We start from the raw sequence: 54,017 nt of genomic DNA on the forward strand, positions 1-54,017 counted from the left end.
CTGCGCCAGTACGACGAGAGCGAGGTCGCCGCCGCCTGGCGGACGGTCACCGGCCGGCTCGCCCCGGGCGGGGCGCTGGTCGAAGGGACCTGCGACGAGCTGGGCCGGCTGGGCAGCTGGGTGCTGGTCGACGCGGCCGGCCCGCGCACGCTCACCCTGGCGGCCCGGCTGGCGACCCTGGAGACCCCGGCCCAGCTGGCCGAACGCCTACCCAAGGCGCTGATCCACCGCAACGTTCCGGGCGAGCGGGTGCACGACCTGATCCGCGCCCTCGACGACGCCTGGCAGGCCGCCGCCGGCTACGCCCCGTTCGGCCCCCGCCAGCGCTGGCTCCGCGCGGTCGGCGCCCTCAAGCAGGCCGGCTGGCCGGTCCTCGACCGCCCGCACCGCTGGCGCCAGGGCGAACTCACCCTCCCCTGGCCCGCCGTCGCCCCCACCTAACCCACCCGCCGCCCCCCGCCCGCACCCGCACCCGCACCCGCACCCGCACCCGCACCCGGATGATCAAGAAGTTTCGGTCAGGAATCCGGCCTGGGGTGACGCAAACTTCTTGATCAACGCGGTCTCGGCCGGGGGCTGGGGCGGGGGTGGGGTCAGATGGTGCAGTTGATCAGGACGGGTTCGGGGTGCAGGGTGACGGCGAAGCGGGTGTGGACCGTGTCGCGGATGTCGCGGGCGAGGGCGACCAAGGCCGCCGTGCTGGCGGTGCCGCTGTGGTTGGTCAGGGCCAGGGTGTGCTTGCTGGAGATCGCGGTGCCCTCGGGGCCGGGGTGGCCCTTGGTGAAGCCGGCCTTGTCGATCAGCCAGGCGGCGCTGACCTTCACCATGTCGCCGGGGCAGGGCCAGGAGGGCGGCTCGCCGAGGTCGGTGGCGCGTTCGCGCAGCAGTTCGTACGCCTCCCGGTCGAGCACCGGGTTGGTGAAGAACGAGCCCACCGACCAGGTGTCCGGGTCGGTGGCGTCGAGCACCATGCCCTTGCCGGCGCGCAGCTTCAGCACCGTCGCGCGGGCGTCGGCCAGCGGCACCCGGTCGCCCACCTCGACGCCGAGCGCCCGGGCCAGCTCGGCGTAGCGCACCGGGCCGGAGAGCGTGGAGCGGCGCAGCCGGAAGTCGACCGAGAGCACCACCCAGCGGTCGCTGTACTTGAAGATGCTGGACCGGTACGCGAAGCCGCAGTCCGCCGCCTCGACCCGGCCGAGGCTGTCGTCGGCGCGGTCGTACACCTGGACGCCGGTGATGCTCTCGGCGACCTCCTGGCCGTACGCGCCGACGTTCTGGATCGGGGTGGCGCCGGCCGAGCCGGGGATGCCCGAGAGGCACTCCAGCCCCGACCAGCCGTTGTCCACGGTGGCGGCGACCAGGTCGTCCCAGGGCTCGCCGGCCTCGACCCGTACCGTGACGGTGTCGGCGTCCTCGGCGACCACCCGCAGCCCCCGCGACCGGACCAGCACGACCGTGCCGGGGAAGCCGTCGTCGCCCACCACGACGTTGCTGCCGCCCGCGAGGATGAGGACGGGCTCGTCCCGCTGTCGCGCCTGGCGCACGGTTCGTACGATTTCCTCGGCGCTGGTGGCGGTCTCCAGCCGGCTGGCGGGGCCGCCGAGGCGCAGCGTGGTGTATCTCGCCAGGGTGGCCGGGTCGGCGGGGTCGGCTCCGGTTGTCGGCTGGGCGTAGACGTCTGACACGCCTCTCACCCTAGGCTGAGGGGTAGCCGCGGCACCCACTGGTGGCCCGGTCACCCCCGGGAGGATTGCGATGAGCAGGTTGCACGGCACGAAGGACTTCTGGATCGGGGCGCTCCGGGTGGACGGCCCGGCGTTCGCCGCCGCGGTGGCCGAGGCGCCGCCCGAGACGCCGGTGCTGTCCTGTCCGGGCTGGACGGTCGCCGACCTCACCCTGCACCTCGCCGGCATCTACCACTGGGTGCACTCGTTCGTCGGCTCGGGCGAGACCGGCCAGCCGGCCCGCCCGGACCGCGCGGAGCTGCCCAGCGGGGTGACCCCGCTCCAGCTGTGGCAGCACGGGTACGACCAGCTGATGACCCTCTTCGACACCCTGGACCCGGAGGCGCCGGCGTGGAACTGGGCGCCGCAGCCGAAGAAGGCCGGCTTCTGGCCGCGCCGGATGGCGCACGAGACGGCGGTGCACCGCTGGGACGCCCAGCTCGCCATCGCCGCCGGTGAGCCGATCGAGGCCAAGCTCGCCGCGGATGGGATCAGCGAGGTGCTGGACACCTGGCTGCCGGCCGGGCGCCGGGCGGTGCCGGGCCAGTGGCACGGGGTGGTCCAGCTGACCGCGACCGACGCCGCGCAGGACTGGTACCTGCGGCTGCGCGGCGAGGGGGTGGCCCTGCTCGACACCGCCACCGTCTTCGGCCACGAGGACCACCACGCCCGGGTCCAGGTCACCGGCACCGCCAGCGACCTGCTGCTCGCCCTCTGGGGTCGGATCGGGTACGACGCCCTGGGCGTCACCGGCGACCGCACCCTCCTGGACGGCCTGCGCACCGGCTGACCCTCGCCGGACCTCCCGGTCCCGCACCCGCGCTATCCGCGAAGAGTGGCCATTCCCCGCGAATGGCCACTCTTCGCGTGTCCGGGGGTCGTCAGGTCACGGCTCGGACGCGACGAGAGAGCGCTCTCTTGACACCGGCCGGGGGAGCCGCAACGCTGTCGTGAGAGCGCTCTCTCAGCCCCTCACGATCGTGTCAGGACCCGGGCTGCGGCTCGCTCACCAGCAGGTCCACCCGCTCCACCACCGATTGACCTGAGAGGAATCCGAGGAAGATGGGTACCTTTTCGCGCCGCCGTCTGGCGGCGGTGGCCCTGGTGGCCACCACCGCCCTGCTCGGCACCGCCGCCTGCGCCGGCGACGACGACTCCGCCAAGGACGGGCCGATCACGCTGACCGTCGACGTCTTCGGCCAGTTCGGCTACGAGGAGCTCTACAAGGAGTACATGGCCAGCCACCCGGACGTGAAGATCGTCGAGCGGGGCACCGGCAGCAACCTCGACGAGTACTCGCCGAAGCTCACCCAGTGGCTCGCCGCCGGCAAGGGCGCGGGCGACGTGGTGGCCATCGAGGAGGGGCTGCTGGTCGAGTACAAGGCCAACCCGCAGAACTTCGTCAACCTGCTCGACCACGGGGCCGCCGACCTCAAGGGCAACTTCCTCGACTGGAAGTGGAACCAGGGGCTCACCGCCGACAGCAAGCAGCTGATCGGCCTCGGCACCGACGTCGGCGGCATCGCGATGTGCTACCGCAAGGACCTCTTCGCCAAGGCCGGCCTGCCCACCGAGCGGGACGAGGTCTCCAAGCTCTGGCCGACCTGGCAGGACTACATCGCCACCGGCGAAAAGTTCAAGGCCGCCAACACCGGAGCGTCCTTCCTCGACGCGGCGACCAACACGTTCAACACGATCCTGCTCCAGACCGCCGGCAACACCTCCGGCTACAGCTACTACGACACCAGCGACAAGCTGGTGGTCGACAGCAACCCGGCCGTGAAGCAGGCCTTCGACACCACCGTCGACATCATCGACTCCGGCCTCTCCGGCAAGTACGGCTCCTGGTCGGAGGAGTGGGTCTCCGCCTTCAAGCAGTCGAAGTTCGCCACCATCGCCTGCCCCGCCTGGATGACCGGCGTCATCGAGGGCAACGCCGGCCCGGCCGCCAAGGGCAAGTGGGACATCGCCCAGGTCCCCGGCAACGGCGGCAACTGGGGTGGCTCGTTCCTCGCCGTGCCGAAGCAGAGCAAGCACCAGGCCGAGGCGATCGAGCTGGCCAAGTTCCTGACCAGCGCCAAGGGCCAGATCGGCGCGTTCAAGGCCAAGGGCCCGCTGCCGTCGTCGCCGCAGGCGCTCGACGACGCGGCGATCGTCGACTCGGCGAACGCGTACTTCTCCGCCGCCCCGGTCGGCAAGATCTTCGGCACCGGCGCCAAGAGCCTGAAGCCGGTCTACATGGGCCCGAAGAACCAGGCCGTCCGCACCGAGGTGGAGAACGCGGTGCGCACCGTCGAGCTGGGCCAGCGCACCCCCGAGCAGGGCTGGAACGACGCCGTCAACAACGCGAAGAAGGCCGCCGCCAAGTAGCCCGAGCCAGGCGGGCGGGCGGGTTCGGCGTCGCCGGTCCCGCCCGCCCGGCGGAGAAGGAGTCCACGGCATGGCCGTCCAGCTCGACGCGCGCCCCCCGGTCGTACCGGCGCCGCGCCACGCCCGCTCGAACCGGGGCAACCGGCTCGCCCGGTTCGACACCCGGTACTCGCCCTACCTCTACATCGCCCCGTTCTTCCTGCTCTTCGCGGTCTTCGGGATCTACCCGCTGGTCTACACCTTCTGGGTCTCGCTGCACGACTGGGACCTGCTCGGGGTCGACCCCGCGTTCATCGGGGCGCAGAACTACACCCAGCTGATGGCCGACCCCGACTTCTGGCACTCGGTGGTCAACACCCTCGGCATCTTCGTCATCTCGACCGTCCCGCAGCTGCTCCTCGCGCTGTGGCTGGCCAACCTGCTGAATCGGCAGCTGCGGGCGCGGACGGGCTGGCGGATGGCGGTGCTGATCCCCAACGTCACCTCCACCGCCGCGGTGGCGATCGTCTTCGGCGTGCTCTTCGGCCGCGAGTTCGGCATGATCAACTGGCTGCTCGACATCGTCGGGATCGACGCGATCGACTGGAAGGCCAACCGGTTCGCCTCCTGGGTGGCCATCTCGACCATGGTCGACTGGCGATGGACGGGCTACAACGCGCTGATCTTCCTGGCCGCGATGCAGGCCATCCCGCGCGACCTGTACGAGTCCGCCTCGATCGACGGTGCCGGCCGGGCCCGGCAGTTCTGGTCGATCACCGTGCCACTGCTCAAGCCGACGATCATCTTCGCGGTCATCATCTCCACCATCGGCGGGCTCCAGCTCTTCACCGAGCCCCGCCTCTTCAACTCCGGCACCAACGCGATCCGGGGCGGGCCGCTGCGCGAGTCGCAGACGGTGACCATGTACATGTTCGAGAACGCCTTCGCGCCGCACTACAACTTCGGTTACGGCTCCGCCATCGCCTGGCTGCTCTTCGCGCTGATCGCGGTGGTCGCGGCCATCAACGTGCTGGTCCTGCGCCGGCTCGGCGGCGGCGGGCGCAAGGAGGAATCCCGATGACCCGACTCTGGTCGGCCGGCCGGCTCACCTACGCGGCACTGGCCCTCACCGCCCTCCTGTCGATCTTCCCGATCTACTGGATGTTCGTGGTCGCCAGCCGCACCAGCGACGCGATGGGCGAGGTGCCGCCTCCGGTCACCCCCGGCGGCAACCTGGGCGCGAACATCGCCCGGCTCTTCGCCAACACCGACGCGTACTTCCTGACCGGCCTGGTGAACTCCACGATCGTGGCGGTGTCGGTCACCGTCTCGGTGGTCTTCTTCTCCACCCTGGCCGGCTTCGCCTTCGCCAAGCTCCGATTCCGTGGCCGCAACGCGCTGCTGATGATCATCATCGCGACGATGATGGTGCCCACCCAGCTCGGCGTCATTCCGCTGTACATGCTGATGACGAAGCTGAACTGGAACGACCGGCTGCCGGCCGTGATCGTGCCGGCGCTGGTGACCGGCTTCGGGGTCTTCATGATGCGCCAGTACGCCGGCCAGGCGGTCAGCACCGAGCTGATCGAGGCCGCCCGGATCGACGGGTGCAGCACCGCGCGGATCTACTGGAACGTGGTGCTGCCCGCGCTGCGCCCCGCCGCCGCCGTCCTCGGCCTGCTCACCTTCATGACCACCTGGAACGACTTCCTCTGGCCGTACGCGGTGCTCAACGACCCGGAGAACCCGACCGTGCAGCTGTCGCTGCGGGCCCTGTCGGACGGGTACTACCAGGACATGTCGCAGGTGTTCACCGGTACGGCCATCGCGACCCTGCCCCTGCTGCTGGTGTTCATCGTGTTCGGCCGCCAGATCATCGGCGGCATCATGGAAGGTGCGGTCAAGGCGTGAGTGAGCTGCGTTTTCCCGAGGGCTTCGTCTGGGGCGCCGCCACCGCGGCGTACCAGATCGAGGGCGCGGTCCACGACGACGGTCGCGGCCCGTCGATCTGGGACACCTTCAGCCGTACGCCGGGGAAGGTCTTCCAGGGGCACACCGGCGACGTCGCCTGCGACCACTACCACCGGTACGCCGACGACGTGGCGCTGATGGCGGAGCTGGGGCTGAGGGCGTACCGCTTCTCGGTGGCCTGGCCCCGGATCCAGCCGGACGGCACCGGCCCGGTCAACCCGCGCGGGCTGGACTTCTACGACCGGCTCACCGACGCGCTGCTCGACCGGGGCGTCGACCCGATCGTCACGCTCTACCACTGGGACCTGCCGCAGGCCCTCCAGGACCGGGGCGGCTGGACCAACCGGGACACCGCCGAGCACCTCGCCGACTACGCCGTCGCCGTGCACAGCCGGCTCGGTGACCGGGTCCGCACCTGGACCACGCTCAACGAGCCCTGGTGCTCGGCGTACCTCGGGTACGGCAACGGGGTGCACGCGCCGGGCGAGCGGGACGCGGGGGCGGCCTTCGCCGCCGTACACCATCTCCTGCTGGGGCACGGCCTGGCGGCCCGCGCGCTGCGCGCGGCCGGCGCGCCGACCCTCGGGATCACCCTCAACCCGGCCGACGTGCAGCCCGCCGACCCGGCCAGCGCCGCCGACGTCGCCGCCGCCCGGCTGGTCGACGGCCTGCACAACCGGATCTTCCTCGACCCGCTGACCGGCGCCGGCTACCCGGACGACGTGCTGGCGCACCTCGGCCGGCTGGTGGAGCCGACGTTCATCCGGGACGGCGACGAGAAGATCATCGCCGCGCCGATCGACCTGCTCGGCGTGAACTACTACGCCCCGACCTACGTCGCCGGCCGTCCGGACGCCGCCGGCGGCGGGGCGTACCCGGGCACCGAGGGCGTGGTGGAGTTCCTGCCGCCCACCGGCCCGCTGACCGACATGGGGTGGATGATCGAGGCGACCGGGCTGACCCGGCTGCTGGAGCGGATCGCCCGGGACTACCCGGGGCTGCCGATGCTGATCACCGAGAACGGCGGCGCCTTCCCGGACAAGCCCGGCGCCGACGGCCCGGACGGTCTCGGCCAGGTGATGGACACCGACCGGATCGCCTACCTCGACGGGCACCTGCGGGCGGCGCACCAGGCCATCGCCCGGGGGGTGGACCTGCGCGGCTATCTCGTATGGTCGTTGCTGGACAACTTCGAGTGGGCCGAGGGCTATCGGAAGCGGTTCGGGATCGTCCACGTCGACTACCTGACCCAGCGGCGCACACCGAAATCCAGCGCCCGGTGGTACCAGGAGGTGATCTCCCGGAACGGGCTGTGACGAGGTGGTGGTGACGGGGATGACGACCGCGCAGCGACCGACCCTGGAGGCGGTCGCCCGCCGGGCCGGGGTGTCCCGGGCGACCGTGTCCCGGGTGGTCAACGGCTCCACCACGGTGGCCGAGCCGATCCAGGAGGCGGTCCGCCGGGCCGTGGCCGAGCTGGGGTACGTGCCGAACCTGGCCGCCCGCAGCCTGGTCACCCAGCGGACCGACTCGGTCGCCCTGGTCATGCCCGAGGAGGCCACCCGGGTCTTCTCCGACGACCAGGTGTTCCCGGGGATCATCCGCGGGGCGGCCCAGGAGCTGGAGGCGGCCGACAAGCAGCTGGTGCTGATGCTCGCCGGGTCGGCGGCCGGTCACGAACGGGTCGAGCGGTACACCACCGGCCGGCACGTCGACGGAGTGCTCTTCGCCTCGCTGCACGGGGCGGACCCGCTGCCCGGCACCCTGGCCCGGCTCGGCATCCCGGTGGTCTGCGCCGGCCGCCCGCTCGACGGCGCGCGGGTGCCGTACGTCGACGTCGACAACGTCGGCGGGGTGACCCGGGCGGTGCGGCACCTGATCGAGAACGGTCGCCGCCGGATCGCCAGCATCGCCGGCCCGCAGGACATGATCGCCGGCATCGAGCGGCTCACCGGCTACCGGGAGACGGTCACCGCCGCCGGGCTGGACGAGCTGGTCGCGTACGGCGACTTCACCCGCGAGTCCGGGGCGGCGGCCATGCACCAGCTGCTCACCGCGCACCCCGACCTGGACGCGGTCTTCGCCGCCAGCGACCTGATGGCGCACGCCGCCCTGCGGACCCTGCGCGAGGCGGGGCGGCGGGTGCCGGACGACGTCGCGGTGATCGGCTTCGACGACATCGAGACGGCGGCCTACACCGAGCCGCCGCTGACCACGGTGCGCTGGGAGATCGTGGAGCTGGGCCGGGAGATGACCCGGCAGTTGCTGCGGCTCGCCGCGGGCGAGGCGATCGAGGAGTCGGTGATCCTGCCGACCGAGCTGGTGGTGCGCGAGTCCGCTTGACCTCCAATGGGGTGCCGGGAGGCGAGCTGAGCCGAACCGGTCAGCCCTCGGCGAGGACCCGCTGCGCGGTCGCGTGGGTGGCGGCGCCGAAGAGCACCAACCGGGCCTCGGTGACGTGCGCCGGGGTGGCGGCGCGCAGCACGTTCAGCGCCTGGCGCACGGCGTCGTCGACCAGCCAGCCGTAGACGCCGGCCGAGATCAGCGGGAACGCCACCGTGGCGGCGCCCAGCTCGTCGGCGGTCCGCAGGCTGTTGGCGTAGCAGTCGCGCAGCAGCGCCGAACGGTCCTCGGTGGCCGAGAAGACGGGCCCGACGGTGTGCACCACCCAGCGGGCGGGCAGGTTCCCGGCGGTGGTGGCGACCGCCTGCCCGGTGGGCAGACCCCGACCGTACCGGGAGGCGCGCAGGGCACGGCACTCCGCCAGGATCTCCGGGCCGCCCCGGCGGTGGATCGCGCCGTCCACTCCCCCGCCGCCGAGCAGGGACGAGTTGGCGGCGTTGACAACCACGTCGACCTGCTGCGCGGTGATGTCGCCCTCGACGAGGGTGATCTCCATGTCAGCTCTCCTCGACGGGTTGACCGAGCGACCGGCGGGTGAGCAGGGTGGCCCCGGCGACGGCGGCCGGCATGACCAGCACCGCGCCCAGCGGGATCAGGAAGCAGAGGAAGACCGCCACGCCGAAGCCGAGCGTGGTGGGCCGGTCGGCCTTCAGGATCGACCGGCGGTCGGGCAGCCGCAGCCCGCGCCGGGAGAACGGCGCCCCCACCAGTTCGACGGCGAGCAGCCAGCCACCCACCGCCGCCCCGATCACCGGCACCACCGTCTGGCCGACCACCGGGATGAACCCGGCGGCGAAGAGCGGGATGCCGAACAGCACCGACAGCCCGACCAGCCGCAGCGAGTCGACGAGGCTGCGCCGCAGCGATCCCCAGAACGGCACCTCCACCGCGCCCGGGGTGCCACCGAGGCGCTCCTCCACCCGCTCGGAGATCTTCTCGTAGAACGGGTCACCGATGACCAGGGTGACCGCGGTGAAGCTGACCACCGCCAGCAGCCCGCCCAGCCCGAGGAAGGCCAACCCGGCGATCACCCGGACCAGGCTGCGCGCGGTGGTCGACCAGTCGTCGGCGAACGGGGTGACCAGCGCGGCCAGGTCGTCCACGAAGTACACCAGGGCGGCGAAGGCGGACAGGAAGACCGCACCGGAGATCAGCGCCGGCACGATGCCGAGCAGCATCAGCCCCGGGCTGCGGACGTAGAGGCCGAGGCCGCGCAGGAGCAGCCCGACGCCGGAGAAAAACCGACCGACAGCGCCGGTGACCGGCGCGGCGATGCTGGGTGCGTTCACGAGCGGAGAGCCTAGTGGTCACCGGCACCCCCCGCGTCCGGGCAGGATGGTCGGGTGCGCGCGTCCCGACTGATCTCCCTGGTGCTGCTGTTGCAGTCCCGCGAGACGATGACCGCCGCCGAACTGGCCCGCGAGCTGGAGGTGTCCGAGCGGACGGTCTACCGGGACGTGCTGGCGCTCTCCGCCGCCGGAGTGCCGGTCTACGCCGACCGGGGCCGGGCCGGCGGCTACCGCCTCCTCGGCGGCTACCGGACCCGGCTGACCGGCCTGACCCGGGACGAGGCGGAGGCGCTCTTCCTCTCCGGCCTGCCCGGGCCGGCCGGCGAGATGGGGCTGGCGGACGCGGTGGCGGCCGCCGAGCTGAAGGTGCTCGCCGCGCTGCCGCCGAGCCTGCGGGACGCCCCCGCCCGCGCCGGGCAGCGGTTCCACCTGGACGTGCCGGGCTGGTTCCGGGAGTCCGCGCCGCCACCGTGGCTGGCCGAGTTGGCCCGGGCGGTCTGGCGGGACCGGGTGGTCGAGCTGCGCTACCGGCGCGGCGACCGCGAGGTCGGCCGGCGGGTCGAGCCGTACGGGCTGGTGCTCAAGAGCGGGGTCTGGTACCTGGTCGCCCGGGTCGGCGACGCCATGCGCACCTACCGGGTGGACCGGGTGGTCGCCGTCCAGGCGGGCGAGGAGACCTTCGCCCGGGACGAGGGCTTCGACCTGGGCGGCCACTGGCGGGAGCAGGCGGAGGCGTTCCTGCGGAGCATGCTGCGCGCCGAGATCACCGTCCGGCTCAGTGCGGCCGGCCTGCGCGCGCTGCGCTGGGTCGCGGAGGCGCCTTTCGCGTACGAGGAGGCGACGGCCGCCGCCGGCGAGCCCGACGGGCAGGGGTGGCGGGTCACCCGGCTGCCCGTCGAGTCCGTCGAGGTGGCGTACCACCTGGTGCTGCGGCTCGGGCCCGAGGTGGAGGTGCTCGACCCGCCCGAGCTGCGGGCCCGGCTGGCCGGGGCCGCGGCCCGGCTCGCCGCCCTGTACGACGAGTCAGGCCGCCCCGGTCAGCGGTAGCCGGTGACGTCCGCCGGTTTGCCGGCGTCGACCACCTCGACGATGTAGCGGAACCCCTGCGGCTGGCTGCCGTCGAGGTCGGTGAAGCCGTACACCTTCGCCAGGCTGCCGCTGTCGACGGACTTCCCGTTCCACCGGGCCCGGTCCGGGTCGGCGGCCAGCGCGGCCACCGCGCGCCCGACGAAGGCCGGGGTCTCGGAGATGAGGAAGTGCGGGTCCTTGGCGGCGCCGTCGCGCCAGTTCTCCTCGGTCACCCCGAAGTGCTCCAGCATCGACTCGGAGCGGATCCAGCCGGGGGTGAGCGCGACGGCGCTGCAGCCGTGCGGCTCCAGCTCGTGGGACTGGGTGAAGGCGAGCCGGTTCACCGACGTCTTCGCCAGGTCGTAGAAGACCGAGAGCCGGTAGTGGATGTCGTTGTACTCGCGGGTGCCGTCGCCGACCTCGACCACCAGGCCGCCGGGCCGGCGGATCAGCAGCGGCAGTGCGTAGTGGCTGGTGATGATGTGGGTGTCCACCGCCAGCCGCAGCGTGCGGAAGCCGGCCTCCAGCGGCTGCTCCCAGACCGGCTTCTCCCAGGTGATCAGCGGATCGCTGCCCCAGATGTCGTTGACCAGCACGTCGAGCCGGCCCTGCTCGGCGTCGATCCGGGCCACCAGGTCGCGGACCTGATCGGGCACCAGGTGGTCGACCCGTACCCCGATGCCGGTGCCACCGGCGGCGGTGACCAGCTCGGCGGTCTCCTCGATGGTCTCCGGCCGGTCCATCTCCGAGCGGCCGGCGCGGCTGCTGCGGCCGGTGGCGTAGACGGTCGCCCCGGCCGCGCCGAGCTGGATGGCGATCTGCCGGCCGGCGCCCCGGGTCGCCCCGGCGACCAGCGCGACCTTCCCTGTCAGCGGTGTCGTCGTCATGCCGTCGAGCCTGGCACCGATACCTGACAGCCGAAGTCCGGTTTTGCGACCCGGGTCGCGTCGGTCATGCTCACCGGCATGCACCTGCTGCTCTCCGGGATCGTCGGCTCGGTCGCGTACGGGCTGGCCGGGCCCGGCTCGGACACCGACCGGATCGGGGTCTTCGCCGCGCCCACGGTGGCCTTCCACGGCCTGCACCCGCCCCGGGAGTCGGTGGTCACCACCGACCCGGACGTCACCCTGCACGAGGCCGGCAAGTACGCGAAGCTGGCGCTGAGCGGCAACCCGACCGCCACCGAGCTGATGTGGCTGCCGGACGACTGCTACGAGACCCGCACGGAGTTCGGCGAGCGGCTGATCGCCATCCGGTCGGCGTTCCTCAGCGCGCCCCGGGTCCGCGACGCCTACCTCGGGTACGCCACGCAGCAGTTCCGCAAGCTCACCACCCGAGACTCGTCCGTGGGCGGGCGGCGGCGCTCGGCCAAGCACGCCCGGCACCTGGCCCGGCTGCTGCACCAGGGCCGGGTGCTCTACGCGACCGGCGTGCTGGAGATCCGGCTGGCCGACCCGGAGTGGTTCCGGGCCTTCGGCGAGCGGGTGGCCGGCGGCGCGCTGGACGAGGCGGAGGCGCTGGTCGCCGCGGCGCAGCGGGACTTCGACACCATCCGCACGCCGCTGCCGGAGCGGCCGGACGAGGCGACGGTGGAGGGTTGGCTGCTCGACGTGCGCGCCGCCCACCTGCCGCCGGCCGGCTGAGCGGTCACTGCACGTCGAACTCCATCTTCGTGGGTAGGCCCTTTACTGCCCGGCCGAAAACCGCTCGGCCGGCCGCCGGCCCCGCTGCTAAGCTCCGCCCGCGTCCTCGATCAGCGAAAGGGAGGTGAGCGCGATGTCGACCACGACTGTCATGTGCTCCCACCCGACGGCGAGGACGCCGAGGTCCTGAACCGGGAGCACGTCACCACCCGGAAGGATCCCATGACCGACCTGGTCATCCGCCCGATCACCGCGGGCGAGGAAAAGCTCTTCGACTCCCTGCCCGACCCCGCTCTCGTCGGCCGTGCCGCGTTCGGCGAGCGCTACCTCGACATGGCCGCAGCCGGCCAGTACCGCCCCGAATGGACCTGGGTCGCCCTGCGCGACGACGTCGTCGTGGCCCGCGCCGCCTGGTGGGGTGGGCCGGACGACGACCAGCCGCTGGCTCTCGACTGGTTCGACTTCACCGACACCGACGCGGCGGTGGAACTGCTCCGGACCGCACCGCTGCGGGCGGAGTACTCGCTCTCGCTGCCACCCGGCTGGCGCGACGATCCCGCCGTCCGGGCGCAGGCGCAGGCGCGGATCGACGCCGCCACGGCCGCCGGCATGTCGGTGCTGGTCGAGCGGTACCGGTACCGCTGGACCACCGGCTGTGGACTGCCCGACCGGCCGGGTCGGCTCACGTTCCGCCCCGAACCGGACGACGCCGTGATCCTCGACGTCCTCCGCCGCGTCGGCGAGGGCAGCCTGGACGCCCACAACCGCCACACCACCGCCACCTCGGGGCCGGACGCGGCGGCCCGGGAGGAACTGGACCTGCTGCTCTGGCTGCCGAGCCCGCGGGACTGGTGGCGACTGGCCTGGACCGCGAGCGGCGAGCTGGTCGGCATCATCGTGCCGGCCCGCAACCACACCGATCCGATCATCGGCTTCGTCGGCGTGGTCCCCGAGCAGCGCGGCCACGGCTACGCGTACGACCTGCTGGTCGAGGGGACGCACCTGCTGGTCGAGGGCGGCGCGACGGAGATCGTGGCCGCCACGGACCAGACCAACCACCCGATGGCCGCCATCTTCGCCCGCGCGGGCTACCCGATCGAACGGGAACGCGTGGACCTCGTCTGACCCGTCGTCCCCGGCACCGGTCCACCGGTGCCGGGGACACACCCCGCTCAGTCCGCCAGTCGGACGCGGACCCGGCGGTTGGCGCGGCCCTTGCTCTCCACCTTGACCACCTGCACCTTGCCGATCTGGGCGGTCGAGGCGACGTGGGTGCCGCCGTCGGCCTGCACGTCCAGCCCGACGATGTCGACGATCCGGACCTCCTGCTCGTCCGGCGGGATCAGGTTGGACTGGGTACGGATGATGTCCGGCAGGGCCAGCGCCTCGACCCGGGGCAGCACCCGCACGGCGACCGACCGGTCGGCGGCCACCTCGGCGTTGACCAGCTCCTCGATCCGGGTCTTGAAGTCCGGCGGCACCTCGGGCAGGTTGAAGTCCATCCTGGCCTCCCCCGGCTCCATGTTGCCGCCGGTGACCAGCGCGCCGAAGTCGCGGAACACGACGCCGCAGAGCACGTGCAGGCCGGAGTGGGTGCGCATCAGGCGGGTCCGCCGCTCGTCTTCCACCGCGCCGGTGACCGTGGTGCCGACCGGCGGCACCGGATCTCCCTCAGCCGGGATCAGGTAGAGGTCGTCACCCTTGCGGGTGCCGACGATCCGGGTCTGCACGCCCTGCCAGAGCAGCACGCCGTGGTCCGGCGGCTGGCCGCCGCCGCCCGGGTAGAACGCGGACCGGTCCAGCACGACGCCCTGCTCGTCGGCGGCGAGCACCGTGCACTCCCACTCCCGCAGGGTGGGGTCGGCGAGGTCGAGACGGTGGGTACGGCCGTGGTGTGTGACGCCCATGACAGCAGACGCTACCCGTTGAGGAACGTCGAGATCCGCTCCCGCAGGTCGGCGCGTTCGGTCCAGGCGAAACCCGGGCGGTCGTAGAGGTGCAGGGTGGCGTGCGGCAGCGCGGCGGCCAACTCCTCGGCGACGTGCGCCGGGTGCAGGTCGTCGCCGGCACAGCCGATCACCAGCGCCGGGGCGGTCACCGCGGCGAGTGCGGAGACGTCCCGCAGCGGGGCCTGCTCCGGCAGGTCGGCCAGCCCGGGGGCGAGCCCGTCACGGAGCAGCTGGTCGAGCCGCTGCCGCAGGTACGCCCAGCCCGCCGGGGTGTTGCGCACCGCCGCCGGCACCTCCAGCGAGACCACGTCGGCGACGGCCGAGGCGTCACCGTCGGCCACCGCGTCCAGCAGGTCGGTCAGCCGTTGCCGGGCGACCGGGCCGCGCGGGGCGTCGAGCACCGCGGGTAGGAAGAAGACCAGCTTCTCGAAGCGGTCGGGGCTTTCCAGCAGCAGCCGGCAGAGCGCCCCGGCCCCGAGGCTGGCTCCGAACGCCCGGGTGGCGCCACCGAGGTCGGCGACCGCCCGCAGGTCGCGGGCGAGGTCCAGGTAGCTCCACGGGCCGGGCGGCGCGTCGGAGCGCCCGTGCCCGCGGAACTGGAAGAAGATCTTGCGGCCGGTGACCGCGCTACCGAACGGGCGGGTGGTGGCGATGCCGTTGCCGAGCCCGTGCGCGAAGACGGTGGCCGGCTCACCGGCGCCGGTGACCAGCCGCTCCAGCCGTACGCCGTGCGGCGTGGTGACCAGCTCGGTCTCCGGCTCGGGCAGGGCCGGTCGGCCGGTACGCGGCGCGCCCGGGCCGGGCCCCCAGGTGCGGGGTCCGCCGTCGGGCGGCGGGGGCCAGCGGAAATCTCTCACCAGAACCCTTTGCCGTCGTGCAGGTCGCGCAGCCCGACCCGGACGTCGAGCAGGTAGATCAGGCCCGCCGCGATGCCGATCAGCCCGAAGATGCTGAGCGCGCCGAAGCCGAGCAGGGTGAGCACCAGACAGACCGCCAGGATGGCGATCCAGCCGCCCTTGGGCAGGGTGCCGATCGCCGGAAACGCGTCGGACCGCTGGGTGATCGCGTGCACCAGGGCGACACCCTGCACGATCAGCGCGAACACGAGCAGGATCCGGTCGATCACGAAGACGACATCGAAGACGAAGATCGGCGCGGCGATGGCCATGCCGGCCAGCATATGCCGACGACCCCGGAAACGTCCCACAGGACGCTTCCGGGGTCGTACCGGTTTGCGATGGTTACTCGGCGGCCGGACGGGTCCGCTTGGTGGCCTTCGGCAGCTTCGCCGACGGGGTGGCGGCCGGCTTGGCGGCCCGCGCCCGGGTGGTCTTCGCGGTGGCCGGCTTGGCCTCGACGACGTCGGCGACCTCGGCCGGGGTGGGGATCTCCGCCTCGACCGGGGCGGCGGTGGCGGCCGTCGCGACCTCGTCCTTCACCTCGGCCGGCAGGGTGGCGTCGGTCGCCTCGATGTCGGCGTTGACGGTGTCGGCGGCCCCCAGCACGCCGGCACCGACGACGCGCTCACCGCGGGCGATCAGCGCGCCGTACGCGGCCAGCGCGCGCTCCTGGGCGGCCTGCGCACCGACCAGCAGCACGGCGGCGTTGCGGGTGGCGGCCTCGCGCAGCTTGTCCAGGTCGAGGTCGGCCGGGACGGCCTTCTCGCGCAGACCGGTCGCCGTCAGGTTGGCGGTCTTGAAGGTCTCGGTGGCCTTCTGGCGCAGCTCGAAGCCGGTGACGACGGCCTTGCCGCCGATCTCGGTGACCACCTTGGTGCCGTCGGCGACGACCTTGGTGCCCAGCTCGCTCACCACGGTCGGGAGCTTGCGGAGCTGCTGGTACGCCAGCTCGCCGGCGCCGGCGGCGGCGTAGAGCGGGGCCGGAATGCGGTTGGTCTTCGGCTGGGTCATGACTTCTCCTCCTCGGCCGCTCCCGCGGCCTTGCTGTCGGCGGTGACGGGGGCGGGCGCGGGGCCCGCCTCGGTGACGGCGACCGATTCCAGGACGGCCTCGGTCGGGGTGCCGTCGGGGGTGGTGGGGCCGGTCGCGGCCGGCGTGGCGGTGGCGGCCGCTTCGGTCGGCTGGGCCGGTGCGCTGGGTTCCGCCGCCGGAGTGGTTTCCGGGCCGGCCGCGGCGGTCGCCTCGGCGAGCCGGACGTTCTCCCGGCGGAAGGTCTCGTAGATCTGGGTCAGCGACTGCTTCTGCGCCATCGTCAGGTCGGGGTCGACGGCGATCGCCGCGAGCACCCCCTGACCCTCCTTGTCGTCGAGCAGCCCGGCGCGCAGGTACATCGCCGGGGTGGAGACCCGCAGCGCGCTGGCGAGCTGCTGAAGCACCTCGGCGCTCGGCTTGCGCAGCCCACGCTCGATCTGACTCAGGTACGGGTTGCTCACCCCGGCCTGCTCGGCGAGCTGGCGCAGCGAGATCTTGGCGTTCCGGCGCAGGTCACGGATGAATCCGCCGACGTCGGGTAGATCCTTGGGTGCGGCCATGAGCCCAACGGTAGTCCGCGGTGCTAACTACAGCAAGCAAAGCGCTAGCCAGAGTTAGCAAGGTAACAATAGGCGGTTGCGGTCCCGGTGTCCGCTGGTAGCTTGCACGCGTGACGATGATCGACATCAACGGTGCCCGGCTCGCCTACGACGACCTGGGCAGCGGCAGCCCCGTGCTCCTGCTCCACGCCGGCATCGCGGACCGGCGGATGTGGCGGCACCTGGCGCCCGCTCTCGCCGAACGGCACCGGGTGATCGCGCTCGACCTGCGCGGCTACGGCGACTCCGAACTGCCGCCGGCGTCCTTCGCCCACCACGACGACGTGGTCGCGGTGCTGGACGCGCTGGGCATCGACCGGGCGGCCCTGGTCGGCTGCTCGTTCGGCGGTGCGGTGGCGATCGACACCGCGCTGGCGCACCCGAAACGGATCTCCGCCCTCGCGCTCTTCGACTCGGCCGTCGCCGGCAACCAGTGGTCCGAGGAGGCCGAGCAGCTCTGGGAGACGCTGGTCGGCGAGGTGGACCCGGAGGACTTCGCGGCGAGCGCGGCCGGCGAGGTGCGGTTCTGGGTGGTCGGCCCCGGCCGCCGCCCGGAGGACGTCGACCCGGGCCTGGTCGCCTTCGCCGAGGAGATGGACCAGCGGGCGCTCGCCGCCGAGCAGGCGCTCAGCGCGGTGGAGGTCGACGACCTCGACCCGCCGGCGATCGAGCGCCTCGGTGAGCTGCGGCTGCCGGTGCTGGTCACCGCCGGCGCGGCCGACGTCCCGGACATCTCCCGGCTCGCCGACCGGATCGCGGCCGAGGTGCCCGGCGCGGTGCGCCTGCCCGACGTGCCGGACGCCGCCCACCTGCTGCCGCTGGAGCGCCCGGAGGCGGTCGACGCCGCCCTGCGCGACTTCCTGCGCTGAGCGCGCCCGACCCGCCCGCACGGGCGTCGCCTGCGGGCTGTCCCGCCGGCGGGCGGCGGGTCCGCGAGGGCGTATTCCTGTCAGGCATATTCATGCCTGGCAGGAATGAAGCTCATCCGGGTGCACCGTCGGACCGACAGCACGGTCCGTAGCGACCCACCGCCGCGCGAACGCCGCAGCGGGTCAGCGGTCCTGGCCGCGCCTGACGCGACGCACCCCTCGCGTCAGGCGGCGGGGCGCGGACCGGGCGTCACCAGGCGGCCCGCACCACCCCGACCGGCAGGCCGCCGCCGAGCAGCGGCAGCTCGGCGTACTCGGTCAGCACCGCAGCGTCGACGCCGAGCCGGCGCAGCGCGGAGACCAGCACCGGCATCCGGGCCCGCGCGGCGCCGTCGTCGATCTTGAGGGCGACCGCGCCCACGCCGGGCACGGCCGCGGCGATCACGCCCTCCGCGCCCACCTTGGCCAACGCCCCGGGTACGCCCCGCATCAGCCGGGTGTCCTCGGCCCCGGTCCCGCCGACCAGCTCTGGGTACGCCCGCATCGCGTCGGACACGGTCCGCTCCACCGACCCCGGCTCGGCGGAGACCAGCCGCAGGTACGCCCCGGCCAGCCCGGTCAGCGATACGGCGAGCACCGGCGCGCCACAGCCGTCCACCCCGACGGCCGCCACCTCCTCGCCGGTGAACTCCTCGATGGTGGCGGTCAGCCGCTGCTGCAGGGGGTGCTCCGGCCGCCAGTAGCCGTCCAGCGGCCAGCCGGCCGCCACGCAGGTCAGCAGCATGCCGCTGTGCTTGCCGGAACAGTTCATCTGCACCCGGGTCGGCCCGCCGCCGGCGCGCAGCACCGCCTCCCGGGCCGCCTCGCCGACGGGCAGGTCGGGCGGGCAGTGCAGGGCCGAGCCGTCCAGCCCGGCCCGGGCCAGCAGCGCCGCCACCCGGGCCAGGTGGAACTCCTCGCCGGCGTGGCTGGCGGAGACCAGCGCCACGTCGGCCGGGTCGGTCAGCGGTAGGCCGGCGCGCAGCATCCCGATCGCCTGCATCGGCTTGCTCGCCGAGCGCGGGAAGATCGGCGAGGTGACGTCCCCCGCCCCGGCCACCGGTGCGCCACCGGCGTCGAGCACCATCACCGAGCCGCGGTGCACGCCCTCCACGAAGCCGGACCGGACCACCTCGACGAGCGGCACGCCGCCCTCGTACGTCTTTCCCACGAAGTGGACGGTACCGACGCCCCCGCAGGGCTCGGCAGCCGGGTGACCAGGGACGTCGGCGGTGGCCGTACAGGGGTGGGCGGCGGAGCCGGCCTTACAGGCCGAGCAGCGTACGGGCCTCGGCGGTGGTCAGCGGCGGACGCTGGGCGAGCTGGGCGAAACCGACCGCCCGGGCGACCAGCTGCATGTTGGACTCGACCGGCTGGCCCTTGGCGTAGGTGACCGTGTCCTCCATGCCGACCCGCAGGTGGCCGCCGGCCGAGAGCGAGGCCAGCAGCACCGGGATGGTGCTGCGCCCGATGCCGGTGGCCGAGAAGGTGGTGCCCGCCGGCAGGTCACGCAGCGCCTGGTGGGCAGCGACCAGCGCCTGGGTGGTGCCCGGCATGCCGCCCGGCACGCCCATCACGAAGTCGACGTGCACGTGGCCGCCGTGCGGCAGCCCGTACTTGCCGAGCAGCCGCTGCAGGGCGGTGAGGTGGCCCAGGTCGAAGATCTCGTACTCGGGGACGATGCCGCGCTCCTGCATCCGGGTGTGCAGGTCGACGATGAACTCCCACCGGTTGAGGAAGACGTCGTCGCCGAAGTTGAGCGTGCCCATGGTGCAGGAGGCCATGTCCGGCCCGGCGTCGAGCACGGCGAGCCGGGCGGACTCCGGGTCGGTCACCGCGCCGCCGGAGGAGAGCTGCACGATCAGGTCGGTGCTCTCCCGCAGCGCCGCCACGGTGTCCCGCAGCCGGCCCTGGTCCAGCGTCGGCCGCGCCTCGTCGTCGCGGATGTGGACGTGGATCACGGCGGCGCCGAGCGCCTCGCACTCCTTGGCGGTCAGCAGCAGCTCGTCGAGGGTCACCGGCAGCGCCGGCACCTCCGCCTTGGCCGACTCCGCGCCGGTGGGGGCAACCGTGATCAACGTCCCTGTGCTCATGCCGGGATCCTAGCCGCCCCGACCGGCTCCGGTCGACGGCCGGAGCCGGGCACGACGGAAGAATGGCGGGTCCACGCCCGGCGGGAAGGAAGACCTCCTGCAACGCGGGCGCGGGCCCGGCACCCTTACTCCCGGTCGATCGCCGCGGCGGTCTCCCCCACCAGCAGGTGGGCGTCGTCCCCCACGTTGCGCTTGACCACGGCGAGGGCGACCTGCCCCAGCTCGTAGTGGTGCACGGCGGTGCCGACGAAGCCGACCGCCCGGCCGTCCAGGATCACCGGCGTGCCGGCGGCCGGCGGCTGGTCGGTGGTCACCCCGTCCAGGTGCAGCAGTACGAGCCGGCGCGGCGGCTTGCCCAGGTTGTGCACCCGGGCCACCGTCTCCTGCCCCCGGTAGCAGCCCTTGTTCAGGTGCACCGCCGGGGCGATCAGACCCACCTCGGCGGGGATGGTCCGGTGGTCGGTGTCCACCCCCACCCGGGGCAGCCGGGCGGCCGCCCGCACCGCCTCGTACGCCCACAGCCCGGCCACCGGCACCCCGTTTCCGCGCAGCTCAGCCACGACCTGATCCATGGCGGGCCGGGGCACCAGCAGGTCCACGCCGAGCGGGCCCCGGCGGGCCCAGCCGCCGACGGGCAGCGGCCGCACGTCGTACACGACGGTGGGCCGGGACGGCAGCTCGTCGGAGCGGAACTTCGGACCCGGCACCGCGACCACGTCGGGGTCGGCCAGCCCGGTGACGCCGAGCGCCGCGACGGCCGCGACCGCCTCCGGACCGACCAGCGAGAGCAGCGCGTGGTCGGCGGTGGCGTCGCGCGGCTCGACCCGGCTGAAGAACCGCATCTTCTCCAGGTACGACAGCAGCCCCTCGGTGGCGCCCGGCTCGGTGTCGAGCCAGGTGGTCTCGCCGTCCTCGGCGACCATCGCGTGCTGCTCCACGTGCCCGTGCGGGCTGAGCACCAGCAGCTCGGTGCCCTGCCAGGGCTTCAGCGCGTTGAGGTGCTGGCTGGTCAGCGTGTGCAGCCAGCCGATCCGCTCCTCGCCGGGCACCGCGACCACCCCGCGGTGCGACCGGTCGACCAGGCCGACCCCGGTGGCCAGGGTGCGCTGCTCGCGCATCGGGTCCCCGTAGTGCGCGGCGACGCCCCGGACCCCGGCGGCGCGGTGCGCCGGCTCCGGCTGGTCGCGACTGGCCTCGTCGATGGCCTCGACGGCCACCGCTCCCGCAATGTCGATCATTTCGGTTCCCCGTCCTCGCAGTGGCCGCAGACGCCGAAGAGCGCCACGTGCCCGATGTCGACCCGGAACCCGCGCTCGGCCACGAGCTGGTCGGCGAGGGGACGGAGCAGCTCGGGATCCATCTCGTCGATCGCCCCGCACTCGCGGCAGACCAGGTGCACGTGCTGGTGCTCACCCGCCGCGTGATAGGTCGGCGACCCGTGCGACAGGTGGGTGTGGGTCACCAGCCCGAGCCGCTCCAGCAGCTCCAGGGTCCGGTAGATGGTGGTGATGTTGACGCCCGCGGCGACCTCCCGGACCGCCGTGTGCACCTGCTCCGGCGTGGCGTGCCCGAGGTCCAGCACGGCCTGGAGCACCAGCTGCCGCTGCGCCGTCAGCCGCAGCCCACGGGAGCGGAGCATTTCCGCGAGGGAGGATTCGGACACCGTCCGATCATAGTTCGGCCCCGGCCGGTCGTTCCGGCGCGGAAAGCTCCAGGCTCGCCGGGATGGCCCGGAAGGCGCGCGCGACCCGCTCGACGAGAGTCGGCAGCCCGCCCTGACCGCCGCCGTGCACCCAGGCCCGGGCGGCCAGGCGCCAGGCGGTGGTGGTGACCTCGGCGAGGACCTGGGGCCGGAGGTCCCCGGGCGGCAGCGCGAGCTTGCCGGCCAGCCGGTCGGTGATCCGCTGCTCGACCTCGGCGCGGTAGTGGGCGGCGTAGGCCAGCAGGGCGGGCGAGGTCAGCACGAGCCGCCGGGTGGCGACGTAGCGGTCCGCCCAGTCGGCCCCGAGCCCGGTGACCACCTCGCCCAGCAGGTCGCTCAGCTCGGTGAGCACGAGGCCGGACAGGGCGCGCCGCTCCAGGGCGGCCAGGTAGGCCGACCAGAGCTCCGCCTCCGCCTCGATGGCGGCGGCCTCCTTGGCCGGGAAGATCCGGAAGAAGCTGCTCCGGGACACCTCCACCGCGTCGACCAGCTCCTCCACCGTGGTGGCCTCGAAGCCCCGCTCGGTGAACAAGCGCAGCGCGGCATCGGCGAGCGCGCGCCGGGTCCGCAGCTTCTTGCGCTCCCGCAGCGGCAAGGCCCGGTCGGACGTCGAGGAGTCGGCGGTCATGGCCGCAATCTAGCCGCATCCCGATCGCGAAGAGACCCGACACCCTTAGAAACCCGTTGCCAAATGAAACTGCGTTTCAATATGCTCTGAGTATCGAAACCGTGGAGCGAACGAAGGAGCCACCGATGTCGACCAGTCCCACCCTCAACGGCCAGGTCGTCGGCTTGGCCCACTACGCCACCCGGGCGGTCCTCGAGCGCGAGCTGGCCCCGACCGGCACGTCCTTCCCGCAGGCCCTGGCCCTCAACGCCGTCGCCAACGCCGGCGGGACGCTCGACCGCTCCCGACTGGTCGACCGGATGACCAGCACCCTGAAGGTCGACGCGGCGGCGGTGCTGGCGACGATCGCCGAGTTGGCCGAGGCGGGCCTGGTGCGGGTGCTGCCCGCCGAGGAAGTTCAGGTGGGCCTGACCGACGCCGGCCGGGCCCGGCAGCGGCGGATCGCCGAGATCAGTGCCGGCATCGCCGGCCGGGTGTACGCGGACATCCCCGCCGCCGACCTGGCCGTCGCCGCCCGCGTGCTGACCCTGGTCACTGAGCGGGCCAACGCCGAACTGGCCGCCGCGCGGGGCTGACCCGGGCAGGCGAGCGCGACCCGGCGCCCCGGCCACTGTCTAGGCTCGACGGTCATGGAGGCAACCAGGGTCGCCGTGCTGGGCCGGGGCGTCGTACCCGATGGGCAGCCGGTGCTGCGCGGCGACGACCTCGGCGTGCTGCACGGCGACGGCCTCTTCGAGACCATGCACCTGCGGGGCGGGCGGCCCTGGCTGCGCGCGGCGCACCTGGCCCGGCTGCGGGCCGGCGCCGCCGCCGTGGAGGTGGCGCTGCCCGCCGAGGACGCCCTGGTCGAGCTGCTGGAGAGCGTGGCCGCCGGCTGGCCGGCGGAGGTGGAGGGGGCGCTGCGGCTGGTCTGCACCCGGGGCCCGGAGGGCGGTGGCCCGCCGACCGTCTACGCCACCCTGGGCGAGGTCCCGCCGTCCGCCCGACGGGCCCGGCTCGACGGTGTCGGCGTGGCCACCCTGCCCCTCGGGGTGGCCGCGGCGGCCCGGCCGGAGCTGGGCTGGCTCCCCACCGGCGTCAAGTCCACCTCGTACGGGGTGAGCAGCGCCGCCCGGCGCTGGGCCGCCCGCACCGGCGTGGACGACGTGCTCTGGATCTCCACGGACGGGTACGTGCTGGAGGGGCCGAGCGCGAACGTGGTGTGGCTGGAGGGCGGGACGCTCTGCACCGTCCCGGCCGCCGCGACGGGCATCCTTCCCGGCGCCACCTGCGCCTGGCTGCTCGCCCACGCCGGGGAGTTGGGCTTCGCCGCCGCCGAGCGGATGGCCACGCCGCAGCGGCTGGTCGAGGCCGACGGCGTCTGGTTCACCTCGTCGGTCCGCGGCCTGGCGGAGTTCCGCAGCCTCGACGCCACGCGCCTCCCCCGCTCCCCGCACACCCCGGCCCTCCAGGCCCTCCTGGCCCACCCCGTTCCCTGACCGCATCCCGGTTCGGGGACGCGGAGCTGTCGATCACCGCGGGTCCGGGGTGGGGAGTGCCGGAGGGTGGGTCAGCCGGCCACGCGGATGAGGCGGGCGGAGAGGTGCGGCGAGAGGGGGTGGCCCATGCCGGCCATCTCCTGGGCGTAGAGCAGCGCGCCCTCGACGATGCCGAAGAGTCGGGCGCCGGCGGTGACCTCCTTGGCGGTGGAGGTCCGCACGACCGCGTCGGTGGCGAACTCGATCTGGGTGCCGGTGCGCTTGCCGATGTAGAGCTCCATGATCCCGGTGGGGCTCATCATCAGCGCCTCCAGTTCGTCGGTGGCCCGGTCGCCACTGAGCACCGGACGCCACCAGCCGACCTCACGCCCGGCGGGCCGCACCGGCCGGCTCTGCTCGTCGAGGATCCACGCCCGCGACTCGTAGAGCAGGAACGGCCGGCCGTCGTGGCTGATCCGGATCTCCTGGGCGAAGTCGAAGTCCTCGATGGTGGGGAAGCCGCCCCGGCCGCGCCCCCGCCACACCCCGACGTACGGCAGCAGGCCGTCGAGCGCCGGGTGCAGCTTCGGGCCGACCCGCAGGTCGTGGCTCTCCTCGTACGGGTACTCCTCGACCGGCGGCGCGTTCAGCCACGGCGGCTGCAGCGGGTTCTCGTCCGACGGGTTCGCGCTCACCGGTTACCTCCGCTTTCCTTCGTTCGCGACTGCGGGGCTCGCAAACCCGGCTCACTCCTCGCGCTCACCGGGCCATCTCCGTTCGCGACTGCGGGGCTCGCAGACCCGGCTCACTCCTCGCGCTCACCGGGCCATCTCCGTTCGCGACTGCGGGGCTCGCAAACCCGGCTCACTCCTCGCGCTCACCAACGTCCTCTCGAAATGCGTACGGCAAGGTAGACCAGGCCACCGGCGAGCGCGCCGAGGCCCGCGACCAGCAGGCTGACGAACCCGATCTCGGTAACCATCATGGTCATCCTATGCTGGGCGTCATGGCCCGCACTCTCGTCGTCAAGGCCACCGCCGGTGCGGACGCACCGGAGCGGTGCGCCCAGGCCTTCACGGTCGCCGCCACCGCCGCCGCAGCCGGGGTGGAGGTGTCGCTCTGGCTGACCGGCGAGTCGACCTGGTTCGCCCTCCCCGGTCGGGCGGAGCAGTTCGAGCTGCCGCACTCGGCGCCCCTGGCCGAACTGCTGCACGTCATCCTCACCACCGGCCGGGTCACCGCCTGCACCCAGTGCGCCGCCCGGCGGGACATCGGCCCGGGCGACGTGCTGCCCGGCGTACGCATCGCGGGCGCGGCCGTCTTCGTCGAGGAGGCGATGACGGAAGGGGCCCAGGCACTGGTCTATTGACCGACCCGGACGTCCTGTCCGATCTGCGTGGAGTACCAATACCGTCCCGACTTGTCGGTTCACTGCCTACCATTCGGATGTGAACGAGGCGATAGAGGAGTTCTTCGCATCGCTGCCGGCGCGCGCCCCGGCGGTGCTGCGCACCCCGTTCACCGGGACGATCCAGATCGACCTCACCACCGACAACCGCACCGACCACTGGCTGGTCCAGATGAGCCCCGGCAAAGTCATCGTCAACCGGGCCCGCGGCCCCGCGGACGCCATCTGGAACAGCAGCGCGGACCTCTTCGAGCGGTTGGTCACCGGCCGGGCCGAGGCCGTATCCGCGGTCCTGCGCAATGAGTGCACCTTCGGGGGCAACTCCGCGCTCTTTCTCGCCTTCCGCCGGTTCCTCCCCGACCCGCCCGGGGCCCGGGATCCCCGGGACACCGCCCGTGAGCAGGTCGGCCGGTCGGGATGAGGCAGTTGGTCAGCATCCTCGACGGCAACACCTTCGTCGTCTGCGACCGCCGCGGCGACATCGAGCCGTCGTTCGACTTCCCCACCGGGCTCTTCTCGTTCGACACCCGCTTCCTCTCCACCTGGCTGCTGACCCTCGACGAGGAGCGGCTGCACGCCCTGTCGATCGACGACTCGCAGTCCTACCGGACGCGGTACTTCCTGGTCCCCGGCGAGCCGACGCACTACCTCGACGCCAAGGTGTCGGTGATCCGCAGGCGGGCCATCGGCGGCAGCCTCGGCGAGGAACTCACCGTGCTCAACCACTCCGAGCGGGAGATGCGGTTCAACCTCCGGCTGGAGATGGGCTCCGACTTCGCCGACCTCTTCGAGATCAAACACAAGCGGACCAAGGTGGGCCGGACCATCGCCACGGTCGCCGAGAACGAACTGCGGCTGACCTACCGGCGGGAGGCGTTCCACCGGGAGACCGTGATCACCAGCACCGCCCCCGCCGAGGTGGACCAGGGCGGGATGACCTGGACGATCCTCGTCGGCCCGCACGCCGAGTGGAGTACCCGGCTGCACGTGGCGGCGTTGATCTACGGCGCCCGCGGGGAGGACTTCCGCGCGACCACCCCGGTGCGCGGCAGCCGCGGCCCCGCCGCCATCCTGGCGGAGCAGCAGGAGCTGGTCGACAGCGCGCCCAAACTGGGCTGCGACTGCGAGCCGCTGGCCACCGCGTACCGGCAGAGCCTCACCGACCTCGCCTCGCTGCGCTACGAGTCGATCACCCTCGGCGCACGGCTGATGGCGGCGGGTCTGCCCTGGTTCATGACCATCTTCGGCCGGGACAGCATCCTCACCTCGCTCCAGGCGCTGCCGTTCCTGCCCGAGCTGATACCGCCGACCATCATGCTGCTGGCCGGGTTGCAGGGTCACCGCCTGGACGACTTCCGCGACGAGGAGCCGGGCAAGATCCTGCACGAGCTGCGCTACGGCGAGACGGCCGGCTTCGAGGAGCAGCCGCACTCGCCCTACTACGGTTCCGCCGACTCCACCCCGCTCTTCGTGATCCTGCTCGACGAGTACGAGCGGTGGACCGGCGACGCCGACCTGGTGCGGAAGCTGGAGTTCCCGGTCCGGGCGGCGCTGGCGTGGATCGACAGCTACGGCGACCTGCTCGGCACGGGCTACCTCTGGTACCGCACCCGCAACCCGGACACGGGCCTGCAGAACCAGTGCTGGAAGGACTCGTGGGACTCGATCTCCTACTCCGACGGCCGGCTGCCGGGCTTCCCTCGGGCCACCTGTGAGCTCCAGGGGTACGCGTACGACGCGAAGCTGCGCGGCGCCCGGATGGCCCGGCAGTTCTGGAACGACCCCGCCTACGCCGAGCGGCTGGAACGCGAGGCCGCCGACCTCAAGGAGCGCTTCAACCGGGACTTCTGGATCCCCGAGCGCGAGTACTTCGCGCTCGCCCTCGACCCGGAGGGGCGGCACGTGGACGCGCTCTCCTCCAACATCGGGCACCTGCTGTGGAGCGGCATCGTGGAGGAGCCCCGGGCCGAGCGGATCGCCCGACACCTGCTCGACCCCCGGCTCTTCTCCGGCTGGGGGGTACGCACGCTCGCCAGCGACCAGGGGCGGTACAACCCGGTCGGCTACCACGTCGGGACGGTCTGGCCGTTCGACAACGCCTTCATCGCCTGGGGCCTCGCCCGGTACGGCTTCCGCGAGGAGGCCGGACGCATCTGCGAGAGCATGCTCAGCGCCTCCCGGTACTTCAACGGACGGCTCCCGGAGGCGTTCGCCGGCTACGACCGCCAGCTCACCGAGTACCCGGTGCAGTACCCCACGGCGTGCAGTCCGCAGGCCTGGTCGGCGGGGACGCCCCTGCTGCTGCTGCGGGTGATGCTCGGGCTGGAACCCCAGGGCGAGCACCTGATCATCGACCCGGCGGTGCCGAAGGGCATGGGCCGGGTGGAGCTGCTCGACATCCCCGGCCGGTGGGGCCTGGTGGACGCCCTCGGCCGCAGCCGCACCCCGCACGACAGCCGGCACGACCGCTGACCGCGCCGGCACCCACGTGGAAGAGCAGCGCCGACCGGGCCGCCGAGGGGGATCAGCAGCCGGTGGAGGCGGAGACCCGGACCTGCTCGCCGGTCGCGTCGGCCAGGACGACGGCCGTGCCGCGCCGGTAGGCGTACACCTCGGGGGTGTCGACCACCGCGCCGCCGGCGGCCAGCGGCTTCAGCCCCGCCAGCGATGCCGGCGCGGAACCGGCGGCGACCCAGGCGGTCCTGGCGAGCCCGCCGCCGGGGCAGGGCGCGACGACCTGTTCCGGGGTGCCCGCCGGGCGGTCGAGCGCGCGCAGCGCCTCGTCCAGGGCCGGCTCGCCGTCGTAGCCGGGAAGGAGCGTCCCGTATTCGACGTCGTCCGGGCGGCAGCCGCTGTCCACGGTCAGCCGGACCCGGCCGGGGGTGACCACCCGGCCGTGCACCGCGACGAACTCACCGGCGTCGGCCCGCAGCCGGGGACCGTCGGAGCCGAGGTGGACGCCGGCGCGCCAGTCCGCCGGGAGCCGTCCGGCGACCGCCTCCAGCAGCGCCCGTTCCCCGCCCTCGGCCGCCACCACGTCCAGGTCCCGGGCCAGCGACGCGCCGTCGTCCATCGGGGTGACCCGACAGCCCCGGTCGAACCGGGGCGCGGCCAACCGCCAGGCCCCGTCTCCGGTGGCGGCGACGAGGCGGCCGACCGCCCGGTCGACCACCGGTACGGCCAGGGAGAGGCTGCGCTGCTCGCGCACGGTCGGCGGGTCGTGCCGCACGGACCACCAGGTCAGCGCGCCCAGCAGCACCGCCCAGAGCACGGTGGCCGCCAGCAGCCAGCGCGGCCACCCTCGGGTGGGCGCCGGCTCGGTAGGACCACTCGGCGGGGCCCACCCCGCCTGGACAGCACCGCTCACCCGCCCATCGTGTCACGCGCCCGCCGTCGGGCCGGCCGCCCCCTGCGACGGAGGCCGGGCAGACGACCGGGGCCGGTCACCCCGGGTGGGGTGACCGGCCCCGGGCCGATCAGAGCGTGGGTCAGGCGACGGTCACGGAGACCTCGTTGATGCCCCGTCCGGCGGTCACGGCGGTGTCGCCGTTGCCGTGCCGGGACAGCGCCCGCAGCGTCCAGCTGCCCGGCGCGGCGAAGAACCGGAACTGCCCGCCCGGGGAGGTGACCACCTCGGCGGTGAACTCACCGGTCGAGTCGAGCAGCCGGACGTACGCGCCCGGCACGATCTCGCCCGCGTCGGAGCGGACGACACCGGTGATGACGGTTTCCTTCTCCAGGTCCAGGCTGGCCGGCAGCGGCGCGGCCTGGTCAGGAGCGGCGCAACCCGCGGCGGTAGGGGCGGTGGGAGCAGTCATCTCAGGCCTCCCCAGGAGTGTCGCCGAGCGCCACCGGCACGCCGACCAGCGAGCCGTACTCGACCCACGAGCCGTCGTAGTTCTTCACGTTCTGGTGGCCGAGCAGTTCCTTGAGCACGAACCAGGTGTGCGAGGAGCGCTCACCGATCCGGCAGTACGCGATGACGTCCTTGCTGTCGTCCAGCCCCGCGGCGGCGTAGATCGAACGCAGCTGGTCGTCGGACTTGAAGGTGCCGTCCTCGTTGGCCGCCTTGGACCAGGGGACGTTGACCGCGGTGGGGACGTGGCCGGCCCGCTGTGCCTGCTCCTGAGGCAGGTGGGCCGGGGCGAGCAGCCGACCGCCGTACTCGTCGGGGGAGCGCACGTCGACCAGGTTCCTGCTGCCGATCGCCGCGACGACCTCGTCCCGGAAGGCGCGGATCGAGCTGTCCTGCTCCTGGGCCACGTACCGGGTGGCCGGGCGGGAGACGGCGTCGGTGACCAGCGGGCGACCGTCCAGCTCCCACTTCTTGCGACCGCCGTCGATCAGCTTCACGTTCCGGTGGCCGTAGAGCGTGAAGTACCAGTACGCGTACGCGGCGAACCAGTTGTTGTTGCCGCCGTACAGGATGACGGTGTCGTCGTTGCTGATGCCCCGCTCGGAGAGCAGCGCCTCGAACTGGGCCTTGTTGACGAAATCCCGGCGCACCGGGTCCTGAAGGTCGTTCTTCCAGTCGAGCTTGATCGCGCCGGCGAGGTGGCCGGTGTCGTAGGCCGAGGTGTCCTCGTCGACCTCGACGAAGACGACGCCCGGGGCGTCGATGTTCTTCTCGGCCCACTCGGCCGAGACGAGTGCGGTGTCGCGACTCATCGAATCACTCCCTGGTGAGGATGGATGGTGAGCCTGCGCGGGATCGAAATCGGTGATTGTCGCACCACGCGCGGGACCCATAGAGGAACGGATCACGGGTTCGTGCGACGGCGCCGCTGCCGGGCGTGCGGTGGGAAAGAGCACCGGAGGGTGGAGAGACCCTGAAGCCGGTTGGCCGCTAGGCGGCCGGAGACAGCCCCGCCGTCAGATGACGGAGCGACACAGGCAGGTGGCCACGCGGCACAGGTCGACCGCGCGCCGTTTGGTGAGGTGCGTCCCCATGAGCAGGGAGCCTAGCAGCCGTCTCCGAGAGCGCCACCGGTCCGACCAGCATGCGGGACACGACGACGGCCCGACCGGGCGGCCGGGCCGTCGTTCGGTTGCCCGGTCAGCGGGCCGAGTTGATCGGTACGTTCGCCGCGTCGGCGGTCACCACCAGCCCCTCCGGCCTGGGCTCGACCTTGCGGACGTTGAGCTGGAACGGCAGCTCGGGCAGGGGCACGTCGATCGAGATGCCCTTGGCGTAGTTGCTCAGCAGCGTCCGGGCCAGCGGCACCGCCGGCAGCCCCTCGGCGGTCAGGTCGTTGAAGCGCAGCGCGACCTTGTTGCCCTCGGCCACGGTCACGTCGGCGGTGCCGGTGACGGTGAGCTTCTGCCCGAGGATGTCCACCGGGGCGGTCACGGCGAGCTTGCCGTTCTGCTCGCCGAGCTTCAGACCGGGGCGGTCCAGCAGGGCGGCCAGGCTGTCGTAGGTGACGGTGCCGGTGCCGTCGACCTTCTCGGCGACCACGTCGCCGCTGCCGGAGCGGAGGGTGTCCAGCGAGGCCCGCACGTTCCGGGCGTCCACGTCCAACCGGGGCACGCTCACCGCGTTGCCCTCGACCGAACCTCGCACGTCGGTCAGCACGATGGAGATCCGCTCGTAGCGGCCGTCGAGCACCTGGGTCAGGAACGGGAAGCCGCCGACGTCGACCTTGGGCGGGGCGGACTGGGCGTCCTGCTTGGCGACCTCCTGCTTCACCTGGTCGGCGATGGCGCGCTCGGCCACCCCGGCCGCCACCCGGTCGGCCACGACCAGCAGCCCGACCAGGAGCAGCAAAAGGACGACCAGCGTGACCAGCACCTTGCGCCCCCGCCGCCGGGGACGCTCCTCGTACGCGGGGTACGCCTCTGCCACGCCGCCTCCTCGTCCGTCGCCGTCGCTGTCCCGCGACGTCCGTGTCCACCGCGCCACCGGTGCGGCGCACCGTTGGTACCCGAGCGGCGTGACGCTCAACCGTAGGTCAGAGGAAGAGCACGCACATGGCGTACGCGGCCGGCGCGGCGAGCGCGAACCCGCCCAGCGGACCCTGCATGTGCCGGGCGATCCACAGCGTCGGCGGCTCGCCGGCCATCAGGCGGCCCGCCTCGGCGTACCCGACGGCGAGGTCGGCCAGCACGGCGGTGGCGGCGGTGACCAGGCCGATCAGCGCGGCGCTGGTCGGGGTGAAGCCGACCAGGTAGCTGCCGAGCACCGCGCTGGTCAGGGTGCCGATCATCGCCCCGGCCACCACGCCGGCCGCGCCCCGTGGCACCTGCGGAGCGAGCCGGGGCCAGGGCAGCACGGCGTCGGTGAGCCGGGCGACGGTGAGCGCGACGCCGGTGGCGGCCAGACAGACGGTGATCGCCTGGGTGCCGGCCGGAATCCGGCTGAGCGTGATCAGGGTGGCGAACGCGACCACCCCGACCACGATGAGCAGGGTGGTGCCGAGCGAGTCGGTGACCCGGATCCGGTCCACCCGGCGGACGAGCTGACCCAGCACGCCGAGCAGGAAGCCGCCCGCCGCGACGTAGCCGAGCGGCGCGAGGCCGGCGATGTCCGACTGCACCGCGGCGACGTCCGCCGCGCCGGCGACGGCGGCGCTGACCACCGCGACCAGCAGCAGGGCGGGCGGGCGCATGGCCATCGTCCAGGCGAGGACGAAGAGCAGCTGCACGCCGAAGACGATGAAGGCGAAGGGCAGCCGGTGCCCCGGCCCGGCGGTCTGGGCGCCGAGCACCAGGCCCACCCCGAGCAGCGCGGCGAAGCCCGCGACGGTCAGCGAGAGCGGCTTGCGCACGTCGACCGGCTCGACGACCTCCGCCTCCGGCTCCGCCGCCTCGTCGTCGGGCCGGCGGGGCGCGCCGCCCTTGCGGGCCCGGCGCGGCCCGCGCTCCCGCCGCGGCTCACCGTCGTCGGTCGGCCCGGTACGCGGACCGGGCGGGAGGCCACGGGCGGGGCCGACCTGCCCCGAACGGGCGTCGTCGGGCCACGGGTCACGGCCGGTCTCGGGCGAGCTGGAGGGAAACACGCCCCGATCGTGCCAGACCAGGTGGCTCCGGCGGAGGTCACGGTTTCGGCAACGTTAAAACCTGCGGCGCGATCATGGGCAGATCCGACAAACAGGAAAGGACGAGCTGGGCTCACCTGGGCCATCAGTTACGCTCAAGCCGTTACCCGCCCGTCAGCGACGCCGGGACCCACGCTGTTTCGCAGCGCCACGCCCTCCGGGCTGCCGCTGGTCGCGCGCGGCTTCGCCGCCGCCGGACGGAGGTGATCGTGTGGAGATCCTGTTGCTGGTGACCGCGCGCGCAGGTGAACCATCGGCAGTGCTGCCGGCGCTCGACCTGCTGCCGCACTCGGTCCGCACCGCGCCCCGCGACGTCCGCACCCTGGTCGCCGGTCCGAGCCCGGACGCGGTGCTGGTGGACGCGCGGTCCGAGCTCAGCGAGGCGCGGGCGACCTGCCGGATGCTGCACGCCACCGGCCTCGGCGTGCCGCTGGTGGCGGTGGTGACCGAGGCGGGGCTGATCGCGTTGAACGCCGACTGGGGCGTGGACGACGTCATCCTGGCCAGCGCCGGCCCGGCCGAGGTGGAGGCCCGGTTGCGCCTCGCGGTCGGCCGGCTCAGCAACGCCACCGCCGGCGCCGGCGGCTCGATCCGGGCCGGCGAGCTGACCATCGACCCGGACACCTACGCGGCCAAGCTCAAGGGCCGGCCACTCGACCTCACCTACAAGGAGTTCGAGCTGCTGAAGTTCCTGGCCCAGCACCCGGGCCGGGTCTTCACCCGGGACCAGCTGCTCCGCGAGGTCTGGGGGTACGACTACTTCGGCGGCACCCGGACGGTGGACGTGCACGTCCGGCGGCTGCGGGCCAAGCTCGGCTCGGAGTACGAGTCGATGATCGGCACGGTCCGCCAGGTGGGCTACAAGTTCGTGGTTCCGCCGTCGCGGTCCCTGCCGGAGGCGGAGCACGCCCCGCGGCCGGTCCGGGCGGAGCACGCCTGATCACCGGTCGGTACGATCGGGCCGCATCGCCCATTTGAGCCGCGACCGTCGCGGTTCCACCCGTCCGGAGCACTGTTTCCGATCCGCCCCTTTTGCCCTTCTTGCCGGTCCTATTCTCAGGGCGAGTTGGCGGCGAGAGGGGCGGCGGTGTGGGCACTGACCACGGGGGCGACGAGGGGACCGGCCCACGGTCCACACCGGCGGTGGCAGTGATGGGCCCCCGGAGCACCGGCCGCGCCGTGGGCATCGTCGTCCTCGTGCTGGCCGCCCTGCTCGGCTCCGCGTACGCGCTCGGCCGGAGCCTGATCCCCGACCAGCCCCGATCCCGAGCCGGCGTCACGGCCAGCATCCACGACACCGAGTACGGCGACCAGTCGCCCGGGTCCGGCATCCCCACGGACGCCCCGTCGGGCCGCGCCGAGGCCGGCCAGGAGCCCGACGCCCGTCACCCGACCGAGAACCCGGACGACGGCCTGTTCGGCAGCCGGGTGACCACCGGCTCCTCCGAGGTGGCGCTCACCTTCGACGACGGGCCGGACCCGGCGTACACCCCGCAGGTGCTGGAGATCCTCCGCGAGTTCCACGTCCGGGCCACCTTCTGCGTGGTCGGCGAGAACGCGCAGGCTCACCCGGACCTGATCCAGGCGATCGCGGCCGACGGGCACACCCTGTGCAACCACTCCTGGCAGCACGACGTGCAGCTGGGCCAGCGCTCTCCCGCCACGATCCGCGCCGACCTGCTGCGGACCAACCAGGCGATCCACGACGCCGTGCCCGACGCCCCCATCGCCTGGTACCGGCAGCCCGGCGGCGCCTGGACGTACCCGGTCGTGTCGGTCGCCAAGGCGCTGGGGATGATTTCGCTGCACTGGAACGTGGACCCGGCGGACTGGGAGACGCCCGGCGCCGCCCGGATCGCCACCCAGGTCACCCAGGGCGTCGGGCCCGGCTCGATCGTGCTGCTGCACGACGCCGGCGGGGACCGGCAGGGGACGGTCGACGCGCTGCGTCACATCCTGCCCGACCTGACCAGCCGCTTCCGCCTGGAGGCACTGCCGGTCGACGGCACCACCTGAGCCCCCGCGCCGATGGGGCTACGGTGACGGGGTGAGCAGCGCGGAACCGACGACCGACCGGGTGGCCCGGGCCGACCGACTCGCCCCGGCCGAGGTGGCCGAGGCCCTGGCGCTGGCCCGCCTCGCCGGCGACGCCGACGGCGCGGACCCGTTCGACGAGCACACGCTGCTGCGGCTGCGGGACCCGGAAGCGCCGGCCGTGCACCTGACCGCCCGCGCCATCGACGGCACCCTGACCGGGTACGCCCACGTGGACACCTCCGACCCGGCGGCCGGCGTCGGCGCGGAGCTGGCGGTCCATCCGGCGTACCGGCGGCGGGGCACCGGCCGGGCGCTGGCCCGGGGCGTGCTGGCGGCGGCGTCCGGGCCGGTGCGGGCCTGGGCACACGGGGACCACCCCTCCGCCGCGGCGCTCGCCGTCGACCTGGGTTTCACCCGCGCCCGGGTGCTCTGGCAACTGCGCCGCTCGCTGGCCGCCGCGTTGCCCGCGCCCCGGCTGCCGGACGGCGTCGGGCTGCGCGCCTTCCGCCCCGGCGCGGACGACGAGGCCTGGCTCGCCCTGAACACCCGCGCCTTCGCCGCGCACCCTGAGCAGGGCCGGTGGACCCCGGCCGACCTGCGCGCCCGGCTGGCCGAACCGTGGTTCGACCCGGCCGGTTTCCTGCTCGCCGCCGAGGAGGCCAGCGGTCGACTGCTCGGCTTCCACTGGACCAAGGTGCACGAACGTCCCGGCTCGGCCCGGATCGGCGAGGTCTACGTGCTCGGGGTGGACCCGGCGGCGCACGGCGGTGGGCTCGGCCGGGCGCTGACCACCGCCGGCCTGGCCCACCTGCGGGACGCGCGCGGGCTGGACCGGGTGATGCTCTACGTCGACGAGTCGAACACCAGCGCGGTGGCGCTCTACGAGCGGATCGGTTTCGCCCGCTGGTGCGGGCACGTCAACTACCAGCTGGGCTGAGCCGGCGTGCGCGGCGGTCGGGTGGCAGCCGGCCTCGGCGCGCTGCTCCTGGTCGCCGGGTGCGGTGACCCAGCCCGGTCCGATGGCGGGCCGGTGCCCGCCCGGCTGTGCGTACCCGGCACGCTCGACGCCCAGGGCTCGTCCGCCCAGCGCAACGCGATGGACCTGTGGCGCAACGACTACCAGCGCTCCTGCCCCGGCGCCACGGTCAACTACGACCCGTCCGGCTCGGGGACGGGCATCCGGGCCTTCCTCGGCGGCACGGTCGACCTGGTGGGGACGGACTCCCCGCTGAAGGCGATGGAGCAGGCCCAGGCGGACGCGCGCTGCTCGGGTGGCCGGGCGGTGAGCGTGCCGATGGTCGTCGGGCCGGTCGCGGTGGCGTACCGCCTGGGCGGCGTGCCCGAGCTGCGGCTGAGCCCGGCCACGCTGGCGAAGGTCTTCGGTGGCGCGATCCGGCGCTGGGACGATCCGGCGATCCAGGCGGACAACCCGGGTGTCGCGCTGCCGCCCACCCGGGTCCGCGCCGTGCACCGGCAGGACTCCTCCGGCACCACGGAGACCTTCACCAGCTACCTCACCGCGAGCGCCGGGCCGGACTGGCCCTTCGGCTCCGAGCGGGACTGGCGGGCGCCGGACGGCACCGGCGCGGCCGGCTCGGAGCGGGTCGCGAGCGCGGTCCACCACACCGAGGGGGCGATCGGCTACCTGGAACTCTCGTACGCCCGGCCGCGGGGGCTGGCGGTCGCCGCGGTACGCACCGGCGCGGACCGGTTCGTTCTACCGTCCGGCGAGGCGGCGGTACGCAGCGTCCAGGTGCCGCCCAGCGGCCTGGCGGTGCGGGTGGACCCCACCCCGACGGACCCGGCCGCGTACCCGATCGTGCTGATCACCTCGGAGGTCGTCTGCGACCGGGGGCGTTCCGCCGACAAGACGGCTCTGGTGAAGGGCTTCCTCGGCTACGCCGCCAGCGAGGACGGGCAGCGGTCGATCGCCCGGCAGGGCTACGCGGCGCTGCCGGAGGAGCTGCGGATCCGGGTGCGGGCGGCCGTCGACGGCCTCGGCTGAGGGCTCCCGGGCGGTCACTGCGCGGTAACGGCAGCGCATCGGCGGGATAACAGCCGTCCCGGCAAGTCGGATAAATGGCGATAGCAGGCCGGCAGTTCACCTATCGGACAACCGGCCCTCAGCCCATGGCCACCCCGTCGGCCGCGCTTGTTCATCTTCCGTTCACTTCTGACCGGCGAACCGTCTACCTGGCACTTCTAGCTTTCGTGTCAGCCGGTCAGCGCCGGCGCCCGGGCCCCTTCCGGGCGACCTGACAAAAGACGTGAAGGGAAACCCCTCAGGTGAAGCTCCAGCGGCACGGCATCATCGCCTGCCTCGCTCTTACCGCGGTGCTCGGTCTCAGTGCATGCGGCTCGGACAACAACGAGCCGGCCGGCACGTCCGCCTCGGGTTCCGCCAGTGCGGCTGACTGCGCCAAGGGCACGCTGAACGCGCAGGGCTCCTCCGCGCAGAAGAACGCCATGGCCGAGTGGATCAAGGCGTACCAGCAGAAGTGCGGCGGTACGACGATCAACTACGAGCCGACCGGCTCGGGCGCCGGCATCCAGGCCTTCATCGCCGGCACCGCCGACTTCGCCGGCTCCGACTCCGCCCTGAAGGAGGAGGAGAAGCCGCAGGCCGACGCCAAGTGCGCGGGCGGCCAGGCGCTCAACCTCCCGATGGTGATCGGCCCGGTCGCGGTCGTCTACAACGTCGACGGCGTGGACAACCTCCAGCTCAGCCCGACCACGCTCGCGAAGGTCTTCGCCGGCAAGGTCACCAAGTGGGATGACGCGGCCATCAAGGCCGACAACCCGACCGCGAAGCTGCCGGCCGCCGCGATCCAGACGGTGCACCGCTCCGACGAGTCGGGCACCACGGACAACTTCACCAAGTACCTGTCCAAGACCGCCGAGTCGGACTGGACCTTCGGCAACGCCAAGGCGTGGAAGGCCCCGGGCGGCGTCGGCGCGGCCAAGTCCGACGGTGTGGCCAGCAAGGTCAAGAGCACCGTGGGCACGATCAGCTACGTCGAGTGGTCCTACGCCGAGAACTCGGGCCTCAAGAAGGCCAAGATCCAGAACGGCGCCGGCGAGTTCACCGAGCTGACCGCCGACTCGGCCGGCAAGACCATCGCCGGGGCCAAGATCGCGGGCCAGGGCGACGACCTCAAGATGTCGATCGACTACAACACCAAGGAGGCCGGGGCCTACCCGATCGTCCTGGTGACCTACGAGATCGTCTGCAACAAGGGCCTCGCGGCCGACAAGCTTCCGCTGGTCAAGGGCCTGCTCGGCCACGCCGCCAGCGCGGAGGGCCAGGCCGACCTGGTCGAGCTGGGCTACGCCCCGCTGCCCGACTCGGTCCGCACCAAGGTCGAGGCCGCGGTCAAGAACCTCGGCTGATCTACCCCGAGCGACACCACCTCTCAATTCGAAGCGAGCGAGCAGATGGGTGAAACCCCTCACCGCTCGGCACACGCCGGCACCGGCGGGACGCGCGTGACCTCAGGTCACGACCGGCTCGCCGGTGCCTCGGCGCGTGTGGCCGAGACCTCCGTCAGTGGCGGCCGGATTCCGGACGGCGACGGGCTGGGCGGCGGCGGCGCGCTGCCCCGGGCCCGGGCCTTCGGTGCCGAACGGGCGTTCCGCGGCCTGACCCTGGCCGCCGGAACCGCCGTGCTGGTCATCATCGCGGCCATCGCGATCTTCCTGATCGCCAAGGCCGTTCCCGCGTTGCAGGCCAACACCGAGAACTTCTGGACCTTCGAGGGCTGGTTCCCCAACGAGAACCCGCCCACGTTCGGCATCGGCGCGCTCGCCTTCGGCACCGTGCTCACCGCGCTGCTGGCACTGCTCATGGCGGTGCCGGTGGCGCTGGGCATCGCCCTCTACCTCTCCCACTACGCCCCGCGCCGGCTGGGCAACGGTCTCGGGTTCCTGATCGACCTGCTGGCCGCCGTGCCGAGTGTGGTCTTCGGGCTCTGGGGCCGGGACTACCTCGTCGGGCCCATCTCGGACCTGTCGGCCTGGCTGAACAAGTACTTCAGCTGGATCCCGATCTTCGGCGGCGACGGACCGTTCGGGAACTCGATCCTGCTCGGGTCGGTGGTGCTGGCGATCATGGTGCTGCCGATCATCACCTCGCTCTCCCGGGAGGTCTTCCTCCAGACCCCGACCGCCAACGAGGAGGCCGCCCTCGCGCTGGGCGCCACCCGCTGGGAGATGCTGCGCACCGCGGTGCTGCCGTACGGGCGGCCCGGCATCATCGCCGCCGTCATGCTCGGCCTCGGCCGGGCGCTCGGCGAGACCATCGCGCTGGCGCTGACCCTCGGCTCCACCTACGCCATCTCGTTCAACATCCTCGAGAGCGGCGGCAACACCATCGCGGCGAACATCGCGAACCGGTTCGCCGAGGCGAACGACACCGGCCGGGGCGCGCTGATCGCCTCCGGTCTGGTCCTCTTCGCCATCACCCTGATCGTCAACATCACCGCCCGGGCGATCATCTACCGCCGCCGCGAGTTCACGGAGTCGGCCGCATGACCACCACCCTCACCTCACACCGTCCCCGCCCGCCGGCGCAGCCGGTGACCCTGCGGGCCCGGCGCCTGCCCGCGTACGCCGCCCCCGCCATCGCGGTGACGGCCCTGCTGCTCGCCGCCGGGATCGTCTACGGCGCCGGCATCGGCGGCCCGGTCCTGGTCGTCGTCGTCGGCGCGCTGCTCTACCTGGCCGGCCTCTTCGCCGCCGCCAACGCGGTCGAGGGCCGCCGGTCGGCCCGCAACCGCACGTGGAGCGCGCTGATCCACTCCGCCTTCGTGCTGGCCGTGCTGCCCCTGGCCTCGGTGGTCTGGACTCTGTTCAGCAAGGGCACGGAACGCCTCGACGGCAACTTCTTCGGCACCTCGATGAACAACATCGGGGCCCGGGATCCCAACGGTGGCGCCTACCACGCCATCGTCGGCACGCTGGAGCAGGTCGGCATCGCCACCCTGATCACCGTCCCGCTCGGGGTGCTCTGCGCGATCTACGTGGTCGAGTACGGGCGGGGCCGGTTCGCCTTCGCGATCCGGTTCTTCGTCGACGTGATGACCGGCATCCCGTCGATCGTCACCGGCCTCTTCGTGCTGGCGTTCTGGGTGCTGATCGTCTCGCCGTGGTTCAACGACGGCCGGCCCGGCTTCTCCGGTTTCGCCGCCGCGCTGGCACTCAGCGTGCTGATGCTGCCGACCGTGGTCCGCTCCACCGAGGAGATGCTGCGTCTCGTCCCGGCGCCGCTGCGCGAGGGCGCGTACGCCCTCGGCGTACCGAAGTGGAAGACCATCCTGCGGGTCGTGGTGCCGACGGCGCTGCCGGGCATCGTCACCGGCATCATGCTCGCCATCGCGCGGGCCGCCGGCGAGACCGCCCCGGTGCTGCTCGTCGCCGGCGGCGGCGCGGCGATCAACCTCAACCCGTTCGAGAACAACCAGTCGTCGCTGGCCCTCTTCGTCTACCAGCAGGCCGGCGAGGCCTCGAAGTACTCGCCGGCGCGGGCGTGGACCGCGGCGTTGACCCTGGTCGCCCTCGTACTCGTCCTCACCATCGCGGCGAAGTTGCTGGCCCGTCGCAACCGGCTCGCCCGATGATCCCCGGAGGTACCGCCACCATGGCCAAGCGCATCGACGCCCACAACGTCACCGCCTACTACGGCGGCTTCAAGGCGATCGAGAACATCAACCTGACCGTCGAGCCCAAGACGGTGACCGCCCTGATCGGCCCGTCCGGCTGCGGCAAGTCCACCTTCCTGCGCTCGATCAACCGGATGCACGAGGTGCTCCCCGGGGCCCGGGTCGAGGGCAGCCTGACCATCGACGGTCAGGACATCTACGACCGCGACGTCGACGTCACCGCGGTGCGTCGCATGATCGGCATGGTCTTCCAGCGGCCGAACCCGTTCCCGACCATGAGCATCTTCGAGAACGTGGTGGCCGGGCTGCGCCTCAACGGCGTCCGCCGGAAGTCGATCCTGGACGAGGCCGCCGAGAAGGCGCTGCGCTCGGCCAACCTCTGGGACGAGGTGAAGGACCGGCTGGGCAAGCCGGGCGCCGGCCTCTCCGGCGGTCAGCAGCAGCGGCTCTGCATCGCCCGCACGATCGCGGTCGAGCCGCAGGTGGTGCTGATGGACGAGCCCTGCTCGGCGCTGGACCCGATCTCCACGCTGGCCATCGAGGACCTGATGTTCCAGCTCAAGGACAAGTTCACCATCATCATCGTCACGCACAACATGCAGCAGGCCGCCCGGGTGTCGGACCGGACCGCCTTCTTCTCGATCGAGAAGACCGGCGACCCGGGCCGGCTGATCGAGTACGACAACACGCAGAAGATCTTCAGCAACCCGAGCGTGAAGAAGACCGAGGATTACATCACCGGCCGCTTCGGCTGAGCCGCGGGATCCCGGTCCGCGAGGGGCGTCGGTCGCACTGACCGGCGCCCCTCGGCGTGTTCGCGGCCGTCGGCGACCGGCGGTGCCGGAGGGGGCGGGGTCAGCTCAGCACGAAGCGGGGTTCGCCGTCGTCGGGGAGGTCCAGGCGCGGGGTGACCGGGGTGGCGGCGTCCCGGCCGGCCGCCGCCCGCGCCACGCCGGCCAGGTCGCCGGCGGCGACCACCTGGGCCAGGGTGACCAGCGTCGGCGGCAGCATGGTCAGCTCGCCGGCCTCGGCCCGGGCCAGGGCGTCCGCCGGGCGGATCCACATGGTGTGGTCGGCCTCGCCGGAGACGTCCCGGGTCCGCTGCCCCTCGGGCAGCAGCGCCACGAAGAAGTACGTGTCGAAGCGGCGCGGCTCGAACTCCGGGGTGATCCACCGGCTCCACGGCAGCAGCAGGTCCGACCGGAGGGTCAGCCGCCGCCCGGCGAGCAGGTCGGCGAAGCCCACCCGGCGGGCCTCCAGGTCCTGCCGGGCGGCCTCCCACTCGTCGCCGCTGACGTCGCCCACCACGGTCGCGGCGTCCGGGCCGGCCAGCAGCACGCCGGCCTCCTCGAAGACCTCCCGCGCGGCGGCGCAGACCACCGCCTGGGCGGCCGCCGGGGCCACCCCCAGCCGGCCGGCCCACTCCGCCGGCTCCGGGCCGGCCCAGTCCAGGTGCGCCTGGGAGTCGGAGCGGTCCACCCCGCCGCCGGGGAAGGCGTACATCCCGCCGAAGGCCATCGCGGCGACCCGGCGGATGACGTACACCTCGAAGTCGTCGCCGGCCGGGCGCAGCAGCAGCACGGTGGCCGCGACCCGCGGCACCGCCGGGGTGCCGCCCTCGGCGCGGAACCGGCGGGCGTGCTCGACCAGGGCGGCCGGGGCGGCGAAGCCGTCACTGTCGATCGTCATCCCGCGAGCCTAGGGCCTGTGTCAAAGCCCTGGCCGGCCTACGGCGGACCCAGACGACGACCGGCCGCGTTGGAGATCCGTCCGGGTACAACACCGGTATCCGGACGGATCTCCGCCTTGCCGGATCGCCGCTTGGACTCCGCCTCGGCTCGACCGAGGACTTTGACACAGGCCCTGTTCCCGAGCTGCGGATCGCCCGACCGGCCGGTCGTCGATCTTCGTTAGCCTGCCGGCATGACACGTTGGGGAATCCTGGCCACCGGGTACATCGCCGGCCGCTTCGCCGAGGACCTGCGCCTGGTGCCGGGGGCCGAACTGGTCGCGGTCGGGTCGCGGGCCGCCGCGAGCGCCGAGCGGTTCGCCGCCCGGCACGGCATCCCCCGGGCGTACGCCTCGTGGGCCGAGCTGGCCGCCGACCCGGACCTCGACGTGATCTACGTGGCCACCCCGCACGCCGCCCACCACGAGGCGACCCGGGTCTGCCTGGACGCCGGCCGGGCGGTGCTGGTGGAGAAGCCGTTCACCCTCGACCTGCCGAGCAGCACCGAGCTGATCGAGTCCGCCCGCGCCCGTGGGGTCTTCCTGATGGAGGCCATGTGGATGCGGACGAACCCGCTCATCCTGCGGGTGGTCGAGCTGCTCGCCGACGGGGCGATCGGCGAAGTGACCAGCGTCCGGGCCGACTTCGGCGCGGCCGGGCCGTTCCCGCCCGAGCACCGGATGCGGGCCCGCACCCTCGGCGGCGGCGCCCTGCTCGACCTCGGCGTCTACCCGGTGAGCCTGGCCCACCTGCTGCTCGGCGTGCCGCAGCACGTGCACGCCTGGGCGAAGCTCGGCCCGGAGGGCGTGGACGAGAACACCGGCATCGTCCTCGGGTACGACTCGGGCGCCGTCGCCACGCTCGGCTGCGGCATGGTCGGCGCGACCGCGATCACCGCCTCGATCACCGGCACCACCGGCCGGATCGACCTGCCCGAGCCGTTCTACCGGCCGGGGTCGGCGGTGCTGCACCGGGCCGACGCCGAGCCGGAGATCATCCCCGCCGATCTCACCGGAAGCGGCTACCAGCACGAGGCCGCCGAGGTGCAGCGCTGCCTGGCGGCGGGGCTGACCGAGAGCCCGCTGGTGCCGCACTCCGCCACCCTTGAGGTGATGGGGCTGCTGGACGGCATCCGGGAGCGGATCGGCGTCCACTACGCGTGAGGGGCCCCCTGCCGGTGGCGGGAAGCCCCTCGACGAGCGGTACGGCCGGGATCAGAACAGCGGCCGGACCACCAGGTAGGTCAGGCAGGCGATCAGCGCGGCCGCCGGGAACGTGATGATCCAGGCGAGCACGATGTTGCCCGCGACGTTCCAGCGCACCGCGGAGAGCCGCTTGGTGGCACCCACACCCATGATCGCCGAGGTGATCGTGTGGGTGGTGGAGATCGGGGCCTTCAGCACCAGGGCGTTGAAGTAGAGCACCGCGCTGGCCACCGTCTCGGCGGCGAAGCCCTCCGGCGGACCCAGGTCGATGATCTTGCGGCCGAGGGTGCGGATGATCCGCCAGCCGCCCGCGTAGGTGCCCAGCGCCAGCATGGTCGCCGAGGTCCAGAACACCCAGCCCGGAATGTGCGTCTTGCTCTCCTGGAAACCGCCGGTGTAGAGCGCCAGCACCACGATGCCCATGGTCTTGGCGGCGTCCTGCATGCCGTGGCCGATCGACATGGCCGCCGCGGAGGCGGTCTGCGCCCAGCGGAAGCCCCGGTTGAGCTTGCCCGGCTGGCCCTTACGGAACAGCCAGAGGATGGCCAGCATCAGCAGGTAGCCGAGGGTCAGACCGACGATTGGCGACAGGATCATCGGAAGGATGACCTTCTGACCGATGTTCGCCCACTGCACCACACCGCCGGTGGCGAGCAGGGTCGCCCCGACCAGGCCACCGAAGAGGGCGTGCGAGGAGGACGACGGCAGTCCGAAGTACCAGGTGATCAGGTTCCACGCGATGGCGCCGAGCACCCCGGCGAAGACCACCCCCAGGCTGGCCACGCCGGTGGGCAGGGTGACCAGGCCGTCGCCGACGGTCTTGGCCACGCCCGCGCCGAAGTGCGCGCCGACGAAGTTGCCGACCGCGGCCAGCAGCAGGGCGATCCGGGGTGTCAGCGCCCGGGTGGAGACGCTGGTCGCGATCGCGTTGGCGGCGTCGTGGAAGCCGTTGGTGTAGTCGAACGCCAGGGCCACCACGATCACCGCCAGCACGGCGATGAGTTCGGGACTCACAGGATCAGGACTCCTTGACCGCGATGGTCTCGACGGTGTTGGCCACGTGCTCGAAGGCGTCGCAGGCGGCCTCCAGCTCGTCGGCGACCTCCTTCATCTTCAGCACCGTGAGCGCGTCGTACTCACCGGAGAAGAGCCGGACCAGCAGCATCCGGTACACCTGGTCGCCGTTGTTCTCGAGCCGGTTGCACTCGATCCAGTAGTCCTCGAGATCCTTCATCGACTTCAGCCGGGGCATCGCCTCGGCGGTCAGCTTGGCCTGCTGGTCGAGCACGTTCACCATCTCGTGCATCTCACGAGGCAGCGAGGGGAGCTTGGTCAGGCCGTACAGGTAGAGCAGGTTGCCCACCGCCTCCAGGTGGTCCATCACGTCGTCGAGCAGCGAGCCCAGACGGTAGATGTCCTCCCGGTCGAAGGGGGTGATGAAGGTGGAGTTGATCTTCTTGTAGAGCTCGTGGGTGATCTGGTCGCTGTCGTGCTCGACCTCGGTCAGCCGCTCGCTCACCGACTGCACCTCGACCCCGGGCAGGGCCAGCTCGTTCAGCAGCTCGGTGCCCTTCACCAGGTTCTGCGCGGCCCTGGTGAAGAGCTCGTAGAAGGCGCCCTCGGTGGGACGGAAGGAAAACTTCACAGCACGGACCTCGTCGTGTCGGTGGAAGGGTGGCCGACGCCGCCGGGGCGTCTGCTCTGGGCATGCTAAGGACAAGGGAAAACCGGGCATTCCCCGGCCCACCCCTGGTCAGGCCCGATTCACCGCTCGTTCACCCGCCGTTCACCTTCACCCCTTCATCGTCGGCCCGCAACCGCTCGCGCTCCCGCCCGACGTCGAAACCGGCAGGCGGATACCCCAGATGCAGACCGGCGAACGTCTCCCGCAGCAGGTGGGCCACCGCCCAGTCCCGGTACCACTTGCGGTCAGCGGGCACCACGAACCAGGGCGCGGCCTCCGTGCCGCACCGCTGGAGCGCCTCGGCGTACGCGGCCTGGTAGTCGTCCCAGCGGGCCCGGGACTCGAGGTCCGACGGGTTGTACTTCCAGTGCTTGCGCGGGTCGGTCAGCCGCTCCAGCAGCCGCTTGCCCTGCTCCTCGCGGGAGATGTGCAGCATCACCTTGACCAGGGTCACCCCGGCGTCGACCAGCTCGTGCTCGAATGCGTTGATCTCGTCGTACCGGGCCCGCCAGGTGGCCTCCGGGACCAGCTCCGCCACCCGGGCCACCAGCACGTCCTCGTAGTGTGAGCGGTTGAACACGCCCACGTACCCGGGCGGGGGCAGCGCCCGCCGGATCCGCCAGAGGAAGTCGTGCCGCAGCTCCTCCTCGGTGGGCGGGCCGAACGAGCGGATGTGCAGGCCCAGCGGGTTCATCGCGCCCGCGACCCGCTTGACCGTGTCGTCCTTGCCACCGCAGTCCATCGCCTGGAGCACCAGCAGCACCCGGCCCGGCCGGTCCGGGGCCAGCTCGGCGCCGCCCGTGGTGGGCGCCGACGCGGGCGCGTCCGGCTCACCGGCGGCCTTCGCGGTGGCGAAGAGCATCTCCTGCTGTTCGCCCAGCTCCGCGCCGAGCAGTTCGACCTGCTCCCGGGCCCAGGCCTTGCGGGCCCGGCCACCGCCGGCCGCCGCCGGCAGCCCGGGGGTCGAGCGGGGATCGACCGTACGCGGGTCGACCGCCCCCGGTGAGACCCGGAGCAGGTCTCGCATCTTTCCACCCTCGGGTGCCACGATGTCCGATCCATCGACTGCGCTCATCCCGCGATCATCGCCCACCTCGCCCCCCGCCGCCTCCCGAGCACCACCCACCCCTCCCCTCCACCGCCCCGCCCCCAACCCGCCCAAGATCCGCGCACTTTCGGAGAAGGAGTGGCCTCGAGGCGCTGCGAGACCCCGCTTTCTCGGAAAGTGCGCCTTGGTGGACGGGGTTCGCGGGAGTACGTGTCACGTTTTGGGGCGGTGGGGCGTCCGGTGGGCGGGGAGAATGCCGTCGGGTGGGGAGGCGACTGTGACGGTGGACGCGGTGAGCGAGTTCGAGGCCGAGCGCGGGCGGCTGATGGCGGTGGCGTACCGGATGCTGGGCAGCCGGAGCGAGGCCGAGGACGCCGTGCAGGAGACCTGGCTGCGCTACGCCACTGCCCTCGGCGACCCGGCCGCCCGCGCCGAGGTGCGGCACCTGGGCGGCTGGCTCACCACCACCTGCGCCCGGATCTGCCTCGACCTGCTCCGCTCCGCCCGGGTACGCCGGGAGACGTACCCGGGGCAGTGGCTGCCCGAGCCGCTGGTGACCCCGCTCGGCGCGGCCCCGGAGCCGGACGGCTTCGCCCCCGACCCGGCCGAGCGGGCCGTCCGCCGCGACCAGCTCGGCACCGCCCTGCTGGTGGTGCTGGAACGGCTCACCCCCGAGCAGCGGGTGGCCTTCGTGCTGCACGACGTCTTCGCGGTGCCGTTCGGTCAGATCGCCGAGGCGCTCGGCACCAGCCCGGAGGCGGCCCGGCAGCTCGCCTCCCGGGCCCGCCGCGCGGTCAACACCCCGGACGCGCCCCGGCACACCGCCGACCTGGCCGAGCAGCGGCAGGTGGTGTCCGCCTTCGTGGCCGCCACCGAGTCCGGCGACCTGGCGGGGCTGATGCGGGTGCTGGCGCCGGACGTGGTGCTGATCGGCGACGGCGGCGGGCACGCCGCGGCCGCCCGCAACCCGATCGCCGGGGCCGACAAGGTCGCCCGGTTCACCCTCGGCCTCTTCAGCCAGGCCGCCCGCTTCGGCCACCGGGTACGCACCCGGCCCGTGCTGGTGGACGGGGCGCTCGGGTTGCAGATCGAGACCACCCGGCCCGACGGGCGGATGCAGCGGCTGGTCACCGCGTTCGCCGTGGACGGCGGGCGGATCACCGGCATCTTCAACCAGCTCAACCCGGACAAGCTGACCCGGGTGGCGGAGATCGGCGCCGGGGACGGCTGGCCGCAGCGCCGGTGAGCCCGGCTCAGAGCACCAGCGCCAGCCACTTCCGGTACGACGTGGCGAACGGCTCGGTGCCGTCGCCCAGCGCGCCGAGCAGCCAGCGCGACGCCGCCTCCGCCTGCGCCACCAGGTCGTCGGGGTAGCCGAACCGCTCCCGGTGCTCGGCGAACTCGTCCTCGTCGCGCAGCTCGACCGCCCCGGTGGCGCGCCGGCGCACCACGTCCAGGTCGAGGTCGAACAGGTGCACGGTGTCGTCGCCCTCCCAGCGGGCCGGGGTGGTGATGTCGCAGTAGACCTCGCTGGTCCGCGGCGGCGGGTTGAACATGCCCGTCCACCAGGCGTGGTGCGGCACCAGGAGCACGAAGGGGATCTGCTCCACCGAGGGCCGGCCGTGGTAGACCGACTCGGTGCCGGCCGGCACACCCAGCCAGACCCCCAGGTCGTCCTCGGTGAGCCTGCGGGCCGGGTAGTCGCGGTGGGCGCTGCCGTCGTATTTGCGGTAGATCACGCGGACCACGTCGCTCGGCATGAGTCGCACCCTAACCGATTCCGCCCAACGGTCGCTGCGCGGAAGTAACCGGTCACGATCGGGTATCCCACGCGGCCGGGCGGCGCGCCCGGTGTCGGCGTCGGCGGGTACCGTCGCACGGTGACTCCGCCGCGCACCGCCACCGGTTCCGCCACCCCGTCGGCCCGCGGCCGGCGTCGGGGCGCCCGGCCCAGCGGCGGCGAGCTGCTGGCCGCCGCGGTCGGCGCGGTGCCCGGTGGCGCGGCCCGCCCCGGCCAGCAGCAGATGACCGAGGCGATCGAGCACAGCATCGGCTCCGGCGAGCACCTGCTGGTGCAGGCGGGCACCGGCACCGGCAAGTCGCTGGCCTACCTCGCCCCCGCGCTGACCGTCGACGGCCCGGTGGTGGTCTCCACCGCCACCCTGGCGTTGCAATCCCAGCTGGTCGACCACGACCTGCCCCGGCTGGCCGACGCGGTGGAGCCGCTGCTCGGCCGGCGGCCCACCTTCGCGGTGCTCAAGGGCCGGCACCACTACCTCTGCCTGGCCCGGCTGGACAACTCCACCGAGGAGGAGCCGGAGGACACCCTCTTCGACGCTCCGGCGGCGCGGCCCGGGGGCGGCACCAAGTGGCTCGGCGAGGCCGGGCGGCTGGGCAAGCAGGTCCAGCGGCTGCGCGACTGGGCCGACGAGACGGCCACCGGTGACCGGGACGAGCTGGACCCGGGCGTCGACGACCAGGCCTGGCGGCTGGTCTCCATGCCGGCGCGGGAGTGCGTCGGCGCATCCCGCTGCCCGTTCGGCCAGGAGTGCTTCGCCGAGGCGTCCCGGGCCCGGGCGCGCGAGGCCGACATCGTCGTCACCAACCACAGCCTGCTCGCCGTCGACATGATCGCCGGCCGGCACATCGTGCCGCCGCACAAGCTGCTCATCGTCGACGAGGCGCACGAGCTGGCCGACCGGGTCTCCTCGGCCGCCCAGGCCGAGCTGGTCCCGGAGCTGGTCGACCGGTCCGCCCGGCGGGCCCGGCCGCTGCTACGACCGGACGTCGCCGAGCGGCTGACCGAGGCCGGCGACGCGCTCGCCGTCGGGCTGGCGGAGGCGCCGGCCGGGCGGATCACCGCCGGGCTGCCGGCCCCGCTGCGCGAGGCGTGCACGCTGCTCGACGCGGCGACCCGGGCCGCGCTGGACGCGATCGGCGACATCAAGGCCGACGACCCGGACCCGGTGCGCAAGCAGCAGGCCAAGGCGGTGCTGGACGAGCTCTCCACCACCGCCCAGCGGCTGCTCGAGGAGGCCGACCACGACGTGGCCTGGGTGGAGAAGCCGGAGAACGGCAGCCGCCGGGCGCTGGTGGTCGCGCCGCTGTCCGTCGCCGGCACCCTCGCCACCCACCTGTACGACGAGCGCACCGTCGTCGCCACCTCGGCCACGCTGGCGCTGGGCGGGCGCTTCGACACGGTGGCCCGGGCGTTGGGGCTGGACGCTCCCCCGCCCGCCCCGCCGTCGCCGGCCGCCGCCGCGCTGGCCGTGACCGCCGCCGCCGGCCGGCCGGGCGTCACGCCGGGCGCCGGACCGGAGGCCGGCGGGGTGGCGGTCGCCGCGGGCAGCCGGGCCGCGACCGGCACCGTGCCCGCCACGGAGGGCCCGGGCTGGCGGTCGCTGGACGTCGGCTCCCCGTTCGACTACGCCCGGCAGGGCATCCTCTACGTCGCCGCGCACCTGCCCCGCCCGAGCGTGTCGGGGCTGCCCGAGGCGGCGGGCGAGGAGCTGCTGGGGCTGGTCGGCGCGCTCGGTGGCCGTACCCTCGGGCTCTTCTCCTCCCGGCGGGCGGCGCAGCAGGCCGCGGAGCTGCTGCGCGCGCGGACGGACCTGCCGGTGCTGCTCCAGGGCGAGGAGGCGCTGCCGCTGCTGGTCCGCCGGTTCCGGGAGGAGCGGTCGAGCTGCCTGTTCGGGGTGATGTCGCTCTGGCAGGGGGTGGACGTCCCCGGCGACGCCTGCCAGCTCGTGGTGATCGACCGGCTGCCCTTCCCGCGCCCGGACGAGCCGCTGGCCGCCGCCCGGGCGGCGGCGGTGGACGCCGGTGGCGGCTCCGGTTTCGCGGCGGTCAGCGTGCCGATCGCGGCCGTCCGGCTGGCCCAGGGGGTGGGCCGGCTGATCCGGGCCACCGGCGACCGGGGTGTGGTCGCGGTGCTCGACTCGCGGCTGGAGACGGCGCGCGGCTACGGCCCGTTCCTGCGCCGCTCGCTCCCCCCGTTCTGGTACACCACCCGCCCCGACGTGGCCCGCGGCGCCCTCGAACGCCTCGCCAAGGCCTGACCCCTCTTCCGCCCGCGCCGTCCGGGCACGGCCGCTTGTGCGGGCGGGGTCGCAACACGCCGCAAACGGCGGCGTCGCCCGCCCGGGAAGCCGCAACACGCCGCAAACGGCGGCATCGCCAGGCGCGGAAGCCGCAACACGCCGCGAACGGCGGTGCGGGCGGCGCGGAGGCGCGGCCTGAGACGCGCGACGGGCCCGCCCCCGGAAGGGACGGGCCCGTTTGAGGGTCTGCACGGTCAGGGCGCGTGGGAGGCGACCACCACCGCGTCCGGCGGGGTGTCCGGAACGGTACGCGCGGCCAGGCGGCGGACGGCGGTGTTGAGCACCGCGATCAGCGGCACCGCCACCAGCGCGCCGGTGATGCCGGCCAGCACCACGCCGGCCGCGATCCCGATGATCACCGCGAGCGGGTGGATGGCCACCGCCCGGCCCATGATCAGCGGCTGGAGGATGTGCCCCTCGACCTGCTGCACCCCGATCACCGCACCCAGAATGATCAACGCGGTCACCGGGCCGCTGTCGACCAGTGCCACCAGCACCGCCACGATGCCGGAGAGCGCGGCGCCGACGATCGGGATGAACGCGCCCAGGAAGACCAGCGCGGCCAGCGGGAACGCGAACGGCACATCGAAGATGACCAGGAAGATCCCGATGCCGACCGCGTCGATGAAGGCGACCAGCACCGTGGCCCGCACGTACGCGCCGAGCGTGGCCCAGGAGGCCCGGCCGGCGTCGTCGACCTTCCAGCGCGCGGCCACCGGCAGCAGCCGGACCAGGAACCGCCAGATGTTGTTGCCGTCACGCAGGAAGAAGAAGGTGGCGAAGAGCACCAGGACGGTGCCGGTGAGCACCTCGGCCAGCGTGCTCGCGGTGGAGATCGCGCCGCTGGTGAACTTCTCGGTGTTGCCGTTCACCCAGGCCTGCGCCTCGTCGATGTACCGCTCCAACTGGCCGTCGGAGAGGTGCAGCGGGCCGGTCTTGAGCCAGTTCTGGATCTGCCGTACGCCCTGCGACGACTTCTCGCTCAGCTCCGGCACGCCCTGGATGAACTCGTTCACCACCAGGGTCAGCGTGCCGACCACCGCCGCCAGGCCGCCGACCAGCACCACGGCCGTCGCCAGCGACCGGGGGAAGCGCGCCCTGAGCAGCCAGCCGACGGCCGGCGCGAGCAGCGCGGAGAGCAGCAGCGCCACCGCCAGCGGGATGATCACGATGCTGATCGTGCCGACGATCTTCAGCACCGCCCAGGTGACCACGCCGATCACGATCAGCCGCCAGGACCAGGCGGCGGCGATCCGCAGCGCGTGCGGCACGTCCGCGTCGTCGCGGCTGCTGGTCGAGGTGTGCATCGCGGCAGGCGGCTCCGCGCCGACCACCGTCGCCGACCTCGGCGCGGCCGGCCCCGGGGACGCCGGCGAGGCGACCCGGGCCTCCTCGGGTACGTCGTCGGGGGCGGAACGATTGGAGCGCACCGACTCCCGCCCGGACTCGTACGCGCGGCGGAGCCGACCGCGTACCCGCTCGAAGCGGCTCAAGCGCACCTCCTCAGGATGAAACCGGGCCGCCCAGCACGACGGTCCGGACAGGGTACGTCCGACAGCGACACCGTAGGGCAGTTCCGCCACACATTGCCCCCGCCCAGCACCGCTCAACCACGGCGACGACCGCCCCCGGGCACGCGGTAGCGTCTTCGCGTGACCGCCGATCAGGACCTCGACTCCGGCCTGCCGATCCGACTGCTGCACGACCGCGTGCTGGTGCGGGTGGAGGGCAGCGAGGGTGAGCGCCGCTCCACCGCCGGCATCGTGATCCCGGCCACCGCCGCCGTGGGCAAGCGGCTGGCCTGGGCGACCGCGGTGGGGGTCGGGCCCAACGTCCGCGCGATCGTCTCCGGCGACCGGGTGCTCTTCGACCCCGACGACCGCTCGGAGGTCGAGCTGCACGGCCGGGGGTACGTCCTGCTGCGCGAGCGCGACGTGCACGCCGTCGCCGCCGAGCGGGTGGAGATCGAGTCCACCGGCAACACCGGCCTCTACCTCTAGCCGATCACCTGTAGACGGCACCGGCGTGCCGTTGTTTCACCCTCGACCACTGGCCGCGCCGTTTGGGCTTCCTGTCGAGGGGAAGCCAGGCCCCAATCAGGGGCCCTGGGGAGGGACGATGCCGGAATTAGTGAGGAAGCTTTTGTTCTGGGGCTTCATCGCGTTCCTGATCTTCTTCATGGCGTTTCGGCCGGACGGGGCGGCGCAGATGTTCAAGGGAATCGGCGCGGGTCTGATGGCGATCTTCCAGGGCCTCGGTGACTTCATGACCAGCCTGATGACCTGACCACCGGGCCGCCGGCTCCCCACCGGCGGCGCGTGGCGCGGGTCAGGGCTGCCCGGGCGGCCAGGGCGCGGCCGTGCGCGGGCCGTACCAGCCGGCCGGGCCGTGGCCGACCGGGAGCGGCGGCGGGGCCAGCACCACCGGGATCGGCACCACCGGGGAGTCCGGGGCGTCCACCGCCCGCTGCGACCCGTCCGGGAAGCGCAGGTGGTAGCGCTGCCCGTCCCAGACCCCGACCGGCGCCTGCGGGTCGCGCCCGACGAAGAACGCCCGGTACGCGGCGATCGCCTCCAGCAGTTCCCGCTCCTCCCGGACGGTGCGTTCCCGGTCGGCCGCCTTGCGGTCCAGCCCCCGGCGCATCCCGTCGCGCAGCAGCGCCAGCCGGGTGGCCGCGAACTGGTAGCCGCGCATCGCCCGCAGTCCGGCGTCGCCGCCGACCCGGCGGGCCCAGACCCGGGCGGCGTGCCGCCGGCCGAGGCTGCCCAGGGCCGCCACCTCGGGCGGGCTGAGCCAGCCGGCCCGGACGTAGTCCGGCAGCGTCCGCTCGGTGAGCCGCCCCTCCCAGGCCCGCAGCCAGACCGCGAAGCCGACCATGCCGAAGAAGATCGGCACCATCAGCGCGACCATGCCGTACATGAAGATCACCAGCTCGCCGGTGGCCTGCACCAGCGTCGGGATCAGGTTCCAGGTGCCGTGCAGCATCATCGCCAGCAGCAGGCCGGCGGCCGGTGCGAGCACCCGTACCCGGCGGTCCGCCGTCCGGGCGGCGATGCCCAGCCCGACCCCGGTCATCGAGGTGAACAGCGGGTGGGCGAAACCGAAGAGCAGGATCCGGGTGATGAAGATGGCGAACACCTGCCGGAAGCCGGTGGCCGGGCCCCACTGGTCGGCGCCCGTGGCGTAGCCGTAGCCGCCCAGGTAGAGGATGTTCTCCACCATGGCGAAGCCGACCGCCGAGAGCCCGCAGTAGACCAGGCCGTCGGTGATGCCGGACCACTCCCGCCGCCGGAAGACCAGCAGCAGGATCGGGCCGAGCGCCTTGGTCAGCTCCTCGATGAACGGCGCCACCAGCACGCCGGTGAGCGCCTGCGGCAGCCCCCAGTCCTTGAACAGCCCGGCCGCGGCCTCGTTGACCGTCAGCGAGGCGGCGGTGGAGACGAACGCGCCCCAGGCGAAGCAGAAGATCAGGTACTTCAGCGGCTCCGGCTCGTACCGGTCGAGCCAGAGGAAGCAGGCGACCAGCACCGGCACCGGCAGGATCGCCGCCACCAGGCCGATGAGCAGTGCCTCCAGCCCGAGGTTGGAGCCGAGCACGAAGAGCATGTAGACCGCGCAGGCCGCGATCAGCAGCACCACCCCGGCCAGCGCCAGGACCCGCCGCCAGCCGAGCCGGCGCAGCGGCATCCGGGGCAGGGTTCCACCCGACGGCGGGAGGGCCGGCGCGAGCGGCGGCGGCGCGGGCGAGCCGGGCGGGGTGTCGGCCATGCGGTCAGCGTAGTCATCTCCGGCCCACTGGTCCGGGCGCATCGGTGGTGGTTATGCTGCGGTCAGGTCACGAGCGCCAGCGTCAAGCCCCGGCTTGCTGGCCGGCAACCCTCGTCGAGGTTCGCGGTGGGGTGCCCCGGGTGATGACCGGGCCCGGCCCGATTCGTGTGCTGGGCAAGCGCGGACCCCGTCCCGGTGTGCCCACACCTGGGGTCCCTGGACCCCGGAGGCCCACATGACCCTCACCCTCGTACCGCCCGCCCCGGCCACCGTCACGCCGGCGTCGACCGGGCCGGATCCGCTCGGCGTGCTCGGCGTACCCGGGCAGATCAACCTGGACCACGCCGCCAGCGCACCCTGCGCGCGGGCCGCGGCCGACGCGGTGGCCGAGCTTCTGCCCTGGTACGCCAGTGTGCACCGCGGCGCCGGGGCGCTGTCGCGGCGCTGCACCCTGGCCTACGAGCGGGCCAGGCAGACGGTCGGCGACTTCTTCGGCGCCCGGCCCGACGACCACGTGGTGTTCACCCGCAACACCACCGACGCGCTCAACCTGCTGGCCAGGGCGCTGCCCCCGGGCACCACGGTGGTCACCTTCGCCGGGGAGCACCACGCCAACCTGCTGCCCTGGCC

Annotated in this window: 58 protein-coding genes, 2 pseudogenes and 1 riboswitch (2 of these 61 only partly in view); of the genes and pseudogenes, 31 read left to right on the forward strand and 29 right to left on the reverse strand. The window is 73.2% G+C overall.

The window, feature by feature from the left end; all coding sequences use genetic code 11:
* A protein-coding gene (locus ACTWM8_RS28055) for a class I SAM-dependent methyltransferase (RefSeq protein WP_446211560.1) crosses the window boundary here: on the forward strand, positions 1-441 show its 3' portion. It extends 339 nt beyond the left edge of the window; the window shows 441 of its 780 coding nt (coding positions 340-780); its start codon lies beyond the left edge, outside the window; the stop codon is at positions 439-441.
* 152 nt (positions 442-593) lie between these two features.
* On the opposite strand, the gene ACTWM8_RS28060 is transcribed toward ACTWM8_RS28055, so the two are convergent.
* Complete coding sequence (locus ACTWM8_RS28060) at positions 594-1,685, reverse strand: UDP-N-acetylmuramate dehydrogenase (protein WP_446211561.1); 1,092 nt, start codon at positions 1,683-1,685, stop codon at positions 594-596.
* A 70-nt stretch (positions 1,686-1,755) separates the two neighbouring features.
* Between ACTWM8_RS28060 and ACTWM8_RS28065 the strand changes: the two genes are divergently transcribed.
* The 6 genes from ACTWM8_RS28065 to ACTWM8_RS28090 all read left to right on the forward strand — a co-directional run bounded on the left by ACTWM8_RS28065 (position 1,756) and on the right by ACTWM8_RS28090 (position 8,387).
* Positions 1,756-2,514, forward strand: a complete 759-nt coding sequence (locus tag ACTWM8_RS28065) for a maleylpyruvate isomerase family mycothiol-dependent enzyme (protein ID WP_446211562.1) — start codon at positions 1,756-1,758, stop codon at positions 2,512-2,514.
* A 272-nt stretch (positions 2,515-2,786) separates the two neighbouring features.
* Entirely contained in the window at positions 2,787-4,094 is a 1,308-nt protein-coding gene (locus ACTWM8_RS28070; RefSeq protein ID WP_446211563.1) for an ABC transporter substrate-binding protein, read from the forward strand.
* A gap of 70 nt (positions 4,095-4,164) precedes the next feature.
* Positions 4,165-5,154, forward strand: a complete 990-nt coding sequence (locus ACTWM8_RS28075) for a carbohydrate ABC transporter permease (protein WP_446211564.1) — start codon at positions 4,165-4,167, stop codon at positions 5,152-5,154.
* Entirely contained in the window at positions 5,151-5,984 is an 834-nt protein-coding gene (locus ACTWM8_RS28080; protein WP_446211565.1) for a carbohydrate ABC transporter permease, read from the forward strand. Before ACTWM8_RS28075 ends, ACTWM8_RS28080 begins: the two co-directional genes overlap by 4 nt.
* Positions 5,981-7,360 (forward strand): GH1 family beta-glucosidase, encoded by a 1,380-nt coding sequence (locus ACTWM8_RS28085; RefSeq protein WP_446211566.1) that lies wholly within the window; start codon positions 5,981-5,983, stop codon positions 7,358-7,360. The genes ACTWM8_RS28080 and ACTWM8_RS28085 overlap by 4 nt, the downstream gene beginning before the upstream one ends.
* Positions 7,361-7,379: 19 nt before the next feature.
* Positions 7,380-8,387, forward strand: coding sequence for a LacI family DNA-binding transcriptional regulator (locus ACTWM8_RS28090; protein ID WP_446211567.1), 1,008 nt, complete (start codon positions 7,380-7,382; stop codon positions 8,385-8,387).
* A gap of 40 nt (positions 8,388-8,427) precedes the next feature.
* On the opposite strand, the gene ACTWM8_RS28095 is transcribed toward ACTWM8_RS28090, so the two are convergent.
* Together ACTWM8_RS28095 and ACTWM8_RS28100 are read right to left on the reverse strand one after the other, a co-directional pair.
* Complete coding sequence (locus ACTWM8_RS28095; RefSeq protein WP_446211568.1) at positions 8,428-8,943, reverse strand: O-acetyl-ADP-ribose deacetylase; 516 nt, start codon at positions 8,941-8,943, stop codon at positions 8,428-8,430.
* A gap of 1 nt (position 8,944) precedes the next feature.
* Positions 8,945-9,736, reverse strand: coding sequence for an EI24 domain-containing protein (locus ACTWM8_RS28100; RefSeq protein ID WP_446211569.1), 792 nt, complete (start codon positions 9,734-9,736; stop codon positions 8,945-8,947).
* Positions 9,737-9,790: 54 nt separating this feature from the next.
* On the opposite strand from ACTWM8_RS28100, the gene ACTWM8_RS28105 reads away from it, so the two are divergent.
* Positions 9,791-10,783: a helix-turn-helix transcriptional regulator gene (locus ACTWM8_RS28105; RefSeq protein ID WP_446211570.1), complete on the forward strand. Its 993-nt coding sequence runs from the start codon at positions 9,791-9,793 to the stop codon at positions 10,781-10,783.
* Here ACTWM8_RS28105 and ACTWM8_RS28110 read toward each other — a convergent pair.
* On the reverse strand, positions 10,774-11,691 hold the full coding sequence (locus tag ACTWM8_RS28110) for an SDR family oxidoreductase (RefSeq protein ID WP_446211571.1): 918 nt from the start codon (positions 11,689-11,691) through the stop codon (positions 10,774-10,776). The genes ACTWM8_RS28105 and ACTWM8_RS28110 overlap by 10 nt on opposite strands.
* 78 nt (positions 11,692-11,769) lie before the next feature.
* Between ACTWM8_RS28110 and ACTWM8_RS28115 the strand changes: the two genes are divergently transcribed.
* Both ACTWM8_RS28115 and ACTWM8_RS28120 read left to right on the forward strand, forming a co-directional pair.
* A complete protein-coding gene (locus ACTWM8_RS28115) occupies positions 11,770-12,447 on the forward strand; it encodes a nucleotidyltransferase domain-containing protein (protein WP_446214703.1) in 678 nt (225 codons plus the stop codon).
* A 222-nt stretch (positions 12,448-12,669) separates the two neighbouring features.
* Positions 12,670-13,572 (forward strand): GNAT family N-acetyltransferase, encoded by a 903-nt coding sequence (locus tag ACTWM8_RS28120; RefSeq protein ID WP_446211572.1) that lies wholly within the window; start codon positions 12,670-12,672, stop codon positions 13,570-13,572.
* Between the two features lie 47 nt (positions 13,573-13,619).
* Here the strand turns inward: ACTWM8_RS28120 and ACTWM8_RS28125 are convergent, their stop codons facing one another.
* From ACTWM8_RS28125 to ACTWM8_RS28145, 5 genes are all read right to left on the reverse strand, one after another.
* A complete protein-coding gene (locus ACTWM8_RS28125) occupies positions 13,620-14,354 on the reverse strand; it encodes an alanyl-tRNA editing protein (RefSeq protein ID WP_377605708.1) in 735 nt (244 codons plus the stop codon).
* Between the two features lie 11 nt (positions 14,355-14,365).
* Positions 14,366-15,253, reverse strand: a complete 888-nt coding sequence (locus ACTWM8_RS28130; RefSeq protein WP_446211573.1) for an alpha/beta fold hydrolase — start codon at positions 15,251-15,253, stop codon at positions 14,366-14,368.
* Positions 15,250-15,564, reverse strand: a complete 315-nt coding sequence (locus tag ACTWM8_RS28135) for a DUF2516 family protein (protein ID WP_154941624.1) — start codon at positions 15,562-15,564, stop codon at positions 15,250-15,252. The genes ACTWM8_RS28130 and ACTWM8_RS28135 overlap by 4 nt, the downstream gene beginning before the upstream one ends.
* A gap of 73 nt (positions 15,565-15,637) precedes the next feature.
* On the reverse strand, positions 15,638-16,306 hold the full coding sequence (locus ACTWM8_RS28140; protein ID WP_446211574.1) for a hypothetical protein: 669 nt from the start codon (positions 16,304-16,306) through the stop codon (positions 15,638-15,640).
* Complete coding sequence (locus ACTWM8_RS28145) at positions 16,303-16,887, reverse strand: helix-turn-helix domain-containing protein (RefSeq protein ID WP_446211575.1); 585 nt, start codon at positions 16,885-16,887, stop codon at positions 16,303-16,305. The genes ACTWM8_RS28140 and ACTWM8_RS28145 overlap by 4 nt, the downstream gene beginning before the upstream one ends.
* A 116-nt stretch (positions 16,888-17,003) precedes the next feature.
* On the opposite strand from ACTWM8_RS28145, the gene ACTWM8_RS28150 reads away from it, so the two are divergent.
* Positions 17,004-17,795, forward strand: coding sequence for an alpha/beta fold hydrolase (locus ACTWM8_RS28150; RefSeq protein ID WP_446214704.1), 792 nt, complete (start codon positions 17,004-17,006; stop codon positions 17,793-17,795).
* 250 nt (positions 17,796-18,045) lie between these two features.
* Here the strand turns inward: ACTWM8_RS28150 and ACTWM8_RS28155 are convergent, their stop codons facing one another.
* The 5 genes from ACTWM8_RS28155 to ACTWM8_RS28175 form a co-directional block, all read right to left on the reverse strand.
* Complete coding sequence (locus ACTWM8_RS28155) at positions 18,046-19,005, reverse strand: asparaginase (protein ID WP_446211576.1); 960 nt, start codon at positions 19,003-19,005, stop codon at positions 18,046-18,048.
* A 94-nt stretch (positions 19,006-19,099) separates the two neighbouring features.
* Positions 19,100-19,927, reverse strand: a complete 828-nt coding sequence (locus tag ACTWM8_RS28160; RefSeq protein WP_210773660.1) for a 3-keto-5-aminohexanoate cleavage protein — start codon at positions 19,925-19,927, stop codon at positions 19,100-19,102.
* Positions 19,928-20,052: 125 nt separating this feature from the next.
* A complete protein-coding gene (gene ygfZ, locus ACTWM8_RS28165) occupies positions 20,053-21,165 on the reverse strand; it encodes a CAF17-like 4Fe-4S cluster assembly/insertion protein YgfZ (RefSeq protein WP_446211577.1) in 1,113 nt (370 codons plus the stop codon).
* Complete coding sequence (locus ACTWM8_RS28170; protein WP_088960086.1) at positions 21,162-21,566, reverse strand: Fur family transcriptional regulator; 405 nt, start codon at positions 21,564-21,566, stop codon at positions 21,162-21,164. The genes ygfZ and ACTWM8_RS28170 overlap by 4 nt, the downstream gene beginning before the upstream one ends.
* 31 nt (positions 21,567-21,597) lie before the next feature.
* Entirely contained in the window at positions 21,598-22,257 is a 660-nt protein-coding gene (locus ACTWM8_RS28175) for a TetR family transcriptional regulator (protein WP_446211578.1), read from the reverse strand.
* Positions 22,258-22,382: 125 nt separating this feature from the next.
* Between ACTWM8_RS28175 and ACTWM8_RS28180 the strand changes: the two genes are divergently transcribed.
* Positions 22,383-22,832: a hypothetical protein gene (locus ACTWM8_RS28180; protein ID WP_446211579.1), complete on the forward strand. Its 450-nt coding sequence runs from the start codon at positions 22,383-22,385 to the stop codon at positions 22,830-22,832.
* A 54-nt stretch (positions 22,833-22,886) separates the two neighbouring features.
* Complete coding sequence (locus ACTWM8_RS28185) at positions 22,887-23,735, forward strand: aminotransferase class IV (RefSeq protein WP_446211580.1); 849 nt, start codon at positions 22,887-22,889, stop codon at positions 23,733-23,735.
* 71 nt (positions 23,736-23,806) lie between these two features.
* On the opposite strand, the gene ACTWM8_RS28190 is transcribed toward ACTWM8_RS28185, so the two are convergent.
* Positions 23,807-24,409 (reverse strand): FABP family protein, encoded by a 603-nt coding sequence (locus tag ACTWM8_RS28190; protein ID WP_334571364.1) that lies wholly within the window; start codon positions 24,407-24,409, stop codon positions 23,807-23,809.
* 182 nt (positions 24,410-24,591) lie between these two features.
* Positions 24,592-24,696, reverse strand: a complete 105-nt coding sequence (mtfM, locus tag ACTWM8_RS28195) for a small membrane protein MtfM (protein ID WP_267897534.1) — start codon at positions 24,694-24,696, stop codon at positions 24,592-24,594.
* A 12-nt stretch (positions 24,697-24,708) separates the two neighbouring features.
* Between mtfM and ACTWM8_RS28200 the strand changes: the two genes are divergently transcribed.
* From ACTWM8_RS28200 to ACTWM8_RS28210, 3 genes are all read left to right on the forward strand, one after another.
* Entirely contained in the window at positions 24,709-25,083 is a 375-nt protein-coding gene (locus ACTWM8_RS28200) for a DsrE family protein (protein ID WP_238448256.1), read from the forward strand.
* 79 nt (positions 25,084-25,162) lie between these two features.
* On the forward strand, positions 25,163-25,543 hold the full coding sequence (locus ACTWM8_RS28205) for an SCP2 sterol-binding domain-containing protein (protein ID WP_446211581.1): 381 nt from the start codon (positions 25,163-25,165) through the stop codon (positions 25,541-25,543).
* Positions 25,540-27,594, forward strand: coding sequence for an amylo-alpha-1,6-glucosidase (locus ACTWM8_RS28210; protein WP_446211582.1), 2,055 nt, complete (start codon positions 25,540-25,542; stop codon positions 27,592-27,594). Before ACTWM8_RS28205 ends, ACTWM8_RS28210 begins: the two co-directional genes overlap by 4 nt.
* Before the next feature lie 52 nt (positions 27,595-27,646).
* Here ACTWM8_RS28210 and ACTWM8_RS28215 read toward each other — a convergent pair whose 3' ends face one another.
* The 6 genes from ACTWM8_RS28215 to ACTWM8_RS28240 all read right to left on the reverse strand — a co-directional run bounded on the left by ACTWM8_RS28215 (position 27,647) and on the right by ACTWM8_RS28240 (position 32,120).
* Positions 27,647-28,489 carry a hypothetical protein gene (locus ACTWM8_RS28215; protein WP_446211583.1) on the reverse strand — a complete coding sequence of 281 codons (843 nt, stop codon included), beginning with the start codon at positions 28,487-28,489 and terminating at the stop codon, positions 27,647-27,649.
* Between the two features lie 121 nt (positions 28,490-28,610).
* Positions 28,611-28,940, reverse strand: coding sequence for a DUF1416 domain-containing protein (locus ACTWM8_RS28220; RefSeq protein WP_446211584.1), 330 nt, complete (start codon positions 28,938-28,940; stop codon positions 28,611-28,613).
* Position 28,941: 1 nt separating this feature from the next.
* On the reverse strand, positions 28,942-29,790 hold the full coding sequence (locus tag ACTWM8_RS28225) for a sulfurtransferase (RefSeq protein WP_446211585.1): 849 nt from the start codon (positions 29,788-29,790) through the stop codon (positions 28,942-28,944).
* A gap of 204 nt (positions 29,791-29,994) precedes the next feature.
* A complete protein-coding gene (locus ACTWM8_RS28230) occupies positions 29,995-30,072 on the reverse strand; it encodes an Ms5788A family Cys-rich leader peptide (protein WP_323135737.1) in 78 nt (25 codons plus the stop codon).
* A 106-nt stretch (positions 30,073-30,178) separates the two neighbouring features.
* The gene (locus tag ACTWM8_RS28235) at positions 30,179-30,967 is read right to left on the reverse strand and encodes an LmeA family phospholipid-binding protein (RefSeq protein ID WP_280839473.1); all 789 of its coding nucleotides are present in this window, start codon (positions 30,965-30,967) and stop codon (positions 30,179-30,181) included.
* 106 nt (positions 30,968-31,073) lie between these two features.
* Entirely contained in the window at positions 31,074-32,120 is a 1,047-nt protein-coding gene (locus ACTWM8_RS28240; RefSeq protein WP_446211586.1) for a hypothetical protein, read from the reverse strand.
* 250 nt (positions 32,121-32,370) lie between these two features.
* Between ACTWM8_RS28240 and ACTWM8_RS28245 the strand changes: the two genes are divergently transcribed.
* The 8 genes from ACTWM8_RS28245 (at position 32,371) to pstB (ending at position 40,608) form a co-directional block, all read left to right on the forward strand.
* Positions 32,371-33,099, forward strand: a complete 729-nt coding sequence (locus ACTWM8_RS28245; RefSeq protein ID WP_377605674.1) for a winged helix-turn-helix transcriptional regulator — start codon at positions 32,371-32,373, stop codon at positions 33,097-33,099.
* A gap of 212 nt (positions 33,100-33,311) precedes the next feature.
* The gene (locus ACTWM8_RS28250) at positions 33,312-34,175 is read left to right on the forward strand and encodes a polysaccharide deacetylase family protein (protein ID WP_446211587.1); all 864 of its coding nucleotides are present in this window, start codon (positions 33,312-33,314) and stop codon (positions 34,173-34,175) included.
* Positions 34,176-34,206: 31 nt separating this feature from the next.
* Positions 34,207-35,133 (forward strand): mycothiol synthase, encoded by a 927-nt coding sequence (gene mshD / locus ACTWM8_RS28255; RefSeq protein ID WP_446211588.1) that lies wholly within the window; start codon positions 34,207-34,209, stop codon positions 35,131-35,133.
* Positions 35,134-35,139: 6 nt separating this feature from the next.
* A complete protein-coding gene (gene pstS, locus ACTWM8_RS28260; RefSeq protein WP_446211589.1) occupies positions 35,140-36,201 on the forward strand; it encodes a phosphate ABC transporter substrate-binding protein PstS in 1,062 nt (353 codons plus the stop codon).
* Between the two features lie 281 nt (positions 36,202-36,482).
* A complete protein-coding gene (gene pstS / locus ACTWM8_RS28265) occupies positions 36,483-37,586 on the forward strand; it encodes a phosphate ABC transporter substrate-binding protein PstS (protein WP_446211590.1) in 1,104 nt (367 codons plus the stop codon).
* A 45-nt stretch (positions 37,587-37,631) separates the two neighbouring features.
* Positions 37,632-38,726, forward strand: a complete 1,095-nt coding sequence (gene pstC / locus ACTWM8_RS28270; RefSeq protein ID WP_377605664.1) for a phosphate ABC transporter permease subunit PstC — start codon at positions 37,632-37,634, stop codon at positions 38,724-38,726.
* Positions 38,723-39,811, forward strand: coding sequence for a phosphate ABC transporter permease PstA (pstA, locus tag ACTWM8_RS28275; protein ID WP_446211591.1), 1,089 nt, complete (start codon positions 38,723-38,725; stop codon positions 39,809-39,811). The genes pstC and pstA overlap by 4 nt, the downstream gene beginning before the upstream one ends.
* A gap of 20 nt (positions 39,812-39,831) precedes the next feature.
* Positions 39,832-40,608 (forward strand): phosphate ABC transporter ATP-binding protein PstB, encoded by a 777-nt coding sequence (gene pstB / locus ACTWM8_RS28280; protein WP_446211592.1) that lies wholly within the window; start codon positions 39,832-39,834, stop codon positions 40,606-40,608.
* 100 nt (positions 40,609-40,708) lie between these two features.
* Here pstB and ACTWM8_RS28285 read toward each other — a convergent pair whose 3' ends face one another.
* On the reverse strand, positions 40,709-41,542 hold the full coding sequence (locus ACTWM8_RS28285) for an NUDIX hydrolase (protein WP_446211593.1): 834 nt from the start codon (positions 41,540-41,542) through the stop codon (positions 40,709-40,711).
* A gap of 234 nt (positions 41,543-41,776) precedes the next feature.
* Between ACTWM8_RS28285 and ACTWM8_RS28290 the strand changes: the two genes are divergently transcribed.
* Positions 41,777-42,745, forward strand: a complete 969-nt coding sequence (locus ACTWM8_RS28290) for a Gfo/Idh/MocA family protein (RefSeq protein ID WP_446211594.1) — start codon at positions 41,777-41,779, stop codon at positions 42,743-42,745.
* A 51-nt stretch (positions 42,746-42,796) separates the two neighbouring features.
* Here ACTWM8_RS28290 and ACTWM8_RS28295 read toward each other — a convergent pair whose 3' ends face one another.
* The 3 genes from ACTWM8_RS28295 to ACTWM8_RS28305 form a co-directional block, all read right to left on the reverse strand.
* Positions 42,797-43,801 (reverse strand): anion permease, encoded by a 1,005-nt coding sequence (locus tag ACTWM8_RS28295; RefSeq protein ID WP_446211595.1) that lies wholly within the window; start codon positions 43,799-43,801, stop codon positions 42,797-42,799.
* A 4-nt stretch (positions 43,802-43,805) separates the two neighbouring features.
* Positions 43,806-44,432, reverse strand: a complete 627-nt coding sequence (locus tag ACTWM8_RS28300; protein ID WP_446211596.1) for a DUF47 domain-containing protein — start codon at positions 44,430-44,432, stop codon at positions 43,806-43,808.
* A gap of 130 nt (positions 44,433-44,562) precedes the next feature.
* Positions 44,563-45,498, reverse strand: coding sequence for a PPK2 family polyphosphate kinase (locus ACTWM8_RS28305; RefSeq protein ID WP_446211597.1), 936 nt, complete (start codon positions 45,496-45,498; stop codon positions 44,563-44,565).
* 274 nt (positions 45,499-45,772) lie between these two features.
* Here ACTWM8_RS28305 and sigJ point away from each other — a divergent pair, with 274 nt between their 5' ends.
* A complete protein-coding gene (sigJ, locus tag ACTWM8_RS28310; protein WP_446211598.1) occupies positions 45,773-46,765 on the forward strand; it encodes an RNA polymerase sigma factor SigJ in 993 nt (330 codons plus the stop codon).
* A 7-nt stretch (positions 46,766-46,772) separates the two neighbouring features.
* Here the strand turns inward: sigJ and ACTWM8_RS28315 are convergent, their stop codons facing one another.
* Positions 46,773-47,279 carry a DUF402 domain-containing protein gene (locus ACTWM8_RS28315; protein ID WP_377605646.1) on the reverse strand — a complete coding sequence of 169 codons (507 nt, stop codon included), beginning with the start codon at positions 47,277-47,279 and terminating at the stop codon, positions 46,773-46,775.
* A gap of 120 nt (positions 47,280-47,399) precedes the next feature.
* On the opposite strand from ACTWM8_RS28315, the pseudogene ACTWM8_RS28320 reads away from it, so the two are divergent.
* Together ACTWM8_RS28320 and ACTWM8_RS28325 are read left to right on the forward strand one after the other, a co-directional pair.
* Positions 47,400-48,758, forward strand: a pseudogene (locus tag ACTWM8_RS28320) (ATP-dependent DNA helicase); the annotation flags it as partial.
* Positions 48,759-48,890: 132 nt separating this feature from the next.
* Positions 48,891-49,577, forward strand: a pseudogene (locus tag ACTWM8_RS28325) (ATP-dependent DNA helicase); the annotation flags it as partial.
* 236 nt (positions 49,578-49,813) lie between these two features.
* Here the strand turns inward: ACTWM8_RS28325 and ACTWM8_RS28330 are convergent.
* A complete protein-coding gene (locus ACTWM8_RS28330; RefSeq protein ID WP_446211599.1) occupies positions 49,814-51,112 on the reverse strand; it encodes an AI-2E family transporter in 1,299 nt (432 codons plus the stop codon).
* 159 nt (positions 51,113-51,271) lie between these two features.
* On the opposite strand from ACTWM8_RS28330, the gene ACTWM8_RS28335 reads away from it, so the two are divergent.
* Together ACTWM8_RS28335 and ACTWM8_RS28340 are read left to right on the forward strand one after the other, a co-directional pair.
* Complete coding sequence (locus ACTWM8_RS28335; protein WP_446211600.1) at positions 51,272-51,619, forward strand: GroES family chaperonin; 348 nt, start codon at positions 51,272-51,274, stop codon at positions 51,617-51,619.
* A gap of 130 nt (positions 51,620-51,749) precedes the next feature.
* Complete coding sequence (locus ACTWM8_RS28340; protein WP_179800955.1) at positions 51,750-51,905, forward strand: hypothetical protein; 156 nt, start codon at positions 51,750-51,752, stop codon at positions 51,903-51,905.
* A 42-nt stretch (positions 51,906-51,947) separates the two neighbouring features.
* Here ACTWM8_RS28340 and ACTWM8_RS28345 read toward each other — a convergent pair whose 3' ends face one another.
* Positions 51,948-53,429: a PrsW family intramembrane metalloprotease gene (locus ACTWM8_RS28345; RefSeq protein WP_446211601.1), complete on the reverse strand. Its 1,482-nt coding sequence runs from the start codon at positions 53,427-53,429 to the stop codon at positions 51,948-51,950.
* Between the two features lie 23 nt (positions 53,430-53,452).
* A riboswitch (SAM riboswitch) is annotated at positions 53,453-53,574 on the forward strand.
* A 48-nt stretch (positions 53,575-53,622) separates the two neighbouring features.
* Here ACTWM8_RS28345 and ACTWM8_RS28350 point away from each other — a divergent pair.
* Positions 53,623-54,017 carry the 5' end (the start) of an aminotransferase class V-fold PLP-dependent enzyme gene (locus ACTWM8_RS28350; protein WP_446211602.1) on the forward strand. 874 nt of this gene lie beyond the right edge of the window, so only the first 395 of its 1,269 coding nucleotides appear in the window; its start codon is at positions 53,623-53,625; its stop codon lies off the right edge, out of view.

The sequence above is a fragment of the Micromonospora sp. IBSANI012 genome, from assembly GCF_052814045.1.

Excerpts from the sequence above, each read along its gene's own strand:
- ACTWM8_RS28095 (WP_446211568.1), bottom strand. The coding sequence starts at position 8,943 with ATGGAGATCACCCTCGTCGAGGGCGACATCACCGCGCAGCAGGTCGAC.
- ACTWM8_RS28110 (WP_446211571.1), bottom strand. The coding sequence starts at position 11,691 with ATGACGACGACACCGCTGACAGGGAAGGTCGCGCTGGTCGCCGGGGCG.
- ACTWM8_RS28090 (WP_446211567.1), top strand. The coding sequence starts at position 7,380 with ATGACGACCGCGCAGCGACCGACCCTGGAGGCGGTCGCCCGCCGGGCC.
- ACTWM8_RS28220 (WP_446211584.1), bottom strand. The coding sequence starts at position 28,940 with ATGACTGCTCCCACCGCCCCTACCGCCGCGGGTTGCGCCGCTCCTGAC.
- ACTWM8_RS28115 (WP_446214703.1), top strand. The coding sequence starts at position 11,770 with ATGCACCTGCTGCTCTCCGGGATCGTCGGCTCGGTCGCGTACGGGCTG.
- ACTWM8_RS28070 (WP_446211563.1), top strand. The coding sequence starts at position 2,787 with ATGGGTACCTTTTCGCGCCGCCGTCTGGCGGCGGTGGCCCTGGTGGCC.
- ACTWM8_RS28135 (WP_154941624.1), bottom strand. The coding sequence starts at position 15,564 with ATGGCCATCGCCGCGCCGATCTTCGTCTTCGATGTCGTCTTCGTGATC.
- ACTWM8_RS28175 (WP_446211578.1), bottom strand. The coding sequence starts at position 22,257 with ATGACCGCCGACTCCTCGACGTCCGACCGGGCCTTGCCGCTGCGGGAG.
- mtfM (WP_267897534.1), bottom strand. The coding sequence starts at position 24,696 with ATGGTTACCGAGATCGGGTTCGTCAGCCTGCTGGTCGCGGGCCTCGGC.
- ACTWM8_RS28305 (WP_446211597.1), bottom strand. The coding sequence starts at position 45,498 with ATGCGAGACCTGCTCCGGGTCTCACCGGGGGCGGTCGACCCGCGTACG.
- ygfZ (WP_446211577.1), bottom strand. The coding sequence starts at position 21,165 with ATGATCGACATTGCGGGAGCGGTGGCCGTCGAGGCCATCGACGAGGCC.
- ACTWM8_RS28145 (WP_446211575.1), bottom strand. The coding sequence starts at position 16,887 with ATGGCCGCACCCAAGGATCTACCCGACGTCGGCGGATTCATCCGTGAC.
- ACTWM8_RS28180 (WP_446211579.1), top strand. The coding sequence starts at position 22,383 with ATGTCGACCAGTCCCACCCTCAACGGCCAGGTCGTCGGCTTGGCCCAC.
- ACTWM8_RS28140 (WP_446211574.1), bottom strand. The coding sequence starts at position 16,306 with ATGACCCAGCCGAAGACCAACCGCATTCCGGCCCCGCTCTACGCCGCC.
- ACTWM8_RS28080 (WP_446211565.1), top strand. The coding sequence starts at position 5,151 with ATGACCCGACTCTGGTCGGCCGGCCGGCTCACCTACGCGGCACTGGCC.
- ACTWM8_RS28170 (WP_088960086.1), bottom strand. The coding sequence starts at position 21,566 with ATGCTCCGCTCCCGTGGGCTGCGGCTGACGGCGCAGCGGCAGCTGGTG.
- ACTWM8_RS28075 (WP_446211564.1), top strand. The coding sequence starts at position 4,165 with ATGGCCGTCCAGCTCGACGCGCGCCCCCCGGTCGTACCGGCGCCGCGC.
- ACTWM8_RS28285 (WP_446211593.1), bottom strand. The coding sequence starts at position 41,542 with ATGACGATCGACAGTGACGGCTTCGCCGCCCCGGCCGCCCTGGTCGAG.
- pstC (WP_377605664.1), top strand. The coding sequence starts at position 37,632 with ATGGGTGAAACCCCTCACCGCTCGGCACACGCCGGCACCGGCGGGACG.
- ACTWM8_RS28250 (WP_446211587.1), top strand. The coding sequence starts at position 33,312 with ATGGGCCCCCGGAGCACCGGCCGCGCCGTGGGCATCGTCGTCCTCGTG.
- ACTWM8_RS28315 (WP_377605646.1), bottom strand. The coding sequence starts at position 47,279 with ATGCCGAGCGACGTGGTCCGCGTGATCTACCGCAAATACGACGGCAGC.
- sigJ (WP_446211598.1), top strand. The coding sequence starts at position 45,773 with ATGCCGTCGGGTGGGGAGGCGACTGTGACGGTGGACGCGGTGAGCGAG.
- ACTWM8_RS28230 (WP_323135737.1), bottom strand. The coding sequence starts at position 30,072 with ATGGGGACGCACCTCACCAAACGGCGCGCGGTCGACCTGTGCCGCGTG.
- ACTWM8_RS28150 (WP_446214704.1), top strand. The coding sequence starts at position 17,004 with ATGATCGACATCAACGGTGCCCGGCTCGCCTACGACGACCTGGGCAGC.
- ACTWM8_RS28160 (WP_210773660.1), bottom strand. The coding sequence starts at position 19,927 with ATGAGCACAGGGACGTTGATCACGGTTGCCCCCACCGGCGCGGAGTCG.
- pstA (WP_446211591.1), top strand. The coding sequence starts at position 38,723 with ATGACCACCACCCTCACCTCACACCGTCCCCGCCCGCCGGCGCAGCCG.
- ACTWM8_RS28225 (WP_446211585.1), bottom strand. The coding sequence starts at position 29,790 with ATGAGTCGCGACACCGCACTCGTCTCGGCCGAGTGGGCCGAGAAGAAC.
- ACTWM8_RS28120 (WP_446211572.1), top strand. The coding sequence starts at position 12,670 with ATGACCGACCTGGTCATCCGCCCGATCACCGCGGGCGAGGAAAAGCTC.
- ACTWM8_RS28290 (WP_446211594.1), top strand. The coding sequence starts at position 41,777 with ATGACACGTTGGGGAATCCTGGCCACCGGGTACATCGCCGGCCGCTTC.
- ACTWM8_RS28210 (WP_446211582.1), top strand. The coding sequence starts at position 25,540 with ATGAGGCAGTTGGTCAGCATCCTCGACGGCAACACCTTCGTCGTCTGC.
- ACTWM8_RS28345 (WP_446211601.1), bottom strand. The coding sequence starts at position 53,429 with ATGCGCCCGGACCAGTGGGCCGGAGATGACTACGCTGACCGCATGGCC.
- ACTWM8_RS28200 (WP_238448256.1), top strand. The coding sequence starts at position 24,709 with ATGCTGGGCGTCATGGCCCGCACTCTCGTCGTCAAGGCCACCGCCGGT.
- pstB (WP_446211592.1), top strand. The coding sequence starts at position 39,832 with ATGGCCAAGCGCATCGACGCCCACAACGTCACCGCCTACTACGGCGGC.
- ACTWM8_RS28125 (WP_377605708.1), bottom strand. The coding sequence starts at position 14,354 with ATGGGCGTCACACACCACGGCCGTACCCACCGTCTCGACCTCGCCGAC.
- ACTWM8_RS28065 (WP_446211562.1), top strand. The coding sequence starts at position 1,756 with ATGAGCAGGTTGCACGGCACGAAGGACTTCTGGATCGGGGCGCTCCGG.
- ACTWM8_RS28185 (WP_446211580.1), top strand. The coding sequence starts at position 22,887 with ATGGAGGCAACCAGGGTCGCCGTGCTGGGCCGGGGCGTCGTACCCGAT.